Annotated in this window: 59 protein-coding genes (2 of these 59 cut by a window edge); 19 read left to right on the top strand and 40 right to left on the bottom strand. The window is 68.8% G+C overall.

Annotation, left to right across the window (positions count from 1 at the left end):
- Positions 1-386 carry the 5' portion of a dihydrodipicolinate reductase gene (locus tag ABGB19_RS03065; RefSeq protein ID WP_347683847.1) on the bottom strand. Its footprint begins 688 nt before the window's first position, so only the first 386 of its 1,074 coding nucleotides appear in the window; the start codon lies at positions 384-386; the stop codon falls past the left edge of the window.
- Positions 383-1,372 (bottom strand): LLM class flavin-dependent oxidoreductase, encoded by a 990-nt coding sequence (locus ABGB19_RS03060; protein WP_347683845.1) that lies wholly within the window; start codon positions 1,370-1,372, stop codon positions 383-385. The genes ABGB19_RS03065 and ABGB19_RS03060 overlap by 4 nt, the downstream gene beginning before the upstream one ends.
- A 125-nt stretch (positions 1,373-1,497) precedes the next feature.
- Between ABGB19_RS03060 and ABGB19_RS03055 the strand changes: the two genes are divergently transcribed.
- Positions 1,498-2,604 carry a dihydrodipicolinate reductase gene (locus ABGB19_RS03055; protein WP_347683843.1) on the top strand — a complete coding sequence of 369 codons (1,107 nt, stop codon included), beginning with the start codon at positions 1,498-1,500 and terminating at the stop codon, positions 2,602-2,604.
- A 143-nt stretch (positions 2,605-2,747) separates the two neighbouring features.
- Here ABGB19_RS03055 and ABGB19_RS03050 read toward each other — a convergent pair whose 3' ends face one another.
- Genes ABGB19_RS03050 through rplS form a run of 4 tightly spaced genes read right to left on the bottom strand, consistent with a single transcriptional unit; the run spans position 2,748 to position 5,053 of the window.
- On the bottom strand, positions 2,748-3,053 hold the full coding sequence (locus tag ABGB19_RS03050) for a DUF2469 domain-containing protein (RefSeq protein ID WP_128107358.1): 306 nt from the start codon (positions 3,051-3,053) through the stop codon (positions 2,748-2,750).
- A gap of 41 nt (positions 3,054-3,094) precedes the next feature.
- Complete coding sequence (locus ABGB19_RS03045; RefSeq protein WP_347683840.1) at positions 3,095-3,817, bottom strand: ribonuclease HII; 723 nt, start codon at positions 3,815-3,817, stop codon at positions 3,095-3,097.
- Between the two features lie 28 nt (positions 3,818-3,845).
- Positions 3,846-4,667 carry a signal peptidase I gene (gene lepB / locus ABGB19_RS03040; protein WP_347683838.1) on the bottom strand — a complete coding sequence of 274 codons (822 nt, stop codon included), beginning with the start codon at positions 4,665-4,667 and terminating at the stop codon, positions 3,846-3,848.
- A 44-nt stretch (positions 4,668-4,711) separates the two neighbouring features.
- A complete protein-coding gene (rplS, locus tag ABGB19_RS03035; RefSeq protein WP_319445518.1) occupies positions 4,712-5,053 on the bottom strand; it encodes a 50S ribosomal protein L19 in 342 nt (113 codons plus the stop codon).
- A 326-nt stretch (positions 5,054-5,379) separates the two neighbouring features.
- Here rplS and ABGB19_RS03030 point away from each other — a divergent pair, with 326 nt between their 5' ends.
- Positions 5,380-6,306 (top strand): hypothetical protein, encoded by a 927-nt coding sequence (locus tag ABGB19_RS03030; RefSeq protein ID WP_347683836.1) that lies wholly within the window; start codon positions 5,380-5,382, stop codon positions 6,304-6,306.
- An 81-nt stretch (positions 6,307-6,387) separates the two neighbouring features.
- Positions 6,388-6,915 carry a hypothetical protein gene (locus ABGB19_RS03025; RefSeq protein WP_347683834.1) on the top strand — a complete coding sequence of 176 codons (528 nt, stop codon included), beginning with the start codon at positions 6,388-6,390 and terminating at the stop codon, positions 6,913-6,915.
- Between the two features lie 6 nt (positions 6,916-6,921).
- Here the strand turns inward: ABGB19_RS03025 and trmD are convergent, their stop codons facing one another.
- From trmD to rpsP, 4 genes are read right to left on the bottom strand one after another with little or no spacing between them, the layout of a single operon-like run.
- Positions 6,922-7,599, bottom strand: a complete 678-nt coding sequence (trmD, locus tag ABGB19_RS03020; RefSeq protein WP_347683832.1) for a tRNA (guanosine(37)-N1)-methyltransferase TrmD — start codon at positions 7,597-7,599, stop codon at positions 6,922-6,924.
- A gap of 2 nt (positions 7,600-7,601) precedes the next feature.
- Positions 7,602-8,117, bottom strand: a complete 516-nt coding sequence (gene rimM, locus ABGB19_RS03015; RefSeq protein ID WP_347683830.1) for a ribosome maturation factor RimM — start codon at positions 8,115-8,117, stop codon at positions 7,602-7,604.
- 8 nt (positions 8,118-8,125) lie between these two features.
- Complete coding sequence (locus tag ABGB19_RS03010) at positions 8,126-8,368, bottom strand: RNA-binding protein (protein WP_003928628.1); 243 nt, start codon at positions 8,366-8,368, stop codon at positions 8,126-8,128.
- Between the two features lie 8 nt (positions 8,369-8,376).
- A complete protein-coding gene (rpsP, locus tag ABGB19_RS03005; RefSeq protein WP_347683825.1) occupies positions 8,377-8,922 on the bottom strand; it encodes a 30S ribosomal protein S16 in 546 nt (181 codons plus the stop codon).
- Between the two features lie 246 nt (positions 8,923-9,168).
- Here rpsP and ABGB19_RS03000 point away from each other — a divergent pair, with 246 nt between their 5' ends.
- Positions 9,169-9,810 (top strand): methyltransferase domain-containing protein, encoded by a 642-nt coding sequence (locus ABGB19_RS03000; protein ID WP_347683823.1) that lies wholly within the window; start codon positions 9,169-9,171, stop codon positions 9,808-9,810.
- A gap of 4 nt (positions 9,811-9,814) precedes the next feature.
- Here ABGB19_RS03000 and ABGB19_RS02995 read toward each other — a convergent pair whose 3' ends face one another.
- The gene (locus tag ABGB19_RS02995) at positions 9,815-10,246 is read right to left on the bottom strand and encodes a nuclear transport factor 2 family protein (RefSeq protein WP_347683821.1); all 432 of its coding nucleotides are present in this window, start codon (positions 10,244-10,246) and stop codon (positions 9,815-9,817) included.
- A 32-nt stretch (positions 10,247-10,278) separates the two neighbouring features.
- Here ABGB19_RS02995 and ABGB19_RS02990 point away from each other — a divergent pair, with 32 nt between their 5' ends.
- Both ABGB19_RS02990 and ABGB19_RS02985 read left to right on the top strand, forming a co-directional pair.
- Positions 10,279-11,190 (top strand): serine hydrolase, encoded by a 912-nt coding sequence (locus tag ABGB19_RS02990; RefSeq protein WP_347683819.1) that lies wholly within the window; start codon positions 10,279-10,281, stop codon positions 11,188-11,190.
- A gap of 70 nt (positions 11,191-11,260) precedes the next feature.
- A complete protein-coding gene (locus tag ABGB19_RS02985) occupies positions 11,261-12,103 on the top strand; it encodes a D-alanyl-D-alanine carboxypeptidase family protein (protein ID WP_347683817.1) in 843 nt (280 codons plus the stop codon).
- Positions 12,104-12,175: 72 nt separating this feature from the next.
- Here ABGB19_RS02985 and ABGB19_RS02980 read toward each other — a convergent pair whose 3' ends face one another.
- The 20 genes from ABGB19_RS02980 to ABGB19_RS02885 form a co-directional block, all read right to left on the bottom strand.
- Positions 12,176-13,258, bottom strand: coding sequence for an amidohydrolase family protein (locus ABGB19_RS02980; RefSeq protein WP_347683815.1), 1,083 nt, complete (start codon positions 13,256-13,258; stop codon positions 12,176-12,178).
- Positions 13,259-14,818 (bottom strand): signal recognition particle protein, encoded by a 1,560-nt coding sequence (gene ffh / locus ABGB19_RS02975; protein ID WP_347683812.1) that lies wholly within the window; start codon positions 14,816-14,818, stop codon positions 13,259-13,261.
- Between the two features lie 10 nt (positions 14,819-14,828).
- The gene (locus ABGB19_RS02970; protein ID WP_347683810.1) at positions 14,829-17,294 is read right to left on the bottom strand and encodes a [protein-PII] uridylyltransferase; all 2,466 of its coding nucleotides are present in this window, start codon (positions 17,292-17,294) and stop codon (positions 14,829-14,831) included.
- A gap of 78 nt (positions 17,295-17,372) precedes the next feature.
- Entirely contained in the window at positions 17,373-17,711 is a 339-nt protein-coding gene (locus tag ABGB19_RS02965) for a P-II family nitrogen regulator (RefSeq protein ID WP_003881099.1), read from the bottom strand.
- A 33-nt stretch (positions 17,712-17,744) separates the two neighbouring features.
- A complete protein-coding gene (locus ABGB19_RS02960; RefSeq protein ID WP_347683805.1) occupies positions 17,745-19,094 on the bottom strand; it encodes an ammonium transporter in 1,350 nt (449 codons plus the stop codon).
- Positions 19,095-19,304: 210 nt separating this feature from the next.
- The gene (gene ftsY / locus ABGB19_RS02955) at positions 19,305-20,642 is read right to left on the bottom strand and encodes a signal recognition particle-docking protein FtsY (RefSeq protein ID WP_347683803.1); all 1,338 of its coding nucleotides are present in this window, start codon (positions 20,640-20,642) and stop codon (positions 19,305-19,307) included.
- A 52-nt stretch (positions 20,643-20,694) separates the two neighbouring features.
- The gene (gene smc, locus ABGB19_RS02950) at positions 20,695-24,285 is read right to left on the bottom strand and encodes a chromosome segregation protein SMC (protein WP_347683801.1); all 3,591 of its coding nucleotides are present in this window, start codon (positions 24,283-24,285) and stop codon (positions 20,695-20,697) included.
- A gap of 26 nt (positions 24,286-24,311) precedes the next feature.
- Entirely contained in the window at positions 24,312-24,596 is a 285-nt protein-coding gene (locus ABGB19_RS02945) for an acylphosphatase (protein WP_347683799.1), read from the bottom strand.
- Positions 24,580-24,996, bottom strand: a complete 417-nt coding sequence (locus ABGB19_RS02940) for an OsmC family protein (RefSeq protein WP_347683797.1) — start codon at positions 24,994-24,996, stop codon at positions 24,580-24,582. Before ABGB19_RS02940 ends, ABGB19_RS02945 begins: the two co-directional genes overlap by 17 nt.
- Positions 24,997-25,023: 27 nt before the next feature.
- Positions 25,024-25,878, bottom strand: coding sequence for a DNA-formamidopyrimidine glycosylase (gene mutM, locus ABGB19_RS02935; RefSeq protein WP_347683795.1), 855 nt, complete (start codon positions 25,876-25,878; stop codon positions 25,024-25,026).
- A complete protein-coding gene (gene rnc / locus ABGB19_RS02930) occupies positions 25,871-26,572 on the bottom strand; it encodes a ribonuclease III (protein ID WP_347683793.1) in 702 nt (233 codons plus the stop codon). Before rnc ends, mutM begins: the two co-directional genes overlap by 8 nt.
- Positions 26,565-27,152 carry a DUF177 domain-containing protein gene (locus ABGB19_RS02925; RefSeq protein WP_347683791.1) on the bottom strand — a complete coding sequence of 196 codons (588 nt, stop codon included), beginning with the start codon at positions 27,150-27,152 and terminating at the stop codon, positions 26,565-26,567. The genes rnc and ABGB19_RS02925 overlap by 8 nt, the downstream gene beginning before the upstream one ends.
- Positions 27,153-27,184: 32 nt before the next feature.
- Entirely contained in the window at positions 27,185-27,922 is a 738-nt protein-coding gene (sepIVA, locus tag ABGB19_RS02920; RefSeq protein WP_347683789.1) for a cell division protein SepIVA, read from the bottom strand.
- 198 nt (positions 27,923-28,120) lie between these two features.
- Positions 28,121-28,687: a hemerythrin domain-containing protein gene (locus ABGB19_RS02915; protein ID WP_347683787.1), complete on the bottom strand. Its 567-nt coding sequence runs from the start codon at positions 28,685-28,687 to the stop codon at positions 28,121-28,123.
- Between the two features lie 84 nt (positions 28,688-28,771).
- The gene (coaD, locus tag ABGB19_RS02910; RefSeq protein ID WP_347683785.1) at positions 28,772-29,251 is read right to left on the bottom strand and encodes a pantetheine-phosphate adenylyltransferase; all 480 of its coding nucleotides are present in this window, start codon (positions 29,249-29,251) and stop codon (positions 28,772-28,774) included.
- 14 nt (positions 29,252-29,265) lie between these two features.
- The gene (gene rsmD / locus ABGB19_RS02905) at positions 29,266-29,841 is read right to left on the bottom strand and encodes a 16S rRNA (guanine(966)-N(2))-methyltransferase RsmD (RefSeq protein ID WP_347684694.1); all 576 of its coding nucleotides are present in this window, start codon (positions 29,839-29,841) and stop codon (positions 29,266-29,268) included.
- A complete protein-coding gene (locus tag ABGB19_RS02900) occupies positions 29,838-33,230 on the bottom strand; it encodes a pyruvate carboxylase (protein WP_347683783.1) in 3,393 nt (1,130 codons plus the stop codon). Before ABGB19_RS02900 ends, rsmD begins: the two co-directional genes overlap by 4 nt.
- A gap of 44 nt (positions 33,231-33,274) precedes the next feature.
- Complete coding sequence (locus ABGB19_RS02895) at positions 33,275-33,907, bottom strand: vitamin K epoxide reductase family protein (protein WP_347683781.1); 633 nt, start codon at positions 33,905-33,907, stop codon at positions 33,275-33,277.
- Positions 33,904-34,689 (bottom strand): thioredoxin domain-containing protein, encoded by a 786-nt coding sequence (locus tag ABGB19_RS02890; RefSeq protein WP_347683779.1) that lies wholly within the window; start codon positions 34,687-34,689, stop codon positions 33,904-33,906. Before ABGB19_RS02890 ends, ABGB19_RS02895 begins: the two co-directional genes overlap by 4 nt.
- A gap of 31 nt (positions 34,690-34,720) precedes the next feature.
- A complete protein-coding gene (locus tag ABGB19_RS02885) occupies positions 34,721-35,812 on the bottom strand; it encodes an alpha/beta hydrolase (RefSeq protein WP_347683777.1) in 1,092 nt (363 codons plus the stop codon).
- On the opposite strand from ABGB19_RS02885, the gene ABGB19_RS02880 reads away from it, so the two are divergent.
- The 6 genes from ABGB19_RS02880 to ABGB19_RS02855 all read left to right on the top strand — a co-directional run bounded on the left by ABGB19_RS02880 (position 35,811) and on the right by ABGB19_RS02855 (position 41,232).
- Positions 35,811-36,650 (top strand): aldo/keto reductase, encoded by an 840-nt coding sequence (locus tag ABGB19_RS02880; protein WP_347683771.1) that lies wholly within the window; start codon positions 35,811-35,813, stop codon positions 36,648-36,650. The two genes, ABGB19_RS02885 and ABGB19_RS02880, sit on opposite strands and share 2 nt — an antisense overlap.
- Before the next feature lie 5 nt (positions 36,651-36,655).
- Complete coding sequence (locus tag ABGB19_RS02875) at positions 36,656-37,495, top strand: aldo/keto reductase (RefSeq protein WP_347683769.1); 840 nt, start codon at positions 36,656-36,658, stop codon at positions 37,493-37,495.
- A gap of 158 nt (positions 37,496-37,653) precedes the next feature.
- Positions 37,654-39,174, top strand: coding sequence for a DUF222 domain-containing protein (locus ABGB19_RS02870; protein WP_347683767.1), 1,521 nt, complete (start codon positions 37,654-37,656; stop codon positions 39,172-39,174).
- A gap of 85 nt (positions 39,175-39,259) precedes the next feature.
- Positions 39,260-39,817 carry a TetR/AcrR family transcriptional regulator gene (locus ABGB19_RS02865; protein WP_347683765.1) on the top strand — a complete coding sequence of 186 codons (558 nt, stop codon included), beginning with the start codon at positions 39,260-39,262 and terminating at the stop codon, positions 39,815-39,817.
- A gap of 81 nt (positions 39,818-39,898) precedes the next feature.
- Positions 39,899-40,774 carry an alpha/beta hydrolase gene (locus ABGB19_RS02860; protein WP_347683763.1) on the top strand — a complete coding sequence of 292 codons (876 nt, stop codon included), beginning with the start codon at positions 39,899-39,901 and terminating at the stop codon, positions 40,772-40,774.
- Positions 40,771-41,232: a nuclear transport factor 2 family protein gene (locus ABGB19_RS02855; protein WP_347683761.1), complete on the top strand. Its 462-nt coding sequence runs from the start codon at positions 40,771-40,773 to the stop codon at positions 41,230-41,232. Before ABGB19_RS02860 ends, ABGB19_RS02855 begins: the two co-directional genes overlap by 4 nt.
- A 3-nt stretch (positions 41,233-41,235) precedes the next feature.
- Here ABGB19_RS02855 and ABGB19_RS02850 read toward each other — a convergent pair whose 3' ends face one another.
- From ABGB19_RS02850 to ABGB19_RS02840, 3 genes are read right to left on the bottom strand one after another with little or no spacing between them, the layout of a single operon-like run.
- On the bottom strand, positions 41,236-41,943 hold the full coding sequence (locus tag ABGB19_RS02850; protein WP_347683759.1) for an HNH endonuclease family protein: 708 nt from the start codon (positions 41,941-41,943) through the stop codon (positions 41,236-41,238).
- Entirely contained in the window at positions 41,940-44,153 is a 2,214-nt protein-coding gene (gene recG, locus ABGB19_RS02845; RefSeq protein ID WP_347683755.1) for an ATP-dependent DNA helicase RecG, read from the bottom strand. Before recG ends, ABGB19_RS02850 begins: the two co-directional genes overlap by 4 nt.
- Positions 44,154-44,155: 2 nt before the next feature.
- Entirely contained in the window at positions 44,156-45,793 is a 1,638-nt protein-coding gene (locus ABGB19_RS02840) for a DAK2 domain-containing protein (RefSeq protein ID WP_347683752.1), read from the bottom strand.
- Between the two features lie 244 nt (positions 45,794-46,037).
- Here ABGB19_RS02840 and rpmB point away from each other — a divergent pair, with 244 nt between their 5' ends.
- The 3 genes from rpmB (at position 46,038) to ABGB19_RS02825 (ending at position 46,933) form a co-directional block, all read left to right on the top strand.
- On the top strand, positions 46,038-46,232 hold the full coding sequence (rpmB, locus tag ABGB19_RS02835) for a 50S ribosomal protein L28 (protein ID WP_347683750.1): 195 nt from the start codon (positions 46,038-46,040) through the stop codon (positions 46,230-46,232).
- 97 nt (positions 46,233-46,329) lie between these two features.
- Positions 46,330-46,539 carry a hypothetical protein gene (locus ABGB19_RS02830; protein ID WP_347683748.1) on the top strand — a complete coding sequence of 70 codons (210 nt, stop codon included), beginning with the start codon at positions 46,330-46,332 and terminating at the stop codon, positions 46,537-46,539.
- Between the two features lie 61 nt (positions 46,540-46,600).
- A complete protein-coding gene (locus tag ABGB19_RS02825) occupies positions 46,601-46,933 on the top strand; it encodes a hypothetical protein (protein ID WP_347683746.1) in 333 nt (110 codons plus the stop codon).
- A 2-nt stretch (positions 46,934-46,935) separates the two neighbouring features.
- Here ABGB19_RS02825 and ABGB19_RS02820 read toward each other — a convergent pair whose 3' ends face one another.
- The 3 genes from ABGB19_RS02820 to ABGB19_RS02810 are packed head-to-tail and all read right to left on the bottom strand — an operon-like array spanning position 46,936 to position 48,875.
- Positions 46,936-47,619: a uracil-DNA glycosylase gene (locus ABGB19_RS02820; RefSeq protein WP_347683744.1), complete on the bottom strand. Its 684-nt coding sequence runs from the start codon at positions 47,617-47,619 to the stop codon at positions 46,936-46,938.
- Positions 47,616-47,906, bottom strand: coding sequence for a DUF1330 domain-containing protein (locus ABGB19_RS02815; protein WP_347683742.1), 291 nt, complete (start codon positions 47,904-47,906; stop codon positions 47,616-47,618). Before ABGB19_RS02815 ends, ABGB19_RS02820 begins: the two co-directional genes overlap by 4 nt.
- Before the next feature lie 15 nt (positions 47,907-47,921).
- Positions 47,922-48,875, bottom strand: coding sequence for a thiamine-phosphate kinase (locus ABGB19_RS02810; protein WP_347683740.1), 954 nt, complete (start codon positions 48,873-48,875; stop codon positions 47,922-47,924).
- A 101-nt stretch (positions 48,876-48,976) separates the two neighbouring features.
- Here ABGB19_RS02810 and ABGB19_RS02805 point away from each other — a divergent pair, with 101 nt between their 5' ends.
- Both ABGB19_RS02805 and ABGB19_RS02800 read left to right on the top strand, forming a co-directional pair.
- Positions 48,977-49,219 (top strand): Lrp/AsnC ligand binding domain-containing protein, encoded by a 243-nt coding sequence (locus ABGB19_RS02805; protein WP_347683738.1) that lies wholly within the window; start codon positions 48,977-48,979, stop codon positions 49,217-49,219.
- A 9-nt stretch (positions 49,220-49,228) separates the two neighbouring features.
- Positions 49,229-49,768: a DUF3515 domain-containing protein gene (locus ABGB19_RS02800; RefSeq protein WP_347683736.1), complete on the top strand. Its 540-nt coding sequence runs from the start codon at positions 49,229-49,231 to the stop codon at positions 49,766-49,768.
- Between the two features lie 9 nt (positions 49,769-49,777).
- Here the strand turns inward: ABGB19_RS02800 and ABGB19_RS02795 are convergent, their stop codons facing one another.
- From ABGB19_RS02795 to ABGB19_RS02785, 3 genes are read right to left on the bottom strand one after another with little or no spacing between them, the layout of a single operon-like run.
- Positions 49,778-50,902, bottom strand: a complete 1,125-nt coding sequence (locus ABGB19_RS02795) for a D-alanine--D-alanine ligase family protein (protein ID WP_347683734.1) — start codon at positions 50,900-50,902, stop codon at positions 49,778-49,780.
- Positions 50,903-50,927: 25 nt separating this feature from the next.
- Positions 50,928-52,031 carry a cystathionine gamma-lyase gene (locus ABGB19_RS02790; protein ID WP_347683732.1) on the bottom strand — a complete coding sequence of 368 codons (1,104 nt, stop codon included), beginning with the start codon at positions 52,029-52,031 and terminating at the stop codon, positions 50,928-50,930.
- Between the two features lie 5 nt (positions 52,032-52,036).
- Positions 52,037-53,017, bottom strand: coding sequence for an NAD(P)H-dependent glycerol-3-phosphate dehydrogenase (locus ABGB19_RS02785; protein ID WP_347684692.1), 981 nt, complete (start codon positions 53,015-53,017; stop codon positions 52,037-52,039).
- A gap of 88 nt (positions 53,018-53,105) precedes the next feature.
- Between ABGB19_RS02785 and cofC the strand changes: the two genes are divergently transcribed.
- Entirely contained in the window at positions 53,106-53,750 is a 645-nt protein-coding gene (gene cofC / locus ABGB19_RS02780; RefSeq protein WP_347683730.1) for a 2-phospho-L-lactate guanylyltransferase, read from the top strand.
- A 53-nt stretch (positions 53,751-53,803) separates the two neighbouring features.
- A protein-coding gene (locus tag ABGB19_RS02775; RefSeq protein WP_347683728.1) for an RNA degradosome polyphosphate kinase crosses the window boundary here: on the top strand, positions 53,804-55,886 show its 5' portion. It continues 107 nt past the right edge of the window; 2,083 of the gene's 2,190 nt are visible here — the first part of the coding sequence; its start codon is at positions 53,804-53,806; the stop codon falls past the right edge of the window.

Genomic DNA, 55,886 nt, shown 5'->3' with positions numbered 1-55,886 from the left:
TCCGCGGCCTTCTCCATCTGATCGCGCCACTCGGGGGAGTAGTAGGCGGGCGGATAGACCAGGCTGGTGGACGACGTCGACACGACGTTGATGCCCGCGGCGAGCAACTTCAGGTAGTCGGGCACCGCACCCGCGTCCCGATCGGGTCCGCTCGCGGCGTACACCACGCAGTCGGGTTGCAGCGCGACGAGGGCGTCGGCGTCGTTGGTCGCCGTCACCCCGATCGGGTCACCACCGGCCAATTCCCCCGCGTCCTTGCCGACCTTCTCCACGGAGTGCACCCATACCCCGGCCAATTCGAGGTCGGGCCTGCCGATGATCGCGTCGATGGCGATCGACCCGACACCGCCTGTCGACCAGACCACGATTTTCAGCGGTGATGTCACGAATCCTCCTGTCGCTCTGCGGCATTCCGGGAAGCCGTCGCGGCCAGCTCGAGATAGGGCCAGGCCACCGCGGGCGGGACACCGCCGCACAAGGGCAGCAGCGGCAGAGGCCTACCGCTGCGGACGTACGCGACGGCCTCGTCGACGGTGAAGATCCGGTAGGGACCGCCGGCCTCCCGCAGTTCCGGCACGCTGCGCGCGGTCGAGATGCTCGCCACCGAATCCTCGCCGTGGCGGTAGGACGCCGCCATCTCCGCGTCGTGGAGCAGGTAGGGACCCAATTCATGCCACGCCGCCTCGACGTCGTCGGCGACGAAGACCGTGGTCGGCGCGCCCTCCACGGGGAACTGGGTCAGGCCGGGCTCGAATCCGTTGATGCGGCACTCGGTTTCGTAGAACTCCCTCAACTCGACCGATGCCACCTGGGAGATGAATCCGAGTCCGTGGCGCGCCGCGCGCCGAGCGGCGGCGCTGCTGCCTCCGGCGATCAACAGGTACGGCCCGCCCGGGGTGACCGGCGGCGGCGTGACGTGGACACGCCGACCATCGACATCGACCGGATCACCGAGCAGTAGTTGGCGAAGCAGCGCCAGCGACTCGTCGGCCAGCGCGCCGCGGTGTCGCATGTCGACGCCGAAGTGGGCGTACTCCTCGGCACGGTGGCCGATGCCGAACGCATAGGAGACTCGCCCGCGGCTGATGATGTCGAGGACGCTGATCTCCTCGGCGAGCCGGACGGGATCCCAGAAGGTGATCGGCACGGCGGCGAGCAAGATCGCCAGCCGTTCGGTTCGCGCGGCGATGGCCGTGGCCAGGAGCTGGGGGGCCGGCAGGTGGCCGTCCTCGGTGCCATGGTGCTCGGACAGCACGGCGACGCGAGCGCCACGCGTCTCGGCCCACTCACACATCTCGACGGCGGCGCCGTACAACTCGGGCGCGGGCGCACCCGTCGCCGGTGCGCGCATGTCGAATCGCAGCGTGAACATCAGCGCCGCGTCAAACACGGGGTGGTCACGCCGAGAAACTCTAACCTAAAATTTGTTCTGTCGGCTTTTAATAGTGCTTGCTATTCTCACCTGGACAGCCGTGGCAACGGCGAACAGGAGGCATGGTGACCGAGAGCAAGCACCGCGTGGTCGTTTGGTCGACCGGCGGCATCGGATCGATAGCGATCCGGGCGATCCATCAACGACCGAACCTCGACCTCGTCGGTGTGTGGGTGCACTCGCCGGAGAAAGACGGCAGGGACGCAGGCGAACTCGCCAACGGTGAGCCGATCGGGCTGACCGCCACCTCCGACGCCGACGCGTTGATCGCGCTGAAGCCCGACTGCGTCATCTATGCGGCCAGCGGGCCCGAGCGGGACGCGTTGGCGATCCCCGACTACGTCAGACTGCTCAGTGCCGGCATCAATGTCGTGACCACCAGCACGACCCGACTGGTCAACCCGCATGCCTACGAGCCCGCCGAATGGCGCGACCAACTCGCCACCGCGGCCAAGGAGGGCCAGGTCTCCCTGTACGCCTCCGGCATCGAACCCGGTTTCGCCGCGGACTATCTGCCGCTCGTCTTGACGACTCAGTCATCGCAGATCGAGAAGATCCACGCCTACGAGATCGGTCTGTACGACGACTACGGCGTGCCCGACATCATGAGCGACGCCATGGGTTTCGGGCGCCCGCTCGACTACCAGCCCTGGATCGGCCTCCCGGGTGCCATCGCCGGCGAGTGGCAGGGCCAGATCCGGATGGTCGCCGACGCGCTCGGCGTGGAGGTCCAGGAAGTGCGCGAGACATTGGACCGCGCGGTCACGAACCGGACACTCGAAGTCGCGATGGGAACCGTGGAGGCCGGAACGTGTGGCGCGCTGCGGATGCAGGCGATCGGCGTGGTCGACGGACGCGAAGCCATCGTGATCGAGCACGTCACCCGGTTGGCGCCCGACGTGGCACCCGACTGGCCGACGCTGCCCGGCGCGCTGGGCTACCGCGTGGTGATCACCGGCCAGCCGGACATCGACTGCACGATGTCGGCGACCCTGCGCGATCGCAAGAAGGCGGGCATCGAGGGCATGACGTCGGGGGCGGGCGCGATGGTCGCGACCGCCATGCGTGTGGTGAACGCAGTGCCGTATGTCGTCGCCGCGCAGCCGGGACTGCTCAGCTCGGTCGATCTGCCGCTGACGATTCCACGCGGGGCGTTCAGCCGATCCGGGTGAGCTCGAGCGGCTTCTCGACGTCGAGCACCTTCATTGAAATCGCATGCGCCACTGGGGCTTTGCGTCCGGTCCCAGCCGACTAAAGGGTTCGGTTCCGCGGGTTAGCCCACAGGCCTCGGTGTGCGGCGCAGTGCACGCACCCGCTACTCGGGCAGCCGCAACTCGGGCTTCTCGACCTCTTCGATGTTGACGTCTTTGAAGGTGATCACGCGTACCTGTTTGACGAAGCGCGCGGGTCGGTACATGTCCCACACCCAGGCGTCGGCGAGGCGCAGCTCGAAGTAGACCTCGCCGTCGGAGTTGCGCGGCACGACCTCCACGCTGTTGGCCAGATAGAACCGGCGCTCGGTCTCCACGACGTAACTGAACTGCCCGACGATGTCCTTGTATTCGCGGTAGAGCGAGAGCTCCATCTCGGTTTCGTACTTCTCGAGATCTTCGGCACTCATCGGCTCAGCTGTCCTTCACGTTGGTTCCGCCCCATTGTCCCCTACCCCACTTCGTCATGCTGATCCGGTGCGCCGTCGGAGATCAGCTCGGTCACCACCCTGACGCCGCCCGCAGTGGCGACCCGCCGCACATTGATGAACGAATGTCGATGCTGGCTGCACGGTCCGCGCTCGGCCAGCGCCGCGCTGTGCGCCGGGGTGCTGTAACCCTTGTGCTCGGCGAAGCCGTAGCCGGGATGTTCGGCCTCCATCTTGACCATCAGCCGGTCACGACTGACCTTCGCCAGCACGCTGGCCGCCGCAATGCACGCGGCCGCCGCGTCGCCCCCGACCACCGGCAGCGACGGCACCGCAAGGCCGGGCACCCGAAACCCGTCGGACAGCACATAGCCCGGCCGCACCGGCAGTCCCGCCACCGCCCGCCGCATGCCCTCGATGTTGGCCACGTGCACACCGCGCCGATCCACCTCGGTCGACGGGATGAACACCACGTGGTAGGCCAGCGCATAGCGGCGGATCAACGGGAACAGCCGCTCGCGTTCCTTCTCGTTGAGCTTCTTGGAGTCGTCGAGCGCCGCCAGGCTCTCCAGCCGGTTCGGCCCCAGCACACACGCCGCGACCACGAGCGGCCCGGCGCACGCACCACGGCCCACCTCATCGACACCCGCGACGGGACCAAGGCCGCTGCGATAGAGCGCGGACTCCAGCGTGCGCAGGCCCGAGGACTTCCGGATCACCGCGCGCGGAGGCCATGTCGCCGGCAAGAACAACTCTCCTACAGGGTCTGGGGCGTCAGGTCTGCGGGTTCACACTGCCGACCCCGCCCCAACGCGACGGCGGCCAGGCGATGAACCGTGCCTTCCCGATGACATTGTCCACCGGGACCGTGCCCGCCATCGGGTCGCCCGTGCACAGCAGACCCTTCTGCGCGTCGGCGGGGGTGTTGGTGCAGTGCGCGCGCGAATCGGCCGAGTGAGTGCGGTTGTCGCCCATCACCCACAGCCTGTCCTCGGGCACCTTGACCGGACCGAACTCGTTGCCCAGACAGGGATAGACAGCGGGGTCGACGCGCATGGTGTCGGCGTTGAGGTACGGCTCGTCGAGGCGCTTTCCGTCAACCGTGAGTCCCGTGGTGGCACGGCATTCGACGGTCTGGCCGCCGACCGCGACGATGCGCTTGACGAGGTCGTTCTCATCCGGTGGCACGAAACCGATGAACGACAGCGTGTTCTGCACCCAGCGCACCGCGGTGTTGTCCGATCGGATCGACCGATAGTTGATATTCCAGTTCGGCGGGCCCTTGAACACGACCACGTCGCCGGGTTCTGGCGACGAGAAGCGGTAGGTCAGCTTGTCGACCATGATCCGGTCACCGGTGCAGCCGGCACAGCCGTGCAGGGTCGGTTCCATCGACTCCGACGGGATCAGGTACGGCCGCGCGACGAACGTCAGCATGACGTAGTAGAGCACCAGCGCGATCGACACGAGGATCGCGAACTCGCGCAGCGCGCCGCCCTTTTTCTCTGGCTTGTCGGCCGGCTTGTCGGTTGCGTCCGGATCGTTGTCCGTGGACTTCTCGGCTGACGACTCGTCGGGCTGCGTGGATCCGGTCACCGGATCAGGGTAGCCAGCGCGCTCGTCGCCGCCCGACGGCAAGGTCAGCGCTTTTCCTTGATCTTGGCTTTCTTGCCACGCAACTCGCGCAGGTAGTAGAGCTTCGCGCGACGCACGTCACCGCGGGTGACCACGTCGATGTGGTCGATGTTCGGCGAGTGCACCGGGAAGGTCCGCTCGACGCCCACGCCGTAGCTCTCCTTGCGCACGGTGAAGGTCTCCCGGACGCCGCCACCCTGGCGACGGAGCACGACACCCTTGAAGACCTGGATACGCTCCTTGGAGCCCTCGATGACCTTGACGTGCACGTTGATGGTGTCGCCGGGGCCGAAAGCCGGGATGTCGTCGCGCAGCGACGTCTGATCGACGAAGTCCAGCGTGTTCATCGGTGACACTTCCTTGCGGTTGGTGGCTGCGGGCGCTGCGGTCACGGTGGACGCCGTGACATGAGACTGCCGAGCCGAGCTGTTCGGGCGTATCGGGGTGCATCTCGCAGCTGGATGGAGCTAGCCGAACCCGGGTCCTGCGCGAGACAACTGCTCAATTGTGCCAGATAGGGGCTGATCGAGTGAAATCGCGGCGATCCGTTCGGACCAGGGCCCCTGAGGGGGTCTGAGCAAGCGTCGCGGGTACTCAGCGATTAGGCTGAAAAGCGGGCCGGGGCAACGCAGCGGGCCCGAATTTCCGGATCTCGGGACATTTGAGGAGGGTCATGCGACGGCGGCCGTCGAGGCTGGTCAGAGCAACCGCAATCATCGCCGTCGCGGTTCTGGTCGTCGCCGGCTGCGAGGCCAAGGTGCACGGCACACCGCCCGGATCGGCGGGGCCCCACCTGACCGTCGTCGTCCCGCAGGGCACCATGGCGCCCCTCCCCGAGGCTCCCCCCGACGAACCCCCCGCCTCTTTCGAGGGCCTGGGCGATCGCGTGCGCCGGGCCACCGCCGAGGCCGCCGCGGCCGGTGCCGACATCTCGATCACCGTGCTCGACCGCAATACCGGACAGGTCGTCTCGAACGGGAACGCCCAGGCCATGCCCATCGCCTCGGTGGTCAAACTGTTCATCGCCGACGACCTGCTGCTACAGGAGGCGCGCGGCGAGACCAAGATCTCGCCCGACGACCGGCGGGCTCTCGACACGATGCTGCGGTCCTCGGACGACAGTGCGGCCGAAATCTTCTGGAACCGCAGCGGTGGGAGCGCCGTGATCAACCGCGTGGTGTCGCGGTACGGGCTGACGGCCACGAGCCCGCCGTACAACGGGAAGTGGGATCTCACGCTCAGCACATCGGGCGATCTGGTCCGCTATTACGACATGGTGTTGGACGGCCGCGGAGGGCTGCCGCCCGAACAGGCCAACGTGATCATCGGCAACCTCGCGCGCTCCACCCCGACCGGGGTCGACGGCTATCCGCAGCGCTTCGGCATACCCGAAGGCCTCTTCGCCGAACCCGTCGCCGTCAAACAGGGCTGGTTCTGCTGCTGGAACGGCGCCAACCAGCTGCACGTGACCACCGGCGTGATCGAAGCCGACCGCCGCTATGTCATGGCGATCGGCTCACTCCAGCCCACCGATGAGGCGACAGCGCGGGCCACCCTGACCCAGGCCGTCAAGACGATGTTCCCTGGCGGCCGCATCTAAACGTCCGAGCAGACGGAAAACTGCGCGAGAACTGCCGAAATTGGGCATGTTTATGTCTGCTCGAGGAAGAACGGGGGCGCCATGACAGAGTCCGATCGAAGTCCTTCTGACATCTCGCGTCGGGCCGCGCTCGCCGGGCTGGGGTTCGGGGTCGCCGCGATGGCCACCGCCCCGCAGTCCCGGGCGCAGCTCGACGAGGGCTACGAGGCGATGCTGATGAAGTGCATCGACCCGCGGTTCACCACCAACACGTTCAATTACATGACCGGCCGCGGTTGGCAGAACAACTACAGCGAGTTCGCCTTCGCGGGCGGCCCGGTCGGCGTGGTGGCACCGGTGTTCGCCGGCTGGCATGAGACGTTCTGGGAGAACCTCGCCATCTCGGTGGACCTGCACTGGCTGACCCGCCTCATCGGCATGACGCACCGCGATTGCGGCGCGGCCGCGGTGGCTTACGGCGACCGCGTGCTGACCGACAGGGCCTACGAAACCGAGATGCTGTCCGGGGCCTTGCGGGCGTTCAAGACCGAAGCCAACCGACGCCAGCCCGATCTGGTCGTCGAACTCGGCATCATGGACATTCAGGGAGCCGTCGAACTCGTCACCTGACGCCGCTCAGCCGAACAGGTCCGGCCGTCGCTCCCGGGTGCGCTGCAGTCCCTGCTCGCGCCGCCATGCCGCGACCTTCGCGTGGTCGCCGGACATCAGGATCTCCGGCACGTCGAGCCCACGCCAGCTGGGCGGCCGGGTGTAGCTCGGCGCCTCGAGCAGACCGTCGGAATGCGAATCGTCTTGATGTGACGCGGGATTGCCGAGCACGCCGGGCAGCAGTCGCACGACCGCCTCGATCATCACCAGGGCCGCCGACTCACCGCCGGGCAGCACATAGTCGCCGATCGACACCTCGACCACCCGCATCCGGCGCGCCGCGTCCTCGACCACCCGCTGGTCGATGCCCTCGTAGCGCCCACACGCGAACACCAGATGCCTCTCACCGCTCCATGCGTGGGCGTCGGCCTGGGTGAACAACCTGCCTGCCGGTGTGGGCACCACCAGAAGCGTGTCGTCGGAACAGATCTCGTCGAGCGCCTCACCCCACACCGGGGCCTTCATCACCATGCCCGGCCCGCCGCCGTACGGGGCGTCGTCGACCGAGCGGTGCACATCATGGGTCCACCGCCGCAGATCGTGCACCTGCAGATGCACGATGCCCGAGTCGATCGCCTTGCCCGGCAACGACTGTCGCAGCGGGTCGAGGTAGGCCGGGAAGATCGTCACCACATCTATTCGCACGTCTAGATCTCCAACAGGCCTTCTGGCGGGTCGATCTCGACCAGTCGATCGGCCAGCGACACCGACGTCACGATCACGCTGACGAAAGGCACCAGCACCTCGCGGTCACCGCTGCGCACCGCGAGCAGCTCGCCCGCCGCGGTGTGCAATACCTCGGCGACGGTGCCGACCTCGGCGCCGGCGGTGGTGCGCACCCGCAATCCCTCGAGTTGGTGGTCGTAGTACTCGTCGGGGTCCTCGATGGGGGGCAGCTCCTGCGAGTCGACGAGGAACACCGTGCCGCGCAACGCATCCGCGTCGCTGCGGTCGGCCACCCCGTCGAGCCGGATCAGCAGCCGGCCGCCGTGTTCGCGCACCGACTCGATCGTGTACTCGCGTTCCGCGCCACCCTTGCCGGACCTGCCGCGCAGCGTCCCCCCCGGCGCGAAGCGGGCGTCGGGATCATCGGTGCGGACCTCGACGACGAGCTCGCCGGCGACGCCGTGCGCCTTGACGACCCGCCCGACAACGAGGTCCATCTCGACCGCTACTGGTCGGTGTCCACCACGTCGACGCGGATGCCCCGGCCGCCGATGCCGGCGACCAGCGTGCGCAGTGCGGTCGCGGTGCGACCACCGCGACCGATCACCTTGCCGAGGTCATCGGGATGCACGTGCACCTCGACGGTGCGCCCGCGACGGTTGGTCACCATGTCGACGCGGACATCGTCGGGGTTGTCGACGATTCCACGGACCAGATGCTCGACGGCGTCGACGACGACAGAGCTCACGGCCGCGCTCAGCTCTCGGCCGACGAGGGCTCCGAGGAGCCGTCTGCGGTGGCGCCGGCGACGGTGGCGTCCTCGCCTTCGGCCGGCGGTTCGGACTCATCCTTGGTCGGCGCCGGGTCGGCGGTGGCCTGGGCTTCGACGGCCTTCCCAGCCTTCTTGGCTGCCGGCGCCTTCTTCTTCTTGGGCTGGGCGGCCTCGGTGCTCGGGCCGCCCTCGGCCTCGGCCAGCGCGGCGTTGAACAGGTCCAGCTTGCTGGGCTTGGGCTCCTTGACCTTCAGCGTGCCCTCGGCGCCGGGCAGACCCTTGAACTTCTGCCAGTCGCCGGTGATCTTCAGCAGCTGCAGGACGGGTTCGGTGGGCTGGGCGCCGACTCCGAGCCAGTACTGCGCGCGCTCCGAGTCGATCTCGATGAGGCTCGGCTCTTCCTTCGGGTGGTACCGCCCGATGATCTCGATGGCGCGGCCGTCGCGGCGGGTGCGCGCGTCCGCGACGGCGATGCGGTACTGAGGGTTGCGGATCTTGCCAAGCCGGGTGAGCTTGATCTTGACAGCCATGGTTGAGCTACTTCTCCTGTGATTGCCACGGTGCAATTCAGCGATCGGGGCGGAATGCCTCGACCCGGTTTTGCCTTACGTGTGTGACCGCCGCACAGCCGGAGTCGTGCGGTAGACAGCCGCCCATTGTGCCAGAACAGCCCCGACCGGGAAAAATCCGCCCGGACAACCCCGCGACCGTGCGGTTTCATCCGCGACACGCCGCGACGGGCGGATCAGATCGCACACTCGCGGTGTAATGGCCGCATGACCGCACTCAGAGACAGGCTGCTCGCCGCGGTCGCCGGCCAGCTCGGCCGCCCCCACGGCGTTCTCGGGTTGTTCGTGGCACGGGCGCTCAACCGCGGCAACGAGCGCGCGATCGCGGCCGCGGTCGACGCCGCCGAGGTCCGGCCGGGTGCGACTGCTGCGGATGTCGGGTTCGGCGGCGGAATCGGGTTGCGGATGCTGCTCGACCGGGTCGGCGACACCGGCACGGTGCACGGTGTCGAGATCGCCGACGACATGCTGCGCCGTGCGAAGTCCCGCTTCTCGGCCGACCTGCGGTCCGGACGGTTGCGGCTGCAGCCTGGCTCGATGACCGCGTTGCCGCTCGACGATGCGTCACTCGATGCAGTCATCACCCTCAACACCGTCTACTTCATCGACGACCTCGGCGCCGCGGTCGCCGAACTGGCGCGTGCGGTCCGTCCGGGCGGGCGCGTCGTGGTCGGCATCGGCGATCCCGACGCCATGCGCCACGCGCCGTTCACACAGTACGGATTCACGCTGCGCCCGGTCGCCGACGTCGCCGCCGCCCTCGCCGAGGCCGGGATGACGGTCGAGCACCGCGCCATGGACGACAAGCCGATACCGCGCCACCTGTTCATCGCACAGCACCGGACCTGAGCCCTCACGCGAGCTTGTCGAAGCACTTCTCCTCGACGCGCTTGCTCATCCGCCAGCCGTCGGCGGTGCGGACGAACTCGTCGACGTACCAGATGCCGACGAAGTAGATCTGGCGCGATCCCGAGGCGGGATCACCGCCCATCACCATCGGGTTGAAGCAGATGGCCCGCGACGTCGCGCGATCGCCGGAGATGCGCACGTCGACGTTGCCGAGCATGTGGTAGTACGCGGGGAAGTTCGGCAGCACATCGGCCAGCCAGGCCTTCACCTGCGGAAAGCGGCCGTCGATCCCGCCCGTGACGCGGTAGTCGATGTAGGCGTCCGGGGTGAACACCCGGTCGAGGTCGTCGAACCGCTTCTGGTCGATCGCCGTCGAGTAGTCGGTCAGCAGCTGCTGGATCTCCAGGCGATCCGAAATCTCCTCCAGGCTCAACATGGCTCGATTGAACACGACTAGGCTGCCACCTCATGGTTGTTCGCTCTTCGCGCAGGCGCTCATCGCTTCGGAAGCTGCCCATCTACATCGCGGCCGCCATCGCTCTGGTCGCCGGGGGAACCGTCACCGCGACCGCAGCGCCGGTCGACATCAGTCAACCGTCCGGCTCGCTGCCGGTCCCCGCAGGCCCCGCCCAGGCGTGGGTCCTCGCCGACATGGACAGCGGCGCGGTGCTCGCCGCGCGCGACGAGTACGGCCAGTACGCGCCCGCGAGCACCATCAAGGTGCTGTTGGCGCTCACCGTGCTCGACGAGTTGCCCCTCGACATGACCGTCGTCGCCAATGAGGCCGACACCAAGGTCGAGTGCAACTGCGCGGGCGTGACGTCCGGCATGGTGTACACCACCCGCCAACTGCTCGAGGCCATCCTGCTGGTGTCGGGCAACGACGCGGCCAACACGCTGGCAACCATGCTGGGCGGCCGTGAGGTCGCGGTGACGAAGATGAACGCCAAGGCCGCCCTGCTCGGTGCCTACGGCACCAACGTCGCGTCGCCGTCGGGTCTCGATGGCCCCGGCATCGACATGTGGTCCTCGCCGCACGATCTCGCGGTCATCTTCCGCGCCGCGATGGCCAACCCGGTCTTCGCCGCGATCACCGCCCAGCCGACGGCGGTGTTCCCGTCCAAGACCGGCGACAAGGTGCTCGTCAACCAGGACGAGTTGCTCAAGCGCTACCCGGGCACGCTCGGCGGCAAGACCGGTTTCACCGACCGCGCCCAGAAGACGTTCGTCGGGGCCGCGCAACGCAACGGTCGTCGCCTGGTCATCGCGTTGATGTTCGGCATGGACAAACCCGGTCAGCCCACCTATTGGGATCAGGCGGCGACCCTGCTGGACTGGGGTTTCGCGCTCAACCCCAACGCCAGCATCGGCGTGCTGTAGTTCGCACAGTTGCGCAATCGCAACGCTTCCGAGACCGTCCCGGGGAACGTGACCGATACGCTCGGCGGTCATGCGAAAAACGCTGGCTGCGTTGGCCGTCGCGCTGACCCTTGCGATGACCCAAGCCATCGGAGTCGCTCCCCTGGCACCCGCCCAGCCCGGCGGTGAGCCCTCGGGCGCCGTCGCCATTCCCGACGGACCTGCGCAGGCGTGGGTGCTTGCCGACGTCGACTCGGGACGAATCCTGGCTTCGCGCAACCCTTTCGAACCACACGCCCCCGCGAGCACCATCAAGGCCCTGCTGGCGATCGTCGTGCTCGACCACCTTCCGCTCAACGCGGTGATCGTGGCGCGCCCGGCCGCCGCCGACGTCGAATGCTCATGCGCCGGAGTCAAAGCCGGCCGCCCGTACACGGTGCGCCAGCTGCTCGACGGGCTGATGCTGGTCTCGGGCAACGACGCCGCCAACGTGCTGGCCGACGGGCTCGGTGGCTATCAGGCGGCCGTCGCGAAGATGAACGCCAAGGCGGCGGCGTTGGGCGCCCGCAGCACCAGCGCCTCGTCGCCGTCGGGTCTCGACGGCCCGGGTATGGAGTCGTTCACCACCGCCAACGACCTCGCGCTGATCTACCGTGCGGCGTTGCGTTATCCGGTCTTCGCCGCGATCGTCGCGCAACCGTCGTCGCTGTTCCCCACCGATGACGGCCCGAAGACGATCACGAACCAGAACGAGCTGCTGCGGCGCTACCCCGGCACGCTGGTCGGGAAGACCGGCTACACCAACCTCGCCCGCAACACCTACGTCGCCGCGGCACAGCGCAACGGCCGCCGGCTGGTGGTGGCGCAGGTGTACGGCACGGGCGACCTGTACGGCCAGGCGATCGACCTCTTCGACTGGGGCTTCCGCCAGTAACCGCGCGTCGCAAGCAACCGTGTCTGCACACCGACACGCCGCCGATCGCGTGCAGTCAGCGGTCGCTCGCGGCTACCGGTGAGCCCGCCCCCGCAGGAGCACCAGATCCGGATGGTTGACGACGGCCGCGCCGCGGCGAGGGTCCTCCGAGAAGCAGACCAGGTCGGCGGGTGCGCCGTGCTCGATACCCGGCCTGCCCAACCACTGGCGGGCGTTCCACGACGCCGCGCCCAAGGCATCGGTCGGGCTCATGCCGATGCCCGTCAGCGCGTCGATCTCGTCGGCGATCCGGCCGTGAGCCACCATGCTGCCCGCGTCGGTGCCCGCATAGATCGGCACGCCGGCCTCCCGCGCGGCGGCGATCCGCGCCGGGCAGCGCTGGTGCAGGTCGCGCATGTGCTGCGAGTACTTCGGGTACTTCGCTGCCGCGTCGGCGATGCCCGGGAAGTTGGCGATGTTGATCAGCGTCGGCACCAAGGCGGTTCCGTTTTCGACCATCAGGTCGATGGTGTCGTCGGTCAGGCCGGTCCCGTGCTCGATGCAGTCGATGCCCGCCTTGATCAGGCCGGGCAGCGCGTCCTCGCCGAACACGTGCGCCGTGACGCGAGCCCCATTGGCATGTGCGGCGCCGATCGCGGCGGCGAGCGCCTCGTCGGACCACAGCGGCGCGAGATCGCCTGTGTCACGGTCGATCCAGTCGCCGACCAACTTGACCCAGCCGTCGCCGAACCGCGCTTGTTCGGCGACCGCGGCCGGCAACGCAGACTCGTCCTCGAGTTCCAGCGCGACCCCGCGGCTGTACCGCTTCGGCCGGGCGAGGTGCCTGCCCGCGCGGATGATCTCCGGCAGATCGTCACGGTCGGCGAGGCTACGGGTGTCGACGGGAGATCCGCAGTCGCGAAGCAGCAGCGCCCCGACGTCACGTTCGAGTTCGGCCTGCGCGATCGCCTCGTCGAGGGCGGTGGGTCCGTGCTCGCCGAGCCCGACGTGGCAGTGCGCGTCGACGAGACCGGGCAGGATCCAGCCGTCGGCCCCATCAGCACCGAACACCGTCCGGGCGTCGGCGACCGGTTCGGCGCTCAGCACTCCGTCGACGATCCACCACTCCACCTGCTCCTCGTCGGGCAGTCCCCGACCGCGGATGTGAAGTCGCACTTACTTCTGGCCCGGGAACTTCAGCTTCGACAGGTCGATGTCGGCAAGCCCCGGCGGCAATTCGTCGAGGCCCTTGGGCATGTCAGACAGATCCGGGAACCCCGGCGGCATTCCCGCCATGCCGGCGCCCAACGGGTTGCGCGTCTTGGGCGGCGTCGGGCCCTTGCCGCCCTTCTTGCCCTTCTTCTTGCCCTTGGCGCTCTTGCGAGACGATTTGCGACCGAACGGCATTCCCATCTGGCCGGCCATCTGCGACATCATCTTGCGGGCCTCGAAGAACCGTTCGACGAGCTGATTGACCTCGCCGACCGTCACACCGGAGCCGTTGGCGATGCGGAGCCGCCGCGAGCCGTTGATGATCTTCGGGTCGGCCCGCTCCTCGGGCGTCATACCGCGGATGATCGCCTGCAGCCGGTCGAGCTGCCTGTCGTCGACGGCGGCCAGCGCGTCCTTCATCTGGCCTGCGCCGGGCAGCATGCCCAACAGGTTGCCGATCGGGCCCATCTTGCGAATGGCCAGCATCTGCTCGAGGAAGTCCTCCAGCGTCAGCTCGCCGCTGCCGATCTTGGCCGCGGCCTCCTCGGCCTGCTGGGCGTCGAAGACCTGCTCGGCCTGCTCGATCAGGGTCAACACGTCGCCCATGCCGAGGATGCGGCTGGCCATCCGGTCGGGGTGGAAGACGTCGAAGTCCTCGAGCTTCTCGCCCGCCGAGGCGAACAGGATCGGCACGCCGGTGATCTCGCGCACCGACAGCGCGGCGCCACCGCGCGCGTCGCCGTCGAGCTTGGTCAGCACGACGCCGGTGAACCCGACACCCTCGCGGAACGCCTCGGCGGTGGTGACGGCATCCTGGCCGATCATCGCGTCGAGGACGAAGATCACCTCGTCGGGGTCGACGGCCTTGCGGATCGCCGCCGCCTGGCCCATCAGCTCGTCGTCGATGCCGAGCCGGCCGGCCGTGTCGACGATGACCACGTCGTAATGCTTGGCCCGTGCTTCGGCCAGGCCAGCGGCCGCCACGGCGACGGGGTCACCCGGTCCGGCGTCGACGGCTCCGGCGTCGGAGACGCCCGGATGCGGCGCGAACACCGCGACGTCGGCGCGCTGCCCGACGATCTGCAGCTGGTTGACGGCGCCGGGCCGCTGCAGGTCGCATGCCACGAGCAGGGGTGTATGCCCTTGCCCGCCAAGCCATTTCGCGAGCTTGCCGGCCAGCGTCGTCTTACCGGAGCCCTGCAGGCCCGCGAGCATGATCACCGTGGGCGGCGTCTTGGCGAACGCGAGCTGGCGGGTCTCCCCGCCGAGGATCCCGATCAGCTCCTCGTTGACGATCTTGACGACCTGCTGGGCCGGATTGAGCGCCCCGGACACCTCGGCGCCGCGGGCGCGCTCCTTGATGCGGTTGACGAATGCGCGAACGACGGGCAGCGACACGTCGGCTTCCAGCAGCGCCAGCCGGATCTCGCGAGTGGTCGCGTCGATGTCGGCGTCGGTCAACCGCCCTTTGCCGCGAAGGCCCTGCAGGGCGCCGGTCAACCGGTCGGACAGGGATTCAAACACGGCGTCCAGCCTAACTGGCCTCGGAAACCGGCTTGGCCGGCGGCGGCGCCGGCAGTACCGCGTAGAGGTCGCGTTCGAGTTCGTCGCGCATATCGGCTCCGGCCGTGATGCCGAACAGGTCCACCACCGACGAACCGAGCGTGGTCACCTTCGCCCACGCGATGTCCACGCCGTCGCGCTCGAAGACCGCGGTGAGTCGGGCGAGCAGGCCGGTCCGGTCGGTGCTGCGGATCTGCACCACCTGCTCGCCGGGCGCCGCGCCGTCCGACCACAGGATGCGCGGCGGGGCGGGGACATGGTTGATCGGCACAGCCGCCAGCACCTCACCGGCGCGGGTGGTGCCGTGTTGCACAGCGTCCTGCTCGCGCCGGTCAAGCGCACCGAGCACGTCGAGTTCACCGTCGAGCGCCAGGATGAATTGCTGGCGCAACAGCTCCGCTGCGGGCGGCGTCCCGAAATGCGGTGAGACGACGAACGTGTTGATCGCCGACCCCTCGTGGGCGTTGACCGACGCCGAGTGCACCCGCAGTGAGTTCAGCGCCAGCACAGCCGCGGCCTTCGACAGCAGACCGCGCCGGTCCGGCGCGATCATCGTGACGTTGTAGATGTGCGGGCTGTCCCCCGGGGTCAGCTCGACGTGCACACCGACCTCGGCGGCCAGCGAAAGATAGCGTGGGTCAATCGGATCGGGCTTGGGCAGTTCGTTCCCGGCCATCACCAGCCGGCAGCGACGCACTAGGTCGCCGATGAGCGAGGCCTTCCAGTCGCCCCACACCCCGGGTCCGGTCGCCAGTGAATCCGCTTCGGCGAGCACATGCAGCAGTTCCAGCAGCACGAGGTCACCGTCGATGGCCTCGACCACCGACGCGATGACCGCGGCGTCCTGCAGGTCACGCCGCGTCGCGGTGTGCGGCAGCAGCAGGTGGTGGCGCACCACCTTGGACAGCACCTCGACGTCCGACGGCCACAGGCCCAGCCGGGTGCCGATCTGCGTGGCCAGCTCGGCGCCGATCACACTGTGGTCGCCGTCGCGGCCCTTTCCGATGTCGTGGCACAGGGCGCCCAGCACGAGCAGGTCCGGACGGGACACGCGCGTAGTGAACGCGCTTGCCCGCGAGACGGTTTCGACGAGGTGTCGATCGACGGTCCAGATGTGTACCACGTCGCGCGGCGGCAGGTCGCGCACCGCTCCCCACTCCGGGAAGAGCCTGCCCCACAAGCCGGTCCGGTCCAGCGCCTCGATGGTGGCCACCGCTGCCGGTCCCGCCGCCAGCATCACAAGCAGGTCCTTGAGGGCCTGTCGCGGCCACGGCGCGCGCAGTTCGGGGGCGGTCTCGGCCAACCGCGCCAACGTGGACGCCGCCATCGGCAGCCCAGTGGTCGCCGACGCCGCGGCCACCCGAAGGATCAGCCCCGGATCGCGCTCGGGACGGGCGTCGCGCGCGAGAATGACTTCACCGGCGAACTCGATGACACCCTCGTCGAGCGGACGGCGCGACGGTCGCCGCAGCGCGGCGAACCCGCGTCGCGGCAGCGCATTCGCTGCGGTGCGGATGCCGGAGTCGACGTAGAAGCTGATGGTGCGCGCGGCGTCGGAAAGCGTGCGCGCCAGGTCGAATCGGTCACCGATGTGCAGCGCGGCCCCGATCTCGTCGGCATGCTGAGCGAGCAGGAGTTCGCGGCCGCGGCCGGCGACGCGGTGAAGTTCGGTGCGCACGTTGAGCAAGGCCAGGTGCGCCTCGCCCAGGCTGCCGAGCGGCGAGGCCGACGACCGGTTGGGATAGACGTCCGTCAGCTGGGCGATCGCGAGCGCGTTGAGCAGCTGGACGTCGCGCAGGCCGCCACGGCCGCACTTGAGGTCCGGCTCGGCGCGGTGGGCGATCTCCCCGCTGCGTTGCCATCGGGCCCTGGTGTGCTCGACGAGTTCGTCGAACCGCGACGCGATACCGGTGCGCCACTGCCGTCGGGCTCCACCGATCAGCAGTGACGACAAGTCGGAGTCGCCGGCGATGTGGCGTGCCTCGAGCATCGCGAGGCCGGCAGAGATGTCGTCACCGGCAACCTGCAAGGCCTCGGGCACCGTACGCACGCTGTGGTCGATTCGAATGTTGGCGTCCCACAACGGATACCAAAGCAGTTCTGCGACCTGGCTGACGACGTCGGCCGGTATGTTGTCGTGCAACAGGGTGAGGTCGAGGTCGGAATACGGCACCAGCTCGCCACGGCCCAGGCCCCCGGTGGCGACGATGGCGAAGCCACTGGTCGGCGTGACACCGATCTCGGTGGCCTTCGTGGTGAGCCAGAACTCGTGCAGATCCTGTAGCGCATGCCGCAATGCTGCCGAATCCAGTTGTCGCCCATGGCCTGCCAGCAGCTGTTCGCAGGCGGCGGCCAGATCGGTGGCGGGACGGGACGAGCCCGCCGCCGGAGCCTTCCATCGCGGGGCGCCGGCGGCGGGATCGTTCTGTTCTGTCATCTCGTGTCCTCTCCCGGCCTCGGAATTGACGCTCATAATGCTTCGGCCGGGAAACGACCTATCAGTTGTTCAAGCGGCTCAAAGGGCGTCGGCTCCGCGTTCCCCGGTGCGCACCCGGACCACGGTGTCGACGGGGCTCACCCACACCTTGCCGTCGCCGATCTTTCCGGTTCGCGCGGCCTGGACGATGACATCCACCACCTTGTCGACGGCGGAGTCGTCGACCACGACCTCGACCCGCACCTTCGGTACGAAATCGACGGAGTACTCGGCGCCGCGGTACACCTCGGTGTGGCCCTTCTGGCGGCCGTAGCCCTGAACCTCGCTGACGGTCATCCCGAGGATACCCGTCTGCTCCAGGCCGGTCTTGACGTCTTCCAGCGTGAACGGCTTGACGATCGCAGTAATCAGCTTCATGTAGTCGATCCCTTCCGATGAAATTCTTGCCGATCAGACGAGTTCATAAGCCGTTTCGGCATGTTCGGTCTCATCGATGCCGGTGTCCTCGTCTTCCATGCTCACTCGCCAGCCCAACGGCTTCACCAGGAAGGCGATGATGGCGGTCATGATGCCAGTGAACACCACCGCCACCAAGGCGATCACCACCTGCACAGCCAACTGCTGAACACCGCCCCCGTAGAACAGGCCCGTTTCGGTAGCCAGGAATCCGATGCCGACCGTGCCCCACAAGCCCGCGACGAGGTGTACCCCGACGACGTCGAGCGAATCGTCATAGCCCAGCTTGTACTTGAGACCGATCGCCAGTGCGGACAACACGCCGGCGATCGCGCCCAGGATCAGCGACCCGATCGGCGACAGGGATCCGCACGCCGGCGTGATCGCCACGAGACCGGCGACGACGCCCGAGGCGGCGCCGACGCTGGTCGCGTGACCGTCGCGGATGCGTTCCACCAGGAGCCAGGCCAGCATCGCCGCCGCGGTGGCCGCAGTGGTGTTGACCCAGACCTGCCCGGCCAGCATGTCCGCTGCACCCTCTGATCCGACGTTGAAGCCGAACCATCCGAACCACAGGATCGCGGCACCCAGCATCACGAACGGGATGTTGTGAGGACGGAACGCCATCTTGCCGAATCCGGTGCGTTTTCCGATCAGCAGGGCCAGCACAAGGGCCGCCATCCCCGCGTTGATGTGCACCACGGTGCCGCCTGCGAAGTCGATCGGTGGGACGTTCGCCGCGCCCGCTTCGGCGTCGTAGCCGAACAGCCAGGAGGCGACGCCGTTCTCGGAGCCCGACAGCAGGCCGCCGCCCCAGACCATGTGAGAGAGCGGAAAATACACCAGGGTCGCCCAGATGCCACCGAAGACCAGCCAGGTGCCGAATTTCATGCGCTCGGCCACCGCGCCGCTGATGAGGGCGACGGTGATCACCGCGAAGGTCAGCTGGAAGCCGACCCACACTATCGCGGGCACCGACCCGAAGCCGCCAAGGACATAGAGGGTCTCCTCGCCGACTTCCTTGGTTTCCAAGAGCTGGCTCACACCGAAGAGGGCGAACGGGTTGTCGAAGATGCCAAGAATGTCGCTCTCGCCGGTATGCGCCGACGCGAATGACATTGAGTAGCCCCACAACACATAGATGACGCTGACGACGCCCAGCGCGCCGAAGGACATCATCATCATGTTGAGAACCGACTTCTGCCGTGACAGGCCACCGTAGAAGAACGCGAGGCCCGGCGTCATGAACAACACCAGAGCGGCGGCCGTGAGCACCCACGCCGTATCGCCCGAGCTCAATCCGTCCGGGCCGAACGGCGCAAACGCGTCGTCGGGTAGGGCCATTGGTAAGGCTGAAACCACTTTGTGTGACCTCCTTGGGAAGTGCGCCGATTGGATCGGCCTCCCGAAGAGACTCTGTGGCTCGCGTTTCGCCCGCGATTCTGTTCCGTTTCCAATAGGTGAACGGAAACGCGCGGGACGTTACGCTCGTGTTTCGGCGCTATTGGGCCGGCAAAACCGGCGCCGCCGTGAAACACTTTGCGGTTCGCGGCGTTAACCCAGGAGCGCGTCGACGAAGGCCGCGGGCTCGAACGGCGCGAGGTCGTCGGCGCCTTCGCCGAGTCCGACGAGCTTGACCGGCACGCCCAACTCCTGCTGGACGCGGAAGACGATCCCACCCTTTGCCGTGCCGTCGAGTTTCGTCAGCACGACGCCGGTGATGTCGACGACCTCGGCGAACACCCGGGCCTGCGGCAGACCGTTCTGCCCGATGGTGGCGTCGAGCACGAGCAGCACCTCGTCGACCTCCGCACGGCGGCTGACGACGCGTTTGACCTTGCCGAGCTCGTCCATCAGGCCGGTCTTGGTGTGCAGACGTCCTGCGGTGTCGATGACGACGACGTCGGCGCCGTCGTCGATGCCCTTGTCGACGGCGTCGAACGCCACGGAGGCGGGGTCGGCGCCCTCGGGGCCGCGGACCACCTGCGCACCCACCCGCGACGCCCAGGACTGCAACTGGTCGGCAGCCGCGGCGCGGAACGTATCGGCGGCGCCGAGAACGACGCGGCGCCCGTCGGCGACCAGCACCCGGGCCAGCTTGCCGACGGTCGTGGTCTTGCCGGTGCCGTTGACCCCGACGACGAGCAAGACCGACGGTTTGTCGGCGTGCGGAAGAGCCTTGATCGAGCGGTCGAGTTCGGGTCGCAGTGCGGCGATGAGCACGTCGCGCAGGACCGCGCGGGCGTCGGCCTCGCTGCGCACGTTGCGGCTGGCCATCTGCTCGCGCAGGGCAGCGATCACCGACTCGGTGACCACCGGACCGAGGTCGGCGATCAGCAAGGTGTCCTCGACCTCCTCCCAGGAGGACTCGTCGAGGTCACCGCCGCCGAGCAGGCCCAGCATGCTGCGCCCGAGCGTGTTCTGCGATTGGGCCAGCCGCCCGCGCAGCCGTTCGAGCCGGCCTTCGGTCGGAGCGATCTCGTCGAGAACGGGCGCCTGCGGCTCCTCGACGGCCGGGGCGGCGGGCTCCTCGACCGGCGGCGCGGGCGCCTCCTCGACGGGCGGCGCGGGGGCCGGCGGTGCCTGGACCGGCGGCTCGGGCAGGCGCACGTCGGCGATGGGCCGCTTCGGCGCGTCGCGGGGCACCGTGGCGTCGTCACCGACGGCGGGCAGCCCGCTGGTGTCGATCCGCTCGGCCGGCTGGGTGGGCGCCGACTGCGCGAACGTGATGCCCGAGGAGGCGGTATAGCCGCCTGAGCGGTCGATGGGCTTGGTGGTGTCCGGCTTCGACAGGCTGATCCGTCGACGGCGATAGAGCACCAGGCCGACGACGAGCGCGGCGATCAGCAGAACGGCGATGACCGCGATAGCGATCCAGAGACCTTCTGTCACCGCGCCATTGTCTCAAGGTCGGTCGGCGCCGACGCCCGCCCCCGTGCCGGCTCTAGTTGACGGCGCTGCCGACCAGCTCCTGGCCGCGCATGCGCTGGCTGATCACCGCGGTGATGCCGTCGTCGCGCATGGTGACGCCGTACAGCGCGTCGGCGACCTCCATCGTCGGTTTCTGGTGCGTGATGACGATCAGCTGGGACCGCTCACGCAGCTGCTCGAACAGGCTGATCAAGCGGCGCAGGTTCACGTCGTCGAGTGCGGCCTCCACCTCGTCCATGACGTAGAACGGCGACGGCCGTGCGCGGAATATCGCGACCAGCATCGCGACCGCGGTAAGCGACTTCTCGCCACCGGACAGCAGCGAGAGCCGCTTGATCTTCTTGCCCGGCGGGCGCGCCTCGACCTCGATTCCGGTGGTCAGCATGTCGTCGGGGTTGGTCAGCAACAGCCGGCCCTCGCCACCCGGGAACAGTGTCGAAAACACTTGAGTGAACTCGCGTTCCACGTCGGTGTAGGCCTCGGCGAACACCTGCAGGATGCGAGCGTCGACATCATCGATGACGTCGAGGAGGTCCTTGCGCGCAGCCTTGACGTCCTCCAGTTGCGTGGACAGGAAGTTGTAGCGCTCCTCGAGCGCGGCGAACTCCTCGAGCGCCAGCGGATTGACCCGGCCCAGTTCGTTGAGCTCGCGTTCGGCCTTCTTGGCCCGGCGTTCCTGCGTCGGCCGGTCGAACGGCATCGGTGCGGGCGCGGTGACCTGCTCGCCGCGTTCGCGCGCCTGCTCGTATTCGGCCATCTCCAATTCCGTCGGCGGCAGCGGCACGTCCGGGCCGTACTCCGCGACCAGGTCGGCGGTGGCCATGCCGAACTGCTCGAGGATCTGCTCCTCGAGTTGCTCGATGCGCAGCGCGGCTTGGGCTTTGGCGACCTCGTCCTTGTGCAGCGCCTCGGTCAGGCCGTTGACCCTGGCGGTGAGCTCGTTGACCTCGTCGCGGGTCCGCGACAGCGCTGCGGAGCGCTGCTGACGTTCGGCGGCGAGCTCGTCGCGGCTTCGCGACGCCACCGCCACCGCATTACTCAACCGTTGCGCGACAACGCGTCCCGACTCGGCGACGGCGGCGGCCACCGCGGCGGCATGCACCCGCGCCTCGCGAGCACGCTGAGCGCGCAGCCTGGCCTCGCGCTCGCTCGCCGCGGCGCGCCGTAGCGAATCCGCCCGCCCGCGAACGGCATTCGCGCGCTCCTCGGCCGTACGAACCGTCAGGCGAGCCTCCACCTCCGCGGCCCGCGCGGTTTCCGCGGCGGCGGTGGTCTCCTGGCGGTTGACCGGCTCGGACTCGAACGTCGGCGCCTGCTGAGCGTTGTGCAGCCGCTGCTCGAGCTCGGCCAGTTCGGTGACGGTGCGTGTCCGGTTGGCCTCCAGCTCGTCGCGCTGCTTGATCAACCGCTGCCATTCGTCGTCGGCGGCGCGGGCCTCCTGGCCGAGGCGACCCAGCTGCTCGTAGATCGCCGAGATCGCCGCGTCCGACTCGTTGAGCGCGGCCAGCGCCTGCTCGGCGGCGTCCTGGCGGCTGGTCTGCTCGGCCAGCGCACCGGCCAGCGCCGCCGTCAACTCCTCGACCTGCGTCTCGGCCGCGGCGAGTTCGGCGCGGGCCTTGTCGACCTCGCATGCGATCTCCAGCGTGCTCGGCTTGCGATCCGACCCGCCGCTGACCCAGCCCGCGCCGACCAGATCGCCGTCGGTGGTGACGGCGCGCAGGTGGGGGCGCGATGCGACGACGTCGAGCGCTGCGTTCAGGTCCGGCACCACGACGACGTCGCCCAGCATCGCCGAGACCGCCCCTCGCAGGCGCTGCGGCGCATCGACCAACTCGACCGCCCACGAAGCGCCCGGTGGCAGCTGGCCCGTCGGAGGCTGAGCGTGATCGGGCCAGTCGCTGAGCACGATCGCCGCGCGCCCGCCGTCGGATTCCTTGAGCGCCGCCACCGCGGCGCGAGCCGCACCCGAGTTCTCGGCAGCTACGGCGTCGGCGGCAACGCCCAGCACCGCGGCGACGGCGACCTCGTAGCCGTTGCGCACCTTGAGCAGGTTGGCGACGGAGCCGAGAAGGCCTGCGCCGCTGTGGTTCTTCTGCAACCACGCGGCGCCGTCCTTGCGGTCCAGGCCGACGGACAACGCCTCGATGCGGGCACGCAGCGAGGCGACCTGGCGTTCGGCGCCGCGCTCGGCGGCCTGCAGCTCGGCGACGCGTTCGTCGGCCAGCCGCAGCGCGGCCACGGTCCGGTCGTGGTGTTCGTCGAGGCCGACCTCGCCGGCGTCGAGTTCGCCCACCCGGCCCTGCACGGTCTCGAACTCGGCCTGGGCCTGCTGAGCCCGCGCGGCGGCCTCCTCGATGCCGCCGGTGAGACGGGCGACGGTTTCGTCGATCGACTCGACGCGGGTGCGCATGGTGTCGACCTGCCCGGCCAGCCGGGCCAGACCCTCCCGTCGGTCGGCCTCGGCCCGGGCGGCCGCCAGGTGGGCCCGCTCGGCTTCCGCGGCGAGGCGCTCGCATTCGCTGAGCTCACCGCGGGCGGCTTCCAACTTCGTACGGGAGTCGGCCAGCTCGTCGAGCAGCTGACGTTCCTGCTCGGCGACCTCTTCTGCTTGGGCCTCCAGCGCATCGGGGTCCGGCCCCGTCGAGGCCTCCGGCTCGGTGTCCAGATGCTGGGCGCGCTCGCTGGCGATGCGCACGGTGGCGCCGACCCGCTCGGCGAGCGCCGACAGCGCGAACCACCTCTGCTGCGCGGTATCGGCGCGCTCGCTCAGTGTGTCGACGGCCGCCTCGTGCGCGGCCAACTCGACGGTCTTGGCCTCCAGCCGGGTCGCCACCTCGTCGTGCTCGCGGCGCAGCGTCGTCTCGGCGTGATTGGTGTTGTCGAATTCGGCTCTGCGCCTCACTAAGTCGTCGGCAGCCAGCCGCAGACGAGCGTCGCGCAGATCGGCCTGGATGGTCTGCGCCCGCCGCGCCATCTCGGCCTGCCGGCCCAGCGGCTTGAGCTGGCGGCGCAGTTCGGTGGTCAGGTCGGTCAGCCGGGCCAGGTTCGCCGACATCGAGTCGAGCTTGCGGACGGCCTTCTCTTTGCGCTTGCGGTGCTTGAGGACGCCGGCAGCCTCCTCGATGAACGCGCGACGGTCCTCCGGCCGGGACTCGAGGATCTCGGAGAGCTTGCCCTGGCCGACGATGACGTGCATCTCGCGGCCGATGCCCGAGTCGGACAGCAGTTCCTGGACGTCCATCAAACGACAACTGCTGCCGTTGATCTCGTACTCGCTGCCACCGTCGCGGAACATCCGGCGGGTGATCGACACCTCGGAGTAGTCGATGGGTAGCGAGCCGTCGGAATTGTCGATGGTGACGGTCACCTCGGCGCGACCCAGCGGCGGGCGCGACGACGTGCCCGCGAAGATGACGTCTTCCATCTTGCCGCCGCGCAGGCTCTTGGCGCCCTGCTCACCCATCACCCAGATGAGCGCGTCGACCACATTCGACTTACCGGAGCCGTTCGGCCCCACCACGCACGTGATGCCCGGCTCGAAGCGCAACGTCGTCGGCGAAGCAAACGACTTGAAGCCCTTGAGGGTCAGGCTCTTGAGGTGCACGAGGTGCCACACTACCGTCGCGCAGGCTAACGCTCGGTGAACCCTTGTAGCGAGTCGCCAGGTTGGGTGAAGTCGGCGACGACCTTGTCGACGCGACCGGGGGTGTTGCCGCCTTGCAGCAGGTCAAGCAGCTGCTGGCAGGCCTGCCGTGGACCCTGCGCGACCACCTGCACACGCCCGTCGGCCTTGTTCGCCGCGTATCCCGCCAGCCCGAGTTCGAGCGCCCGCGAGCGCGTCCACCACCGGAAGCCGACCCCTTGGACGTGGCCATGCACCCAAGCGGTCAGACGTACCTCAGCTAACTCCTGCATCAGAAACCTCAAATGTCACTTCAGTCCCGGACCTGAGCGTGCGTCCGACGGTGCACACGGAGTCGATCGCCCGCTCGACCACGGTGAGTACCCGCTTGCGCTCGCCCTCCGAGAGTCCCGACAGGTCGAGTTCCATGCGTTCGGCGAGCAGCGGGTAGCGCTCCTGGTCGCGGTCGGCCGCGCCGGACACCCGGATCGTGGTGTCGTAGTCCTCGCCGAGCCGCCGCTGCAGTGGGACGTCGCTGGCCATGCCGCTGCAGGCCGCAAGCGCGATCTTCATCAGTTCGCCCGGCGTGAAGACGCCGTCGACGTCCTCGCCGCCGACGAGCACCTCGGCGCCGCGCGAGCTACGTCCGGTGTAGCGGCGCGGTCCCGTGCGCTCTACCCACAGTTCGGTCATGCGTCAGTTCTACAACGTGGCGCCGAATCAACGCCGCACCCGTGGGCGGGGTTGGCATTTCGGGCAGTAGAAGGACGAGCGGTTCATGAACTTATCCCGACGCATCACGGCGCCGCAGCGCCGGCACGGCTCGCCCTCGCGGCCGTAGGCGTCCAGCGACCGGTCGAAGTAGCCCGACTCGCCGTTGACGTTGACGTACAACGAGTCGAACGACGTACCGCCCTGCCCTAGCGCCTCGGTCATCACCTCGGCGGCGGCGTCGAGCAGTTCACCGAGCACCTTGCGGCTCAGCGACGACGCGAGCCGAGCGCCGTTGACACGCGCCCGCCACAGCGCCTCGTCGGCGTAGATGTTGCCGATTCCCGACACCACGGTCTGGTCCAGCAGCTGCCGCTTGATCTCGGAGTGCTTGCGCCGCAACACCGTTACCACACCGTCGCGGTTGAACAACGGATCGAGCGGGTCACGTGCCAGGTGCGCGACGGGCACCGGCACCTCGCTGCCGTCGACGGTGACCACGTCGGCGAGCATCCACCCGCCGAACGTGCGCTGGTCGACGAAACTGAGCGCGGTGCCGTCGTCGAGCAACGCCGCGATGCGCAGGTGGTCCTGCTTCGGGAGTTCGCCCAGCAGCATCTGCCCGCTCATGCCGAGGTGCACCACCAGCGCCGAGCCGTCGTCCAGTGTCAGCCACAGATACTTTCCGCGACGGCCGGTACCGACGATGCGTGAGTCCAACAGCCGCGCGGTCAGGTCGGCGGGGCCGGCCTCGTGCCTGCGCACCGCGCGCGGATGGTGCACACGCACCGCGGTGATCGTCTTGTCGACGACATGCGCGTCCAGTCCCCGGCGGACGACCTCGACCTCGGGAAGCTCAGGCATCTACCTCGGCGCCGGCCAGCGTGTTCCATGCCGCGGCGGCCGCCTTGAGTTCGGCTTCCTTCTTGGTGCGGCCCACACCGCGGCCGTATTCGATGTCGGTGACGATGACCGTCGCAGTGAACTCCTTGTCGTGGTCCGGGCCAGTGGAGGTCACCACGTACAACGGCGCGCCCATCCCGCGCGACGCGGTCAACTCCTGCAGGCTGCTCTTCCAGTCCAGTCCGGCGCCGAGGGTCGGCGCGGTGTCGAGCAGCTTACTGAACAGCCGCAGGATCACCTCTCGCACGACGGTGATGCCGTGCTCCAAATAGATTGCGCCCAAGAGAGATTCGACGCCGTCGGCGAGGATGCTGGCTTTGTCCGCGCCGCCGGAGTTCTCCTCGCCCTTGCCCAGCAACAGGTGCGCCCCGAGTCCGCCGTCGGACAGCTCGCGACCGACGTCGGCGAGCGCCTGGGTGTTGACGATGCTCGCGCGGAGCTTGGCCAGGTCACCCTCGGACCGGTCGGGGTGACGATGGTAGAGCTCCTCGGTGATGGTCAGCCCGAGCACGGCGTCGCCGAGGAACTCCAGCCGCTCGTTGGTGGGCAGCCCGCCGTTCTCGTAGGAGTAGCTGCGGTGCGTCAACGCGATCGTGAGCATGTCGTCGGATAGATGCACGCCCAGCGCCGCCCGCAGCGACGCGCGGTCACTCACGCGCGTCCTCGTCCGACATGGTCGCCAGCTTGGCCCACCTTGGGTCGATCTGTTCGTGGTGGTGGCCCGGTTCGGCGGTGGCCATCGCGACCCCGCACTGCGGGCACAGGCCGGCACAGTCCGGGACGCACAGCGGGACGAACGGCAGTGCCAGCCCGACGGCGTCGATGATCGGCTGTTCGAGGTTGACGGTGTCGGCTCCCTTTACCTGGCTGACGCGGCCGACCTCGTCGGCATCCGTCGTCTCGTCGGTCGCACTGTCGGGGTAGGCGAACAGCTCCGTCAGCTCGATCTCGACGTCCCCGGTGACGGGGGTCAGGCAGCGCGCGCACTCCCCGGACGTCGGCGCCGACGCCGTGCCGGTGACCAGCACCCCCTCCGACACCGACTCGAGCCGCAGGTCCAGCTTCAGCGGCGCGCCCTCATCGATGCCGATCAGGTCGAGCCCGATCCGCGACGGGCTGGGCACCGTCTCCGACACGGTAATCATCGAGCCCGGCCGCCGGCCGAGCCGGGCGATGTTGATCACGAGCGGCGATTGTGAGGCGCGGTGGGCCGCCGCGTTCGCATGCGTCGCCATAGATGCCAATCCTACGGCGACGGTCGAGCCAGCTAGCGCGCCGCGTAGTCGTGTGTGCCCGCGGCGGTGCGCAGCTGGTGGCGGCCGCGGCCCACCGACCGCAGCGTGCCGTTGAGGAAGTCCTCGAACTCGGCGAGCTTGCTGTCGACGTAGATGTCGCATTCGCCGCGCAGGCGGTCGGCCTCGGCGTGCGCCGAGTCGATCAGACGGGTGGCCTCGGCAGTAGCGGTCTGCACGATCTCGGTCTGCGACACCAGTCGCTGCTGTTCCTTGATGCCTTCCTGGACGGCCTTCTCGTAGGCGAGGTTGCCGCTCTCGATGAGCCGGTCGGCCTCGGTTTTGGCCCGCCCCGTGCTGGCCTCGTACTCGCGCTTGGCGGTGGCGGCGATCCGGCCGGCCTCCTCGCGGGCTTCGCCGACCATCCGCTCACTGTGCTGGCGCGCCTCGGCGACCATGCGGTCGGCCTGGGCCTTGGCATCGGCCAGCAGCCGGTCGGCTTCGGCGCGCGCGTGGTTGAGCAGCGAATCCGCCTCGGCCGTCGCCGTCGACACCATCGAGTCGGAGTGCTCCTTGGCCTCCCGGAGCAACCCGTCGCGGGCATCGAGCACATCCTGGGCGTCGTCGAGCTCCCCGGGAATCGCGTCCTTGATGTCGTCGACCAGCTCGAGGACATCACCGCGAGGCACCACGCAGCCTGCCGTCATCGGCACGCCGCGGGCTTCTTCCACAATCGCGCTCAGTTCGTCGAGCGCCTCAAAAACTCGATACACGGCAACACCCTCCAGGCGTAGTTGACAGTTACCAGTGTGCCTGGTGTTGCGGCTGTGACTCCGCTTTCGCGCGCCGGTGTGTCGCGTGTTCGCGTTCTTGCTGTGTCACCGCTTCCCCAGGTGCGCAACTCCCGTCTGAATTGCTCCGCGCACATTATGTCAGGCAGCCAGGGGCCACGAGCCCGGTGCAGACGGGAGCTACTTGAGCGCCGCGCCGATCAGGTCGCGGGCCCGGTCGAGCATCGACGCGAACGGCCCGACCGCGAAGTTCAGCTTCGCGGACTCGACTCCGGGATGCGGACGCGTGGGTGCGATCGCCTCGGCCGCCTGCACCGCCTTGGCCATCCGCCCGAGGTCGTCGGATTCGAGCTTGGCCTGCAGCTTGCTGAACTCGTCGAGTTCCTCGGCGTCGGCGTGCTGGATCACCGCGTCGCGGAACGTGGTCAGCTCGTCGATGAACTCCTTGGAGCCGACGTCCATGTCCTCCAGCTTGGACAGCTGCTCCTTGGCTTCGTGCTCCTCCTTCAGGCGCGCGTCGACGATCGCGTCGCCCTCGCCGAGCTCGTGGCGGGCGCGGGGATGCACCACCATCTCCTCGGCGGTCTCGTGCACCGCGAGCAGCTGGCGCAGATTGACGAATGCCTTCTCGCGGGCCTCGTCGCTCGATGCGGACAGCACTTCCTCGAACAGGTCCTTGATCAGATTGTGCTGGTCCTTCAGGAATCGGACCACGTCGTCGGTCGACTGGACGAACGTTTCGACCATGGCAGAAACCTCCTGCGAAATCGGGTTTGGTGGAGGCGCGGATGGGCTGTGCGCCACCCACCACCTACCCGGCACGCGGGTAAATTAACCCTGCCGCAGCTTGTCCTTCAGTCGCTCGTTGACGGCGACGGGCAGGAGTCCGGAGACGTCACCACCCAGGGTCGCCACCTCCTTGGCCAGCGACGAGGACACGAACGAGTAGTGCGGCATGGTCGCCACGAAGAAGGTATCGACGCCGGCGATGTGCTTGTTCATCTGCGCCATCTGAAGTTCGTATTCGAAATCGGTGCCGGTGCGCAGACCCTTGACGATCGCCGTCAGGCCGCGGGCCTTGACGAAGTCGACGACCAGACCGTGACCGGTCTCCACCCGCAGGTTCGGCAGATGAGTGGTCGACTCCTCGATCATCGCGATGCGCTCGTCGGCAGCGAACATGCCCTTTTTGTTGGGGTTCACCAGCACGGCGACGACCACCTCGTCGAACTGCGCGGCTGCGCGCTCGAAGACGTCGATGTGGCCGAGAGTCACCGGGTCGAAGGAGCCCGGGCATACCGCGCCGCTCATGGGCGATGACGGTATCAGTGCTGCCCAGTTGCTTCGGCCAGCTCCAGCCGGGTGTCGCCGTAGGTGCGCGACGGCCACGCCCGCCAGCCCGGTGGCCAGTCCACCGGCGGGCCGGACGCAGCGCGCTCGAGGGCGACCACGGTGCCCTCGGCGGTCCACCCTCCGCCGAGCAGCGCTGTGAGGACCGAGCCGATCTCGGAAGCGCCGACCTCGTAGGGCGGGTCGGCGAACACGACATCCACGGGACGGCGGGTGCCCGAGGCCAGCACCGCGGCCACGGCGCCGCGGCGCACCGTCGCCCCCGTCGCTCCCAGCGTGGCGATGTTGTCGGCGATGACGCCCGCCGCGCGAGCGTCGGACTCCACGAACACCGCCGACTCCGCTCCCCTTGACAACGCCTCGAGTCCCAGCGCTCCCGAACCCGCGTACAGGTCGAGCACCGCGAGTCCCTCGAAGTCGATGCGCGCGGCGAGCACGTTGAACAGCGACTCGCGGACCCGATCGGTGGTCGGGCGGGTCCCCCGCCCGGAACGGCTCTGCGGCACCGCGATTCGTCGACCACCGAAGGTGCCGGCGACGATGCGGGTCAGCTGACCACCACCAGCAGGTCGCCGCCTTCGACCTGGGCCGTCTCCGACACCGCGACCCTGCTGACCTTCCCGGCCTTGGGCGCGGTGATCGCGGCCTCCATCTTCATCGCCTCGATGGTGGCGATGGTCTGCCCCGCCTCCACCGCGTCGTCGACGCCGACGCTGACGGTCACCACACCCGCGAACGGGGCGGCGACGTGGTCGGGGTTGGCCCGGTCCGCCTTCTCGGCGGTCGGGATGTCGCTGGCGATGCTGCGGTCGCGCACCACCACCGGCCGCAGCTGCCCGTTGAGGATGCACATCACCGTGCGCATGCCGCGCTCGTCGGGGTCGGAGATGGCCTCCAGGCCGATGAGCAACTCGACGCCGCGCTCCAACTGCACGGTGTGTTCCTCGCCGCTGCGCAGCCCGTAGAAGAACTGGTTGGCCGACAGGCTGGAGGTGTCACCGTACAGATCGCGGTGCGCTTCGAATTCCTTTGTCGGACCGGGGAACAGCAGACGGTTCAGCGCGGCCTGGCGGTCGGGACCCTTCTGCGCCAGCACCGCCTCGTCCTCGGCGCTGAGTTCCTGCTGGGGCTTGGCGGGGGCGCGACCGGCCAGCGCCTTGGTGCGCAGCGGCTCCGGCCAGCCGCCCGGCGGATCTCCGAGTTCCCCGCGCAGGAAGCCGATCACCGAGTCGGGAATGTCGAATCGCGACGGGTCGGCGGCGAATTCGTCGGCACTGATGCCGGCGCCGACCAGCGCGAGCGCGAGGTCGCCGACCACCTTCGACGACGGCGTCACCTTCACCAGCCTGCCCAGCACCCGGTCCGCCCCGGCGTAGCTGCTCTCGATCTCCTCGAAGCGGTCGCCGAGGCCCAACGCGATGGCCTGCTGGCGCAGGTTCGACAGCTGCCCGCCGGGAATTTCGTGGTGGTACACGCGGCCCGTGGGAGCCGGCGGACCAGACGCCACAACATCGAAGGGCGCGTACACCTTTCGCAGCGCCTCCCAGTACGGCTCCAGGTCGCACACGGCCGACAGCGACAACCCGGTGTCGTATTCGGTGTGGGCGGTGGCCGCGACGATCGAGCTCAGCGCGGGCTGGCTGGTGGTGCCCGCCAACGGCGCCGCGGCGCCGTCGACCGCGCTGGCACCGGCCTGCCAGGCGGCCAGGTACGTCGCGAGCTGTCCACCGGGGGTGTCGTGGGTGTGCACGTGTACCGGCAGGTCGAAACGGCTGCGCAGGGCAGTGATCAACGCGTGCGCGGCCTGCGGGCGCAGCAGACCGGCCATGTCCTTGACGGCCAGCACGTGCGCGCCGGCGTCGACGATCTGCTCGGCCAGTTTGAGGTAGTAGTCGAGGGTGTAGAGGTTCTCGCCGGGGTCGGACAGGTCGCCTGTGTAGCTCATCGCGACTTCGGCGATGGCCGTTGACGTTTCGCGCACCGTGTCGATCGCGGGCCGCATCGATTCGACGTTGTTGAGCGCGTCGAAGATGCGGTAGATGTCGATGCCGGTGGCGGTGGCCTCCTGAACGAAGGCCTGCGTGACGGTCTCCGGGTACGGCGTGTAGCCGACGGTGTTGCGGCCCCGCAGCAGCATCTGCAGGCAGATGTTGGGCACCGCCTCGCGCAACGCGGCCAGCCGTTCCCACGGGTCTTCCTTCAGGAAGCGGAGTGCCACATCGTAAGTCGCACCGCCCCAGCATTCGATGGACAGCAGCTGTGGCGTCATCCGCGCGATGTAGGGCGCCACCATCAGCAGGCCGGTGGTGCGCACCCGGGTGGCGAGCAGGGACTGGTGGGCGTCGCGGAACGTGGTGTCGGTGACGCCAATGGACCTGCCGTCGCGCAGCCAGCGTGCGAACCCCTCGGGCCCCAGCTCGGCCAGCCGCTGCTTGCTGCCCGGCGGCGGCGCGGCCTCGAGGTCGATCTGCGGCAGCTTGTCCTGCGGGTACACCGATGCCGAGCGCGGTCCGTGCGGCTGGTTGACCGTGACGTCGGCAAGGTAGTTGAGGATCTTCGTGCCGCGGTCGGCGGGGGTGCGGGCGGTCAGGAGGTAGGGCCGCTGGTCGATGAACGACGTGTTGATCCGCCCGGCTCGGAAGTCGGGATCGTTGACCACCGCCTGCAAGAACGGGATGTTCGTCGACACGCCCCGGATGCGGAACTCCGCCAGCGCACGGCGTGCCCTGGCCACCGCGGCGCCGAAGTCCCGGCCGCGACACGTCAGTTTGACCAGCATGGAGTCGAAATGCGCGCTGATCTCCGCGCCGAGGTGTGAGCCGCCGTCCAACCGGATGCCCGCACCGCCCGGCGTGCGGTAGCCGGTGATCCGGCCGGTGTCGGGCCGGAACCCGTTGGCCGGGTCCTCGGTGGTGATCCGGCATTGCAGTGCGGCCCCGTGCAGGGTCAAGGTGTCCTGGCTCAGCCCGAGGCTTTCCAACGTCTCGCCGTCGGCGATGCGCAGCTGCGAGGACACCAGGTCGACGTCGGTGATCTCCTCGGTGACGGTGTGCTCGACCTGGATGCGCGGGTTGCACTCGATGAAGACGTAGTTGCCGCGCTCGTCGAGCAGGAACTCGACGGTGCCCGCGTACGTGTAGTCGATCTGGCGGGCGAAGGCGACCGCGTCGGCGCAGATCCGTTGCCGCAGTTCCTCGGTCAGGTTCGGCGCAGGCGCCAACTCGATGACCTTCTGGTGGCGACGCTGCACGCTGCAGTCGCGTTCGAACAGATGCATCACGTTGCCGCGGGTGTCGGCGAGGATCTGCACCTCGATGTGGCGCGGGTTGACGACGGCTTGCTCGAGGTAGAGCGTCGCATCGCCGAACGCCGACTCGGCCTCGCGCGACGCGGCCTCGATCGCCTCGGGCAGCGCGCCGATCTCGGCGACCCGCCGCATTCCGCGCCCGCCGCCGCCCGAGACGGCCTTCACGAACAGCGGGAACTCCATGTTCTCGGCGGCGGACATCAGGGTGTCGGCCGACGCCGACGGCGCCGAGGAGGTCAGCACCGGCAAGCCCGCTGCGCGGGCCGCCTCGATCGCCCTGGCCTTGTTGCCTGTCAGCTCTAGCACCGTCGAGCTGGGGCCGACGAAGGTGATCCCGGCCTCGGCGCAGGCCGCGGCCAGGGCGGGGTTCTCCGACAGGAAGCCGTAACCGGGGTACACCGCGTCGGCGCCGGCGTGCTGGGCGATGCGGATGATCTCCTCGACCGACAAATATGCCCGCACCGGATGGCCGGTCTCACCGATCTGGTAGGACTCGTCGGCCTTGAGCCGATGGAGCGAGTTGCGGTCCTCGTAGGCGTAGACCGCGACGGTGTCGATGCCCATCTCGTAGGCGGCGCGAAATGCGCGGATCGCGATCTCGCCGCGGTTGGCGACCAGAACTTTAGAAATCACGGGCGATCACGCACGTACTGTATCGCCCGCCTGGTCGGCCGACCCTAGACGAGCGTCGACCAGTAGTTCCAGAACCGGACGAGGATCAACAGCAGCACGGCGGTGAACCAGAGCGCCACCAGCGACCACCGCCAGGCGTACAGCAGCCGGGCGACCGTGCCGCCGCGCTGGGGCTGCAGGGCGATCGTCGTCGTGACCACGAGCAGCGGGATCGTCACGGCCCAAACGACCATGCAGTAGGGGCACAACGCGCCGATGTCGTAGAGGCTCTGGTAGATCAGCCAGTGCACGAACGCGGAGCCGAGCAGGGTGCCGACGGCCAGGCCGCCCCAGTACCACCGCGGCAGGTCCACCCGCGCGAGCGCGAGCACACCGGTCACCAGCACGACCGTGAAGGCGACGATGCCGATCAGCGCGTTCGGGAACCCGAAGACCGACGCCTGCGGGGTGACCATCACCGACCCGCAGGACAGCACCGGGTTGATGCTGCAGGTCGGGACGTAGTCGGGATTGATCAACAGTTCGATCTTCTCGACGGTCAGCATCCCCGCCGCGGCCAGCCCCAGCACCCCGGCGATCAGCACCCACACCGCGCTCGGGCGTCCGACGGCCAAGCCCGTCGGCTCGTGGGCCGCGGGCTCGGTCGGCTGGACGGCCCCGGGCGCGGCGACCGTCATGGCGCGGGTGCCGCCGGCGGCGGGGTCGGATCCGGGTTGGCCGGCGGGGCACCGGCGTCCAGCGCGGGCACCTGGCCGACGATCTCCTCGATCTTGGCGATCAGCGCGTCAGGGGTGGAGGGGCGGTAGTCCTCGCCGTTGATGCGGATGGTCGGCGTCGAGTTCACCTCGGTGGCCTTGGCCAGGCCCTTGGCCATGTCCTCGTAGCGACCGCCGTTGATGCACGCGGGGACCTCCCCGGTCACGCCAGCCTGGCGGGCGACCTCGATGAGCCGGGCGTTGTCCGGGAACGGGCCGACGCCCTCCGCAGGCTGCTGGGCGTACAGCGCGGCGTGGAAGCGCCGGAACGCGTCCTTGTCCGCATCGGCCACGCAGTAGGCGGCGTTCGACGAGCGCGTCGAGTAGCCGTCGCCCTGGCGGTCGAGGATGGAGACCATGTAATAGTCGGCGGCCACGGCGCCGCTGTCGATGAGCTTGTTGATCGTCGGACCGAACTGCTTCTCGAAGTTGCCGCACGCGGGGCACAGGAAGTCCTCGTAGAGCGACAGCACCGCCTTGGGCTCGGAGCTGCCCTCCTGGGTGATGAGGTTGCTCGACGTCACCCGGATCGACTTCGCCTCACCCTCGGCGGGCTTGTCCTCCTTGGTCATCAGGATGTAGCCGACCAGAGCGACGGCGAAGATCACGACGACCGCGGTCAACCCGATGCGGATCGCCAGATTGCGCTTGCGGTCGGCGGCGTTGAGGTCGTAGCGCGGGGTCTTCTTCGGTTTCGTGGCCACGGGTAAAGCGTACCGGCGGCGCCCTGACCCGTTACGAACCGGCGGTGAGATGGGCGCGCAGCGCGGAGATCACATCGGCCATCGCGGTGGTGCTGTCACCGCCGCACGGGAAGAAGTTCGCGAATCCGTGGATCAGTGAGCCGAACTCGCGGTGGTCGACCGACACCCCGGCCGCCCGCATGGCGTCGGCATACTGCCTGCCCTCATCGCGCAGCGGGTCGAAGCCGGCAGTGATCACCAGGGCCGGCGCCAGGCCGGACAGGTCGTCGGCCAACAGCGGTGACACCCGCGGGTTGTCGGCGCCGATCCCGCCACTGAGGTACCTGACACGGAACCAGTCCAGGTCGTCGCGGGTCAGGAAGTACCCGTGGGCGAAGAGCGTCTGCGACCGCGTCTCGTCGCGATAGTTCGTGACCGGGTAGAGCAGAAACTGCAGAGCCGGCCGGGGGCCGTCACCGCGGGCCCGGTGCGCGACGAGCGTCGCCTGGTTGCCGCCCGCGCTGTCACCGCCCACCGCGACCCGATCGGGGTCGGCCCCCAGTTCGGCGGCGTGGTCGTGCGCCCACCTGAAGGCGGCGTAGGCGTCGTCGGTGCCCGCGGGCGCCGGGTGCTCGGGGGCCAGGCGGTAGTCGACCGACAGCACGTGCATGCCGCCGCGTTTGCAGATCTCTCGACACAGGTCGTCGTGGGTGTCGATGCTGCCGATGACCTGGCCGCCGCCGTGGTAGAAGACCAACAGCGGGCCGTGGCCTTCGACCGGCCGGTAGTGGCGGGCGCGGATGGCGCCGGCCGGTCCGGGTATCGACAGGTTGCTCACGGCGGCCACCGGGATGTGCTTCCGGAAGCCGGCGGCCAGCGCCTCCAGCTGACCTCGGGCCGTTGCGACGTCGTCGGAGTTGACCAGGCCGCTGATCCCGGCCATCCGTTGCCCCGTGAGCATGAGGTGCAGCGTGGTATCGAGCGTGTTGCCGTCGATGGTGACCGAGCGGCCGCCGAGCAGGAGCCGTTTGACCCCGCGAGGGATGTAGGGCAGCGCGCGCAGTGTGACGCCCGCGGCGGCGTTGACGACCGCTTCCTTGCGGGTCGGACTCCACGTGACTTGTGCTGGCAGACTTTGGGTCATGGCATCTCCCTCGATCACGCTCAATGACGGTAATTCCATACCCCAGGTGGGGCTCGGCGTTTGGCAGACGCCGCAGGAAGAGACCGAACGCGCAGTGGCGACCGCTCTGGATGCCGGTTACCGACACATCGACACGGCCGCAGCGTACGGGAACGAGCGCGAGGTCGGCGCCGCGTTGAGAAACGCTGCCAAGTCCGGCCTCGCCCGCGACGACGTCTACATCACCACCAAGCTGTGGAACGCCGACCAGGGCTACGACAGCACGCTTGCGGCGTTCGACAAGAGCTTGCAGCGGCTCGGCCTGGATCAGCTCGACCTCTACCTCATCCACTGGCCGATGCCGGCGGCCGGCAAGTTCGTCGAGACGTTCAAGGCGTTCGGGCATCTGCGCGACCAGGGCCGCATCCGCTCGATCGGCGTGAGCAACTTCGAGCCCGAGCACCTGCGGATGGTCGTCGACACCACCGGGATCGTCCCGGCGGTCAACCAGATCGAGCTGCACCCGCTCCTGCAGCAGGAGGAGCTGCGCGAGGTGCACGCCCAGCTCGGCATCGCCACCGAGGCGTGGAGCCCGTTGGGTCAGGGCTCGTTGCTCTCCAACGACACGGTGACGTCAGTTGCCGATGCCCACGGCAAAACGCCAGCACAGGTGTTGATTAGGTGGCATATCCAGCTCGGCAATATAGTCATCCCGAAGTCGGTGACCCCCGAAAGAATTGTGAGCAACTTCGACGTGTTCGATTTCGAACTGAGCGAGCAGGACATGGCGTCCATCTCGTCGCTCGGTGACGGCACGCGGATGGGTCCCGATCCCCGAACATTCGAATTCACAGGGTAGGTGACATGACCTCCGCGGCTGCGATTCCCACGGTGACGCTCAACGACGACAACACAATCCCGGCGCTCGGGCTCGGCGTCGGTGAGCTGTCGGACGCCGAGACCGAAGAGGCGGTATCGGCCGCGTTGGTCGCCGGCTACCGGCTCATCGACACCGCCGCCGCGTACGGCAACGAAGAGGCAGTGGGCCGAGCCATCAAGTCGTCCGGTGTCGCGCGCGACGAGATCTTCGTCACCACCAAGCTGGCCACCCCGGATCTGGGTTTCCAGTCGTCGCAGGATGCGCTCAAGGCGAGCTTGCAGCGGCTCGGCCTGGATTACGTCGACCTCTACCTGATCCACTGGCCCGCCGGTGAGCAGGGCGCGTACGTCGACAGCTGGGGCGGGCTGATGAAGCGCAAGGAGGTCGGCGACACCAAGTCGATCGGCGTGTGCAATTTTCACGCCGAACACCTCTCGGACATCATCGACCTGTCGTACTTCACCCCGGCGATCAATCAGATCGAGCTGCACCCCTTGCTCAACCAGGCCGAGTTGCGGGAGGTCAACGCCGGCTACGGCATCGTCACCGAAGCGTACGGCCCGCTCGGTGTGGGCCGCTTGCTGGACAACTCGACCGTCGTGTCGGTGGCCGAGGCGCACGGCAGGACGCCGGCGCAGGTGCTGATTCGCTGGAGCCTGCAGCTGGGCAACGTCGTGATCCCCCGGTCGAAGTCGCCGGAGCGGATTAAGTCGAACCTCGAGGTGTTCGACTTCGAGCTCGGCGACGACGAGATGGCCTCGCTCAATGCGCTCGACGAGGGCACGCGGTTCCGCCCCGACCCGGAAACCTACACGGGCACATAGCCTTTCAAGTCGCATCCCGTTAGACCGCGATTCACATGGCGTCAACACCCCTTCGCCGATTCGCGGCGTTATCCCCAATGGCGAATTGATCCACAGGCTCCGTTTTCCGGCCGGGTTGACTGCGTCGTGGGTCAGCGGAGTGGCATAGCTTCGCTCGTATGTTCGAAGATTTGGTCGACGCGGCTGGTGGCGCTTCTGATGCCGCGGCGGTGGCGGCGTGGGCGCGTATCGAGAACGCCGCGTGTGCGCGGCGACTCTCGGCGGCCGCCGATGTGCTCGATCGCCACTACGCCGCCGACGGGTCGGCCGAACGTGATCAGTGGATCGAGGACAACTGGTGGGCGGTGGCCGCCGAGATCGCCCCGGCCCAGAACGTGTCACCGGGCATGGCCGCGGCCCAGCTGGGCGTCGCGGTCGCGTTGCGCGATCGCCTACCCCGGGTCAACACGGTGTTTGTGACCGGTGCGTTGACCTACCGTATGGTCGCCGCGATCGTCTCACGCACCTGGCTGATCGAGGACCCGCAGCTGCTGGCCCAAGTCGATGCCGCGATCGCCGCCGACGTCGCCGGCTGGACCACGCTGTCTGTGGAGCGTCTGCGCACCGAGGTCGACTACTGGGTCGACCACTTCGACCCGGCCGCGTTGCGCCGCAGTGAAGCCCGCTCGCGAGACCGCTGCCTGGATGTCAAAGACCCCCGGGACGGTTCCGGGGTGGCCCACCTCGAGGGCACCCTCTACAGCCACGACGCCGACCTGATCGACACCCGCCTCGAAGCGATGGCGGCCACGGTGTGCCCCAACGATCCCCGCACCCTGGATCAGCGTCGCTCTGATGCCATGACCGCGGTGTTCCACGGCGCCCACACCCTGGCTTGCGCGTGCGGGTCGAAGGACTGCCCGGCCGCGGGCACGGCCCCCACCGCGGTGGTGGTGCATGTCGTGGCCACCGAGAACACCGTCGCTGAGGCGACCCCGGCTCGACTCGACGGCCCCCACCCGCCCGCCAACGACGACCCCACCCACACAGGCGACACCCCCTGTGACGCTTCGCATACCGCGCCTGTCACCGGGCCGTCGGCAGCCGGGCCGGGTTATGTCTTCGGTAACCGCGCGGTCCTGCCGGCGCCGGTCGTGGCCGCCACGTTGGCCGGTGCGAAACGCCGACCGGTCATCCACCCCGGCGATGCGCCTCCGGAAAGGCGGCGGATTCCCTCGGCGCTGCTGGCGTGGTTCATCCGCTGCCGCGATCTGACGTGCCGCTTCCCGGGGTGTAGTAAGCCGGCCACCCGTTGCGATATCGATCACACGATTCCCTATCCGCGCGGAGCCACCCAAGCCTCCAACCTCAAATGCCTGTGCCGAGCACATCATTTGTTCAAAACGTTCTGGGGCTGGCGCGACCAACAACACCCCGACGGGACCGTGGACTGGATCTCCCCGCAAGGTCAGCGATACACCACCCATCCCGGTAGCCGGCTGCTGTTTCCCACGCTGTGCCGCCCCACCGCGCCCGCGGTCGTCGACCACACCGTCGACCTGCTCGACGACGCCGTGCGCTGCCTGAAGATGCCACGCCGCAAACAAACCCGCGCCCAGAACCGCGCCCACGCCATCGCCGACGAACGCCGACGCAACCAGCCCCACGCCGACGAACGTCACAGACCCCCACCTTTCTAGACCGGCCCGCGAGCCGCCCGATCTCGGCCGACGGACTCAGCTACCCGTACGATGGAGAACGAGGGTTCTCGGGCGAGGAGGCGCCATGGTTGACGGAGCGGACAAAAGCCGCGTACTCGCTGCCGCGACTGAGCTGTTCAACGAGCGCGGCGTGCAGGCCGTGGGAATGGATGCGATCCGCGATGCGGCGGCCATCCCGTTGAAGCGGCTCTACGCCTTCTATCCATCGAAGGCCGATCTGGTGTCCGCGGTGCTCAAGCAGCGTGACCGCGATGTGCGTCGGGCGATGGCCGATTTCGTCGAGAGCCGGGCAGACGAGCCCCACGAGCGGATCCTCGCGGTGTTCGACTACCTCGCGCAGTGGTTCGCCGAGCCGGATTTCCGCGGTTGCATGTTCATCAACTCCGTCGGCGAGCTGGGCGGCACCTCAGCCGATGTCCGGCGCATCGCCCGCCGCCACAAGGTTGCGCTGCGCGACTACCTCGCCGACCTGGCAGCAGCGGCGAGATTGCCGGCAGAACTCGCCGATCAACTCGCGATCCTGGCCAACGGGGCGATGGTCGCAGCGACGATCTACGGCGACGGCGCCGAGGCGGCGGCCGCGGCGCGCTCGGCCGCCTCGGTGATCCTCGCCGCCGCCTGACACTTGCGCGTAGAACGATCGTTCTCTACGCTGACCCCTACGCGTAGAACGATCGTTCTCGACGATTCCCAGGAGCACGACATGACGAATTTCGACACTCGGTTCAGGACCGCGACAGTCAACGGTTGGGAGGTGTTCTACCGCGAGGCCGGCGACCGGGCCAACCCGACACTGGTTCTGCTCCATGGTTTTCCAAGCAGCTCGCATATGTACCGCAACCTCATGGCCGAGCTGTCGGACTCCTACCACCTCATCGCGCCCGACTACCCCGGCTTCGGTAACTCCGCCGCACCTGCGCTCGACGAGTTCGAGTACAGCTTCGAGGCGCTCACCGACATCGTGACGGGGTTGCTCGACCACCTGGGCGTCGATCGGTTCGCGCTCTACATCCAGGACTACGGCGCACCGATCGGGCTGCGCATCGCCGGTCGGGCGCCCGAACGGGTGACCGCTCTGATCACCCAGAACGGCAACGCGTATGTCGAAGGCTTCACGCCCTTCTGGGACGTGCTGTTCGCCCACGCGAAGGACCGCGGTGCCAATGCCGACAGCGTGCGGGAACTGCTGCAGCCGAAAGCGACTCAGTGGCAGTACACGCACGGTGTTCCGGCGGACCGCCTGGACCGTATCGCGCCGGAGGCATGGCAGTTGGACCAGGCGGGACTCGACCGACCCGGCAACGACGAAATCCAGTTGCAGCTGTTCTGGGATTACCAGTTCAACCTCGACGCATACCCGGCTTTCCAGCAGTACTTCCGGGAGCATCGGCCTCCGACGCTGGTGGTGTGGGGACGCAACGACGAGATCTTCGGGCCCGCGGGCGCCGAGGCGTTCCGGCGCGATCTGCCCGACGCGCAGATCCACCTGCTCGACGCCGGCCATTTCGCGCTCGAAACCCACGGACCGGAGATCGCCTCGCTGATCCGCACGTTCCTGGGCGCGGTGACGGCGCCATGACCGAGCCACGCCCGCCGTTGCCGCCGTTCACCCCCGAGACAGCGATGCAGAAGGTGCAGGCCGCCGAGGACGCCTGGAACACGCGCAACCCGTACTTGGTGAGCCTGGCGTATACGCCGGACTCGCGATGGCGCAACCGCGACGCGCATATCGTCGGACGCGAACAGATCGTCGCATTCCTCACCGAGAAATGGCAGCGCGAACTCGACTACGTCCTGCGCAAGAGCCTGTGGGGCTTTCGCGAGAACCGCATCGGCGTGCGATTCCAGTACGAGAGCCGCGACGCCTCCGGCCAGTGGTACCGCAGCTACGGCAACGAGTTGTGGGAGTTCAGGCCGCACGGGTTGATGTCACGCCGGGAAGCCAGCATCAACGACGTCCCGATCGATGAGTCGCAACGGCGGTACTTCGGCCCACGACCGAAATCCGAACACGGACAGGAAATCCCGATCTGGTGAGCCCTACCCCATCGGGCAGGTCGCCGCGGCCTGCCGCAGCGGCGGCACCGACGGGGCGTCCACGGGCAGTCCGTAGCCCCGCAGCACCTCGATGAACTGCATCGCGTACTGGCAGTGGAACGCGCCGTTGGGCGGCATCCACAGCGCGGGCTCCTTATCGCCCTTGTCCTGGTTCACCTGGCCCTGCACCGCAACCAGATTGGCCGGGTCGTTGGCGAACCGCACCCGCATCTCGTCGGTCCAGTTGCGGGCGCCCTGATCCCAGGCGTAGGCCAGCGGCACGATGTGCTCGATCTGCACGGCCGCGCCGGTCTGGGCGCCGCGGGTGAACGGGACCGTGAGGTTGGTGTACGGGTCGTGCAGGGTTCCGGTGGCGACGGCCCGCGGGCACCGGCTGATCGACACGTACGTCTTGTCGACGAGGTCGCGGTCCAGGATGTCGTTGCGGGTGTCACAGCCGTTGTGCCCACCGGGTGCGCTGTTGTCGTCGGTCCAGCTCTCGCCGAAGGCGGCCCGGCGGTAGTCGTATCCGCGGATGCGCAGCGGCACGACGGCGATGCCGGCAAGCACGTCGACACCCGGTGCCACAGTGGGGACGTCGGCGCTGGCGACGAACTCTGCCCGGTCCCCCGAAGACGCGACAGTCTGGACGGCGACGACCACCGCGATGACGACGATCGCGACCAGCCACAGCAGGTGCTTGCGGTTCATGCCTTGTCCAGGAACTCGACTTGGTCGGAGTCGACGAAAGGTGCGGCCAGCACCGCCATGCCCGCATTGGCGGGGTCCTGCTCGTAGAGCGTCTTGCTAAAATCGCGGGCGGTTTCGATGACCTCACGATGCTCCGACAGCGATAGGAACCGCAGCGTGATGGCTCGTCCGGACTGGCTGTATCCCAGCACGTCTCCCTCCTGGCGCTCCTCGAGGTCAAACTCGGCGAGCGTGAAGCCGTCGAGGGTGGACGCGACGGCGGCCAACCGCACGCCGGCCTTCGAGCTCTCGGGCAGTTCGGTGACGAGCAGGCAGAGGCTGGGGTGCTGTCCGCGGCCGATGCGCCCGCGCAACTGGTGCAGCTGGCTGATGCCGAACCGGTCGGCGTCCATCACCAGCATCACCGTCGCGTTCGGCACGTCGACGCCGACCTCGATGACCGTGGTGCACACCAGCACGTCGATCTCCCGCGCCCGGAACGCGGCCATCACGGCGTCCTTCTCGTCGGCCGGTAGCCGACCGTGCATGAGGCCCAGCCGCAGAACCGACAACGGGCCGCGGCTCAGCCGGTCGAACAATTCGACGACGGTGGTCGGCGGCGGGCCGCCGCGGTTCTTGTCCTCGGGAAGCTTGTCGTTCTCGTCGATGCGCGAGGCGACCACGTAGGCCTGCCGTCCCTCGCGTACCTCTTCGGCGATGCGCTGCCAGGCCCGGTCCAGCCACGACCGGTGCTCATTGAGAAAGATGGTGTTCGTGGTGATCGCCTGGCGGCCGCGCGGGAGTTCGCGCAGCGTCGAGGTATCCAGATCGCCGTAATAGGTCAGCGCGACGGTGCGCGGTATCGGCGTGGCGGTCATGACAAGAAGATGCGGCGTCACCCCCTCGGGAGCCTTGCCGCGCAACCGGTCTCGTTGTTCGACCCCGAAGCGGTGCTGCTCGTCGACGACGACCATACCGAGGCGGTGGAACTCCACGGCGTCCTGCAGCAGCGCGTGCGTGCCGATCACGATCCCAGCCTCGCCGGCCGCCACCTCGTCGCGCACCGCGCGCTTCTGCTGCGCCGACATCGACCCGGTCAACAGCGCGACCCGCGTCGCTCCCTCGGCACCCTCCAGTTGGCCTGCCATGGCCAACGGGCCCAGGACGTCGCGGATCGACCGGGCATGTTGGGCGGCAAGGACTTCGGTGGGTGCGAGCAGCGCAGATTGATAGCCGGCGTCGACCATCTGCAGCATCGCGAACACCGACACGATGGTCTTGCCCGAACCCACCTCGCCCTGCAGCATGCGGTTCATCGGCCGCGTCGCGGCGAGTTCGCCGAAGATGTCGTCGAGCACCTCGCGTTGGCCGGCGGTCAGTTCGAACGGCAACTGCTTGTGCAACGCCCCGACCAGGCCGTCGTCGTGACGGGGCGCCACGGGGCCGGACTCTCTGAGTTCGCTGTGGCGCCGCCCGACCAGCGCCCACTGCAGGCCGATCGCCTCGTCGAAGGTCAGACGCGTGATCGCCGCGTCTCGTTCGGCGGCTCGCTCGGCGGTGTGGATGGTGCGCAGCGCCGTGTCCTCGTCGATCAGATCATGTTGCCGCAGAAACGATTCCGGTAACGGCTCGGGAATAGGGTCGAGCACGTCGAGCACCTGGCGGACACACGCGTAGATGTCCCAGCTCTGCACCTTCTTGTTCGCGGTATAGATCGGAAAGAAATCGCGCTCGAACGGCGACAGCAGGTCGTCACCGGTGGCCCCGGACGCCTCGATGATCGTCTTCAGCGACTTCGAACCCTTCAACTCGCCGCTGTCGTGCAGCACCAGGAACGCGGGATGGGTCAGCTGCATCGTGCCCTTGAAGTAGCCGACCTCCCCGGAGAGCATCACCTTGACGCCCTCTCGCAGCGACTTCTTGAGGTACTTCGGGTTGAAGAACGTCGCGGTCGCCTTCGGCCGCCGATCCCTGAGGGTGACGACGAGGTACTCTCGCGCCGGCGCCCGTTTCGTCCACCTCGTCTCGGCATTCGCGATGTGGTCGACGAACGTGACGTGTTCACCTATGGGGAGTTCTTCGCCCTCGTCGGCGGTCGTCATCTCGTCGCTGTATTTGCGTGGGAAATAACGCAACAGGTCGTTGACGGTGCGGATGCCGAAGTGTTCCTCCAGCGGGTCGGCCGCCTTCTTGCCGAGCACATAGTCGAGGCGATCGGTCAGCACGGCCACGGCTACTCCACCCCGATCAGCAGCGAATCACCGCGGTGTCCGGTGTGATACGTCACCAACTCGGTGCCCAGGTGCCTCCGGTGCACGTGGTCTTGCAGGGCCGCCGCGACGGACTCGTCGACCCCGGCGCCGGTCAGCACCGTCACCAGTTCCCCACCCGCGGCCAGGAGCAGGTCGATCAGCCCGGCGGCCGCGGCGACCAGGTCCTCGCCGACGATCAGCACCTCGTCACCCGAGATGCCAAGGCCGTCACCGGGATTGCAGGTGCCCGCCCAGGTGAGCGCCTCCTCGGCGGCCACTCGCACCGAACCATGCCGCGCGGCCGCGGCCGCCCTGGCCATCGTGTAGCCGTCGTCGACGGCCTGGCGCTCACCGTCGTGCACCGCGAGCGCGGCCAGTCCCTGCACCATCGACACCGCGGGCACCGGCACCACGTCGATGCCCCATCCGCCTGCGGCGGTGCACCCGGCGACCAACTCCTCGGCGGCGACGTATCCGTTCGGCAGCACCATGACCTGCGCGGCGCCCGTGGTGACCAGCGCGTGCAGCAGCTGCTTGGCGCTCACCGGCGCGTCGGGGCTCAGCCGCAACACATGTGCGCCCTCGCCGGCGAACAGCTCCTCGGCGCCCGCGCCGTCGACGACCGCGAGCACGGCGCGGTCCCGCGCCCATCCCCCGGCCGGCCGGGTCGCCGCGGTGCCCGCCAGCGCGGTGACCTGGATCCGGCTCGGCGTACCCACGGCGAGGCCCGCCTCCACCGCCGCACCTGCGTCATCGGCGTGCACGTGAACCGAGTACTGCCCGACGCCGCCCGCCGCCGCCGCGATCGCCACCGATTCGCCGAGCCGGTCGAGTTCGCTGCGCAGCTTCTCCACACCGGCCGCATCGCATCCGGTCAGCAGATACATCACCTCGAACTGCGGCGCCGCCGCCGTCGCCGCCAGGCTCGCCTCACTGTGCGGACGGGTCGGCACGTACTCCTGCCGGCGCGGCGAATGGCCGGTCAGCGTGGTGCTCATCGCGTCAAGAAGTACCAGCAGACCGCGGCCGCCCGCGTCTACCACGCCGGCCTCGGCAAGCGCGTCGAGCTGCTCGGTGGTGCGGTCCAGCGATCCGGCTGCGGCCTCGGCAGCAGCGCGCACCACGTCGGCCAGTCCGGCGGCGTCGGCCGCGGCGTGCTCGGCGGACGCCGCCGCGTCCTGCAGCACGGTGACGATCGTGCCCCGGACGGCCTCGCCCATCGACGTCACCACGAGGCCGACGGCGTGCCGCAGTACCGCCGCGAACAGCGCGCCGTCGACGTCGGCGAGCACTCCGCTGCGGTCGGCAGCGACCTCGGCCGTGACGTCGGCGAGGCCGCGCAAAATCTGCGACAGGATGACGCCCGAATTGCCCCGTGCGCCCTGCAGCGCCCCGCGGGCGAGCGCGGCGGCCACCTCGGCGACGTCGTCGGTGCCCGACACGGCGTCGGCCTGCGCCCAGGCTGAACGCATGGTGAACAGCATGTTCGTGCCGGTATCGGCATCGGCCACCGGGAAGACGTTGAGCCGGTTGATCTCGTCGGTGTGGGTGATCAAGTCACCGACTGCGGTGTGTGCCCAGTCGCGCAATGCGGAGGCGTCCAGCCGTCGAGCCGACATGCCTGACCTCCAACAACACTGTGACGCCGGTGCCGCACGCACTCGGCAAGCCGCCGTGCGCGTCAGCTTAGCCAGTGGACCTGACATCGCGGTCGAGACCGTTGCGGCTGTGGACGGCCCCGTCGGCGGCCGACGCTTTTTGGCGATCCTCGCGCCTGCCGGTATCCTGATCAGGTTGTCGGTCGAGCCGCGCCCGGTCGCGGTGCACGACCCACCCCAAGACTGATCTGAGGAGTTGGAGCAAATGGCTGCCGTGTGCGATATCTGCGGGAAGGCCCCCGGCTTCGGTAAATCGGTGTCGCACTCCCATCGCCGGACCAGCCGTCGGTGGGATCCCAACATCCAGAGCGTGCGCGCCGTGACCCGCCCCGGCGGCAACAAGCAGCGCATGAACGTGTGCACCTCGTGCATCAAGGCCGGAAAGGTCGTCCGCGGCTGACGCGCCCCGAGCGGTGCTCGTTTAGCGGCGCCGCACCGGGGTACCGCCCCCTGTGACCGGGCATCCGGCCCGGTCCGAAGGGAAAGCAGGCGTGGCCATGACGAAATCCGCGGTACTCCGACCCGTACTGATCACGGTCTCGGCTGCCCTTGCTGCCGGATGGCTGGTGGCATGTGCCGAGGATGAGGGCACGAACACCGAAACGACCACGGTCGAGACCACGCAGACTTCTGAGAACGACGGCACCATCGAGATCCCGTCGCCGAATATCGAGATTCCCGACGTGACCGTCTCGCCCAACCCCTGACGTCACCCCCGGCGAGCGTTCAGTCGTTTCGGTAGTCACGCCCTCGGGTAGGGACTTATCCATGACCTCACGCGCCTGTTCGCGAACCACCCGCACCACCCTGACAGCCCTGTCCGCCGGCCTGGCAATGGGCTGGCTGCTGTCCGGCTGCGGAGGCGGCGAGGAAGGCGAGCAGACGACCACCACCACCACGACGACCTCGGTCACCACGTCTGTGGAGACGACGGCCGAGACCAGCGCGCCCGCCACGACCGCGCCGTCGCCGGAACTGCCGACGGCGACCACCGAGGGCGACGGCACCGTGGAGGTTCCGGTGCCCGAAGTCCCGTCTCCGCCGGCCATCCCGTCGCCCCCGGCGATTCCCTCGCCACCGCCGATCCCGGGTGTCGGCTAGCCCTACGGCAGGCGCCAGTCGATCGGCTCGGCACCCATCTTCTCCAGCAGCTCGTTGGCCCGGCTGAACGGCCGCGAGCCGAAAAACCCGCGCGACGCCGACAGCGGCGACGGATGCGGCGACTCGATCGCCACACAGTCGCCGCCGTCGAGCATCGGCTTGAGCGTCGACGCGTCGCGGCCCCACAGCACCGCCACCAACGGCTGCTTCCTGGCGACCAGCGCCCGGATCGCGCACTCGGTGACACCCTCCCACCCCTTGCCGCGGTGTGACGCCGGGTTACCCGGGCGCACCGTGAGCACCCTGTTGAGCAGCATCACGCCGCGTTCGGCCCACGGAGTGAGGTCGCCGGAGGCCGGTGCGGGATGACCCAGATCGCTGCCGTACTCCCTGAAGATGTTCTCCAGACTGCGCGGCAGCGGACGCACCTCGGGTGCCACCGAGAAGCTCAGCCCGACCGCATGGCCCGGCGTCGGGTAGGGATCCTGGCCGACGATCAGCACCCGCACCCGGTCCAACGGAAACGTGAAGGCGCGCAACACGTTCTGCCCGGCCGGCAAGTACCCGTTGCCCGCGGCGAGTTCCGCGCGCAGAAACTCCCCCATCTGCGCGACCTGGTCGGTCACCGGTTCCAGCGCTCGTGCCCAGCCGTCCTCGACGAGTTCGTGCAGCGGTCGCGCGGTCACGTCAGCCCTTGGATCAACATCACCACGGAGTCGGCGCCCGCCTGTCGGTCCTTCGAGATCTCTTGGTATTCCGGCGATTCAGCCCACTCGCGAAACGACGCCTCATCGGGGAAGGACATGAGTACCACCTTCTGGCGATCCGAGCGGCCCTCCAGGATCTGCGGTGACTCGTCGGCGGCGAGCAGCGTCCCGGCGTGCCGGACGAAGACGTCCATGAAGCGGGCTTGATAGCGGTCGTAGGCGGCGCGGTCGGTGAACCTGAGTTCAGCGATGGCGTACACGGTCACGGTTGGCCACCCTAGCTAGTCGAAGGACTGCCAGCCCGGATTGCCCTCCCACGCCGCGCCGTCGACCAGCACCCCCGGCGGCCCGGCGAGCACCCGCCCGACCGCTCGCCACCCCGCCGGCAACGGCCCGGTGAAGGTCGCGACGAGCGCATGGTCCTCGCCACCGCCGAGGATCCAGGCCCACGGATCGGCGCCGAGAGCGGCCGCGGCATCGGCGACGGCGTCACGATCGCCGGACAGCGCGGCCGTCGACAGGTCGATGCGGACACTGGACGCCTCGGCGATGTGGCCGAGGTCGGCGAGCAGGCCGTCGGACACATCGGTCATCGCGGTGGCGCCCCCGTCGGCCGCGACACGACCCTGGCCGTACGGCGGCTCGGGCACCAGATGACGACGACGCAGATCGTCGAACTGGCGAACATCGTTGTGCCACAACGCGTAACCCGCGGCGGATCGGCCGAGGTCCCCCGCGACGGCCACGGTGTCCCCGAGCCGGGCGCCGCTGCGCCGCACCGGCTCGCGGCCGGCCATGTCGCCGAGCGCGGTCACCGAGACCACCCACTGCGGTGCGCTGACCAGATCGCCGCCGACGATCCCCGCACCGAACGTTTGGGCCTCCTGCCACATGCCGTCGGCCAACTCGACGGCCTGCGCGGCAGGGGTGTCGGCGGGCGCGCCGAATGCGACGACGAAGGCGGACGCGCGCGCACCCATCGCCTCGATGTCGGCCGCGTTCTGCGCGATCGCCTTTCGGCCCACGTCGTGCGGCGTCGACCAGTCCAGGCGGAAATGCCGCCCCGAGACCAGCATGTCGGTCGACACCGCGATCCTGCCGTCGCCCGCAGACACCACGGCCGCGTCGTCCCCGGGCCCCAGCACGACGGCGGCCGGTTGCCTGCGGCCCGCCACCAGGCGGTCGATCACACCGAACTCGCCGACCTGCGCCAGGCTCTCGGCGTCGGTCACCATGCCACCTCCTGTCGCCGCTCGTGGCCTGAACACCTGCCGGACCTGCGGTACGTTAAGCCCCTGCGGCGTGGAGTCTATGCAGTGGCAGGGAGGGTCAACGCGTGGTCGAGGCTTTCGTGCTGATCCAGACCGAGGTGGGCCGCGCCGAGGTGGTCGCCAAACAACTCGCCGCGCTACCCGGGGTGTTGTCCGCCGAGTACGTGACGGGTCCCTACGACGTCGTCGTGCGCGTCGGCGCGGACACTCTCGACGACTTGACGGCATCCGTCGTGCCCACCGTGCAGCAGATCAGCGGTATCACGCGCACGCTGACCTGCCCGATCGCCCATGGAGCGCATCCCTAGAGTTGACCCGTGCAGTCCGAGACCGGCGACGGCCCACCGCGGGCGCTGCTGATCGCGGCGATCGTGGTGGCGGTCGGCGCGCTGATCGCGGTCCTGGTGGTCGCGGTGCTGCGGCGACCGGGCACCCAACCGGTACCGATCGCTGCGGTGCCCGCCCCGAAGGCCACCAGCGCCGAGTGCGAAGGCCTGACCGCCGCGCTGCCCGCCGATCTCGGTGACGTTCCGCGCGCCCCGCTGCTCGACCCCGCACCCGCGGGGGCCGCGGCGTGGCGGGCCGGCGATGGCGACGAACCGATCATCCTGCGCTGCGGGCTGGACCGGCCCGCCGAGTTCGTCGTCGGCGCCCCCCTGCAAGCGGTCGACGACGTGCAGTGGTTCCGGGTCGCCGACGGCGGCGGCACCCGCAGCACCTGGTACGCGGTCGACCGCCCGGTGTACGTCGCGCTGACCCTGCCGCAGGATTCCGGGCCCACACCCATTCAGCAGGTCTCCGCGGCGATCGCGACGTCGTTGCCGGCCAGGCCGCCCGATCCCGCGCCGGTGAACTGAGCCGCCCGGCTACCGCAAGCCGGTGCCGCGTTCGAGCGCGGTCTCGACCATCGTGGCGAGCAGGGTCGGGTAGTCCACGCCGCTGGCCGCCCACATCCGCGGGTACATCGAGATCGTGGTGAAGCCGGGCATCGTGTTGATCTCGTTGATCACCGGCCCGTCGTCGGTAAGGAAGAAGTCGACGCGGGCCAGACCCTGGCAGTCGATCGCGTTGAACGCGCGAATCGCCAAGCGGCGCACGGTGTCCGCGACGTCGTCGTCGACCTTGGCTGGCACGTCGAGTTCGGCGGCGTCCTCGAGGTACTTCGTCGTGAAGTCGTAGAACCCGTCCTCGCGCCCGCGCACGCCCGCGACCCGGATCTCACCGACCGTGCTGGCCTCGACTCTGCCGTCGGGGAACTCGAGCACACCGCACTCGAGTTCGCGGCCCGGCACCGCGGCCTCGACGATCACCTTGGGATCGTGGCGGCGGGCCTGATCGATCGCCATCGGCAGCTGATCCCACGCGGTGACCCTGCTGACGCCGATCGACGATCCGCCGCGGGCGGGTTTGACGAACACCGGCAGCCCGAGGCGTTCGCGTGCTTCGAGGTCCACCGTGTCCTGGCGTGGGCGCAGCACCTCGTGATCGCCGATCGGCAACCCGTCGACGGCCAGCAGCTTCTTGGTGAACTCCTTGTCCATCCCGGCCGCGCTGGCCAGCACCCCGGCCCCGACGTAGGGCACACCCGCGAGTTCGAGCAGGCCCTGGATGGTGCCGTCCTCGCCGTACGGACCGTGCAGCACGGGAAACACCACGTCCACGGCTGCCAGCAGTTCCCCGGCGCCCTGGCCGAGCGAGAACAGCTGACCACCACGGGTCGGGTCGGCGGCCAGCGCCAGCTCGGTGCCCGACGCCGGGGTCACCTCCGGTAGCCGACCGTCGGTGATCGCCAAGGTGTCGGGCTGGGCGTTGGTCAGCATCCAGGAGCCGTCGGGCGTGATGCCGACCGCGACGACGTCGAACCGCCGCGGATCGAGGTTGCGCAGGATGCTGCCAGCAGAAACACACGAGATCGCGTGTTCCGAGCTGCGTCCGCCGTAGACGACGGCGACCCGGACGCGACCCGGGCCGGAGTCAGAGCGGGCGGTCACAATCTTGAGAGGCTACCGTCCTGGGCTACCCGAGCGCTTGCTCGATGTCGGCGACCAGGTCGTCGGTGTCCTCGATGCCCAGCGAGATGCGGGCGAAGCCGTCGCTGACCGGGTCGCCCCAGCGGGCCCGACGGTCCACCGAACTGTGGATACCCCCGAAACTCGTCGACGAGATGAGCAGGGCGCTGCGCTCCACCAGGGCGTTCACGGCGGCCGCGTCCGCGAGCTCGACGGCGACCAGGCCGCCGAAGCGCTTCATCTGCGCGCGGGCGATGCCGTACGACGGGTCGTCGGGCAGCCCGGGATAGCGCACCGACCGCACCGCAGGGTGGGTCTGCAGCGCCACCGCGAGCGCGGCGGCGTTGTGGCACTGCCGTTCGAAGCGCAGTCCCACGGTGCCCAGGCTGCGCAGCACCAGCCACGCCTCGAACGCACCGAGGATCGCGCCCGCGAGCAGTCGCTCGCGGGCCACGGCCGCCATCAGGTCGGGATGACTGCCCGCCACATATCCCGCGAGGACGTCGCTGTGCCCGGACAGCGCCTTGGTAGCGCTCGCCACGACGAGGTCGGCGCCCAGCGACAACGGCTGCTGACCCAACGGGGTGGCGGTGGTGTTGTCGACGACCAGGGTGGCGCCGCGGCCGCGGCACTGCATGGCGAGCCGATGCAGGTCGACCACGTCGAGGCGGGGGTTGGCCGGGCTTTCGGCCAGCACCACGTCGGCGTCCACCGACGCGGCACACATCTCGTGACTGGCGGCTGTGACAATTGTTACGCCTTGGGGTGCAAGGTATTCCATGGCGTACTGCCGAATCTGGTAATAACCGTCGGCGGGCACCACCAACTTGGCTCCCGGCTTGGCGAGCACCCGCAGCACCGATGTGACGGCGGCCATGCCCGACCCGAATGCCAGCGCCGCCGCGGCGCCCTCGAGTACGGCCAGCGCCGACTCGAGTCGGCGCCACGTCGGGTTGGAACTGCGCCCGTAGCTGTCCAGCGAGTCCGTGTCGTCGGGCGACAGATGGTAGGTGGCCGCCGGAACCGGGGACGAAGCGACCGGCTCACCCGGAACCGGTTCTGCGCCAACGGCGTTGACGCTGCGGGTGGAATCGCCGTACTGACCGTCCACGGTCCCTACTCCGGCTTGGTGCTGCGCCCGAGCAACAGCGCGACCGCCTCGTCGACCGAAAGGCCCTTGTGGCACACGCGCACTACCGCGTCGGTGAGCGGCATTTCGACGTCGTAACTGTCCGCCAGCGCCTGCACCGCCTGGCACGACGCGACGCCCTCGGCGACGTGTCCGCCCGCCGCAAGCATCGCCGATTCCATGGTGCCGCCCTTGCCGAGTCGTTCGCCGAAGGCGCGGTTGCGCGAATGCGGCGAGGTGCATGTCGCGATCAGATCGCCGACGCCCGCCAGGCCGGCAAGCGTGGCCGGCTTGGCGCCCAAGGCAATTCCCAGCCGCATCACCTCGGCCAGCCCGCGGGTGATGATCGCGGCCGCGGTGTTCTCCCCCAGCCCGACCCCGGCGGCCATCCCCGAGGCCAGCGCGATGACGTTCTTGCAGGCGCCACCCACCTCCGCGCCGATGACGTCGGCGTTGGTGTAGGGCCGGAAGTACCCGGTCGACAATGCCCGCTGCAGGGCGACGGCGCGGCCGGAGTCGGTGCAGGCGACAACGGTGGCGGCCGGCTGTTCCTCGACGATCTCACTGGCCAGGTTCGGGCCGGTGACCACCGCCACCCGCCCCGGATCGGCGCCGGTGACTTGCACGACCACCTGGCTCATCCGCATCAGCGTGTCGAGTTCGATGCCTTTGGCCAGGCTCACCAGCGTGACGTCGTCGCCGAGGGACGCCGACCACTGTTCGAGGTTGGTCCGCAGCGTCTGCGCCGGGACCGCCAGCAGCACCGTGCAGGCGCCGGCCAGGGCCTCGGCCGCATCACTGGTGGCGCGGACGGACTTCGGCAGCTCGGTGTCGCCGAGATACCCGGAGTTGCGGCGTGTGTCGTTGATCTCGTCGGCCAGTTCGCGACGACGAGCCCACAGCGTGACCTCGTTGCCCGCGTCGGCCAGGATCTTCGCCAGCGCCGTACCCCACGCACCGGCTCCCATCACCGCCGCCTTGACCACGCCTCAACCCTAGCGTGAGTCGCTCGGCTGGCAGACTGCGCGTGAGGAGCGAGAGGACAGGATGACGATCATGAGCGGGTCAGGCGGAGCCGACATCGGGCTGGTGATCGCCGTCAAACGACTCGCCGCGGCCAAGACCCGGCTGGCGCCCGTGTTCTCCTCGGCAGACCGCGAGAAGGTGGTGCTGGCGATGTTGCTCGACACCATCACCGCCGCCGCCGCGGTCGAGGCCCTGCACGCGATCACCGTCGTCACCCCGGACGGGGCGGCCGCCGATGCCGCCGCCGGGCTCGGCGCCAGGGTGCTTTCCGATCCGACGCCCGACGGCCACCGCGATCCGTTGAACAACGCGATCGCCGCCGCAGAGGCCGAGGTTCGCAGCGAGACGCCGAACATCGTTGTGCTGCAGGGAGATCTGCCGGCCCTACAGTCGCGGGAGCTGGCGGCGGCGATCGGAGCCGCGCGGGCGCATCCACGCAGCTTCGTCGGTGACCGGCACGGCACGGGCACCTCGGCGCTGCTGGCCTTCGGGGTCCCGCTCGACCCGCGGTTCGGCACCGATTCCGCGCGCCACCATCGCGATTCCGGCGCGGTCGAGTTGACCGGTGAGTGGCCCGGGCTGCGCTGCGACATCGACACACCCGAGGATCTGGCCCTCGCCCGGCGGCTCGGCGTCGGGACCGCGACGGCACAAGCCATCGGGGACACCCGGTGAACAGTTGGTCGTGCGCTGGCACGAGCACCAACCGATAGGGGATCATCGGAAGAATGACGGAAGCCGAAACCCAGATTCGTGACAGCGACACCGAGTCGGCGGCCGTCAACGTCCGGCCCATGGCGACGGACTCCGGTGATTCGGCACCGGAGGCGCCCCCCGCGGCCACGTCGCCGGCGATCGACAACGCCCTGCCAGAGGATCGCTACCTCAACCGCGAACTGAGTTGGCTCGACTTCAACGCCCGCGTGCTCGCGCTGGCCGCGGACCCGTCGCTGCCGCTGCTGGAGCGTGCGAAGTTCCTCGCGATCTTCGCGTCGAACCTCGACGAGTTCTATATGGTGCGGGTCGCCGGTCTCAAGCGCCGCGACGAGATGGGCCTGTCTGTGCGGTCGGCAGACGGGCTGTCCCCGCGCGAGCAGTTGCGCCGCATCAACGAGCGCACCCAACAGATCGCCAACCGGCACGCACACGTGTTCGGAGATTCGGTGCGCCCAGCACTGGCCGACGAGGGCATCGTGATCGTCACGTGGGGCGAACTCGACGACGCCGAACGCACCCGACTGTCCACCTACTTCCACGAGCAGGTGTTCCCGGTGCTGACGCCGCTGGCGGTCGACCCGGCCCATCCCTTCCCGTTCGTCAGCGGGCTGAGCCTGAACCTGGCGATCACCGTCAAACATCCCGACGACGGCGGGCAGCATTTCGCCCGGATCAAGGTGCCCGACAACGTCGACCGGTTCGTCGAACTGGCCATCCGCGAGGGCGACTCGCAGATCGTGCGGTTCCTGCCGATGGAGGAACTGATCGCCGCGTTCCTGCCGGTGCTCTTCCCCGGGCTCGAGATCGTCGAGCATCACGCGTTCCGCATCACGCGCAACGCCGATTTCGAGGTCGAAGAGGACCGCGACGAGGACCTGCTGCAGGCGCTCGAGCGGGAACTGGCGCGGCGCCGCTTCGGCTCGCCCGTGCGCCTCGAGGTCTCCGATGACATGACCGAGAGCATGCTCGAACTGCTGCTGCGCGAACTCGACGTCGCGCCCGGCGATGTCATCGAGGTGCCCGGCCTACTCGACCTGTCGTCGCTGTGGCAGATCTACGACCAGGACCGCCCCGGGCTCAAGGACCGTCCGTTCGTACCCGCGACGCCGCCGGCGTTCGGCGAACGGGAGACCCCGAAGAGCATCTTCTCCACCCTGCGCGACGGTGACGTGCTCGTCCACCATCCGTACGACTCGTTCTCCACCACGGTGCAGCGTTTCATCGAACAGGCCGCCGCCGATCCGAACGTGTTGGCCATCAAGCAGACGCTGTACCGCACGTCGGGTGACTCGCCGATCGTCAACGCGCTCATCGACGCCGCTGCGGCGGGCAAGCAGGTGGTGGCGCTCGTCGAGATCAAGGCGCGCTTCGACGAACAGGCCAACATCAAATGGGCGCGCGCCCTGGAGCGCGCCGGCGTCCACGTGGTGTACGGGCTCATCGGGCTCAAGACCCACTGCAAGACGTGCCTGGTGGTACGGCGCGAAGGTTCGGTGATCCGCCGCTACTGCCACATCGGGACTGGTAACTACAACCCGAAAACCGCGCGGTTGTACGAAGACATCGGCCTGCTGACCGCTGCTCCCGACATCGGCGCCGACCTCACCGACCTGTTCAACTCGCTGACGGGTTACTCGCGCAAGGACTCCTACCGCAACCTGCTGGTCGCCCCGCACGGTGTGCGGAGAGGCATCATCGAGCGCATCGAGCGCGAGATCGCCGCGACGCGGGACGGCGCCGAGGGCCGGATCAGGCTGAAGGCCAACGCCTTGGTGGACGAGCAGGTGATCGACGCCCTGTACCGCGCGTCGCAGGCCGGGGTGCGGGTAGAGGTGGTGGTGCGCGGAATCTGCGCGCTGCGGCCCCAGGCTCCGGGCTACTCAGACAACATCGTCGTGCGCTCGATCCTCGGCCGGTTCCTCGAACACTCGCGGATAATTCACTTCCGCGCCATCGACGAGTTCTGGATCGGCAGCGCCGACATGATGCATCGTAATCTCGACCGACGGGTCGAGGTCATGACCGAGGTGAAGGACCAGAGGCTGAAGTCGCAGCTGCACGACGTGTTCGAGTCCGCGATGGACCCCGCCACCC

Origin of the sequence: Mycobacterium sp. B14F4, from assembly GCF_039871645.1 — a bacterium.
GTDB lineage: Bacteria > Actinomycetota > Actinomycetes > Mycobacteriales > Mycobacteriaceae > Mycobacterium.
Note: the sequence above shows the minus strand (reverse complement) of the source record. Positions and strands in the feature narration are given on the sequence as shown.

Excerpts from the sequence above, each read along its gene's own strand:
- ABGB19_RS02880 (WP_347683771.1), top strand. The coding sequence starts at position 35,811 with ATGGCATCTCCCTCGATCACGCTCAATGACGGTAATTCCATACCCCAG.
- rpsP (WP_347683825.1), bottom strand. The coding sequence starts at position 8,922 with ATGGCTGTCAAGATCAAGCTCACCCGGCTTGGCAAGATCCGCAACCCT.
- ABGB19_RS02970 (WP_347683810.1), bottom strand. The coding sequence starts at position 17,294 with ATGACAGAACAGAACGATCCCGCCGCCGGCGCCCCGCGATGGAAGGCT.
- rplS (WP_319445518.1), bottom strand. The coding sequence starts at position 5,053 with ATGAACACGCTGGACTTCGTCGATCAGACGTCGCTGCGCGACGACATC.
- ABGB19_RS02940 (WP_347683797.1), bottom strand. The coding sequence starts at position 24,996 with ATGACCGAACTGTGGGTAGAGCGCACGGGACCGCGCCGCTACACCGGA.
- ABGB19_RS02965 (WP_003881099.1), bottom strand. The coding sequence starts at position 17,711 with ATGAAGCTGATTACTGCGATCGTCAAGCCGTTCACGCTGGAAGACGTC.
- ABGB19_RS03030 (WP_347683836.1), top strand. The coding sequence starts at position 5,380 with ATGCGACGGCGGCCGTCGAGGCTGGTCAGAGCAACCGCAATCATCGCC.
- ABGB19_RS02960 (WP_347683805.1), bottom strand. The coding sequence starts at position 19,094 with ATGGCCCTACCCGACGACGCGTTTGCGCCGTTCGGCCCGGACGGATTG.
- ABGB19_RS02860 (WP_347683763.1), top strand. The coding sequence starts at position 39,899 with ATGACGAATTTCGACACTCGGTTCAGGACCGCGACAGTCAACGGTTGG.
- ABGB19_RS02925 (WP_347683791.1), bottom strand. The coding sequence starts at position 27,152 with ATGGCGACGCATGCGAACGCGGCGGCCCACCGCGCCTCACAATCGCCG.
- rpmB (WP_347683750.1), top strand. The coding sequence starts at position 46,038 with ATGGCTGCCGTGTGCGATATCTGCGGGAAGGCCCCCGGCTTCGGTAAA.
- ABGB19_RS02985 (WP_347683817.1), top strand. The coding sequence starts at position 11,261 with ATGCGAAAAACGCTGGCTGCGTTGGCCGTCGCGCTGACCCTTGCGATG.
- ABGB19_RS02870 (WP_347683767.1), top strand. The coding sequence starts at position 37,654 with ATGTTCGAAGATTTGGTCGACGCGGCTGGTGGCGCTTCTGATGCCGCG.
- ABGB19_RS03025 (WP_347683834.1), top strand. The coding sequence starts at position 6,388 with ATGACAGAGTCCGATCGAAGTCCTTCTGACATCTCGCGTCGGGCCGCG.
- ABGB19_RS02885 (WP_347683777.1), bottom strand. The coding sequence starts at position 35,812 with ATGACCCAAAGTCTGCCAGCACAAGTCACGTGGAGTCCGACCCGCAAG.
- ABGB19_RS02995 (WP_347683821.1), bottom strand. The coding sequence starts at position 10,246 with ATGTTGAGCCTGGAGGAGATTTCGGATCGCCTGGAGATCCAGCAGCTG.
- rimM (WP_347683830.1), bottom strand. The coding sequence starts at position 8,117 with ATGGACCTCGTTGTCGGGCGGGTCGTCAAGGCGCACGGCGTCGCCGGC.
- ABGB19_RS03050 (WP_128107358.1), bottom strand. The coding sequence starts at position 3,053 with ATGAGTGCCGAAGATCTCGAGAAGTACGAAACCGAGATGGAGCTCTCG.
- ABGB19_RS02785 (WP_347684692.1), bottom strand. The coding sequence starts at position 53,017 with ATGGGAGCCGGTGCGTGGGGTACGGCGCTGGCGAAGATCCTGGCCGAC.
- ABGB19_RS02865 (WP_347683765.1), top strand. The coding sequence starts at position 39,260 with ATGGTTGACGGAGCGGACAAAAGCCGCGTACTCGCTGCCGCGACTGAG.
- ABGB19_RS03060 (WP_347683845.1), bottom strand. The coding sequence starts at position 1,372 with ATGTTCACGCTGCGATTCGACATGCGCGCACCGGCGACGGGTGCGCCC.
- ABGB19_RS02855 (WP_347683761.1), top strand. The coding sequence starts at position 40,771 with ATGACCGAGCCACGCCCGCCGTTGCCGCCGTTCACCCCCGAGACAGCG.
- ABGB19_RS02850 (WP_347683759.1), bottom strand. The coding sequence starts at position 41,943 with ATGAACCGCAAGCACCTGCTGTGGCTGGTCGCGATCGTCGTCATCGCG.
- ABGB19_RS02830 (WP_347683748.1), top strand. The coding sequence starts at position 46,330 with ATGACGAAATCCGCGGTACTCCGACCCGTACTGATCACGGTCTCGGCT.
- coaD (WP_347683785.1), bottom strand. The coding sequence starts at position 29,251 with ATGAGCGGCGCGGTATGCCCGGGCTCCTTCGACCCGGTGACTCTCGGC.
- cofC (WP_347683730.1), top strand. The coding sequence starts at position 53,106 with ATGAGCGGGTCAGGCGGAGCCGACATCGGGCTGGTGATCGCCGTCAAA.
- ABGB19_RS02875 (WP_347683769.1), top strand. The coding sequence starts at position 36,656 with ATGACCTCCGCGGCTGCGATTCCCACGGTGACGCTCAACGACGACAAC.
- ABGB19_RS03000 (WP_347683823.1), top strand. The coding sequence starts at position 9,169 with ATGACCGCACTCAGAGACAGGCTGCTCGCCGCGGTCGCCGGCCAGCTC.
- ABGB19_RS02945 (WP_347683799.1), bottom strand. The coding sequence starts at position 24,596 with ATGCAGGAGTTAGCTGAGGTACGTCTGACCGCTTGGGTGCATGGCCAC.
- ABGB19_RS02895 (WP_347683781.1), bottom strand. The coding sequence starts at position 33,907 with ATGACGGTCGCCGCGCCCGGGGCCGTCCAGCCGACCGAGCCCGCGGCC.
- mutM (WP_347683795.1), bottom strand. The coding sequence starts at position 25,878 with ATGCCTGAGCTTCCCGAGGTCGAGGTCGTCCGCCGGGGACTGGACGCG.
- ABGB19_RS02825 (WP_347683746.1), top strand. The coding sequence starts at position 46,601 with ATGACCTCACGCGCCTGTTCGCGAACCACCCGCACCACCCTGACAGCC.
- ABGB19_RS02915 (WP_347683787.1), bottom strand. The coding sequence starts at position 28,687 with ATGGTCGAAACGTTCGTCCAGTCGACCGACGACGTGGTCCGATTCCTG.
- ABGB19_RS02990 (WP_347683819.1), top strand. The coding sequence starts at position 10,279 with ATGGTTGTTCGCTCTTCGCGCAGGCGCTCATCGCTTCGGAAGCTGCCC.
- ABGB19_RS02840 (WP_347683752.1), bottom strand. The coding sequence starts at position 45,793 with ATGTCGGCTCGACGGCTGGACGCCTCCGCATTGCGCGACTGGGCACAC.
- ABGB19_RS02810 (WP_347683740.1), bottom strand. The coding sequence starts at position 48,875 with ATGGTGACCGACGCCGAGAGCCTGGCGCAGGTCGGCGAGTTCGGTGTG.